Genomic DNA, 57,671 nt, shown 5'->3' with positions numbered 1-57,671 from the left:
CGTCTCCCAGGAAATGGTGCAGTCGATGGGCTCGAATCCGATCGTCTTCGCGATGGCCAATCCCGATCCGGAGATCGCCTACGAGGACGCCAAGGAGGCCCGCGACGACACCGTCATCATGGCGACCGGCCGCTCGGATTACCCCAATCAGGTCAACAACGTGCTCGGGTTCCCCTTCATCTTCCGTGGCGCACTCGACGTGCGCGCCACCGAGATCAACGAGGACATGAAGGTCGCCTGTGCCGAGGCGCTGGCCGAACTGGCTCGCCAGGACGTCCCCGACGCGGTCGTCAAGGCCTACGGCGACGATCCGATCCAGTACGGTCCCGACTACATCATTCCAAAGCCCGTCGACCCCCGCGTGCTCTTCCGCGTGGCACCGGCGATCGCCGAGGCCGCGATGGAGTCCGGTGCGGCTCGCACCGAGATCGACCTCGAGGCCTACGAGGAGGAACTCGAGGCCCGCCTCGGGAAATCGCGCGAGATGATGCGGGTCGTCCTCAACAAGGCGAAGAGCGATCCCAAGACGGTCGCGCTGGCGGAGGGAGAAAACGAGAAGATGATCCGCGCGGCCTACCAGATCCAGGAACAGGGAATCGCTCTGCCGGTGTTGATCGGCGACGAGGACGAGATCAGGGCGACGGCCGCAAATCTCGGGCTGGACTTCGATCCGACGGTCGCCGATCCGACCGTCGGCGACTACGAGGAGTACGCCGAACGGCTCCACGAACTCCGCGCACGCAAGGGGATTACGCGCAGCGAAGCCGGCGAACTCATCGAACGCGATTCGAACTACTTCGGGAGCGTGATGGTCGAACAGGGCGACGCCGACGCACTCCTGACGGGGCTCTCCCATCACTATCCGTCGGCGCTCCGACCGCCGCTGCAGGTCATCGGCACCGACGAGGACGTCGACTACGCTGCGGGCGTCTACATGCTGACGTTCAAGAACCGCGTGATCTTCGTCGCCGACGCGACGGTCAATCAGGCCCCCGACGAGGAAGTCCTCGCCGAGGTCACCAAGCAGACGGGGAAGCTCGCACGCCGGTTCAACATTGAACCGCGCGCCGCCTTGCTTTCCTACTCGAACTTCGGCAGCGTCAACAACGAAGGGACCCGGAAACCCCGCAAGGCAGCGTCGATGCTGCAGGACGACCCCGAGGTCGACTTCACGGTCGACGGCGAGATGCAGGCCGACACCGCCGTCGTCGAGGACATCCTCGAGGGAACCTACGGCTTCTCCGAACTCGATGAACCCGCGAACGTGCTGGTCTTCCCGAACCTCGAGTCGGGCAACATCGGCTACAAGCTGCTCCAGCGACTCGGCGGCGCGGACGCCATCGGCCCGATGCTGGTCGGGATGGACAAGCCGGTCCACGTCCTCCAGCGGGGCGACGAGGTCAAGGACATCGTGAACCTGGCCGGCGTTGCGGTCGTCGACGCCCAACAGGAGTAAACACGTGAACGAGGACGCTGCCCGTCGGGAGACCGACTCCGGTCGAGCCTCGGGGACGGCTGCCGCCGCTCGGAACGGCCGCGAAGCCGGTGAGACGCCGATCTCCCGGCGGCAGCTGCTCTCTATCGGGGCGACTGTTGGAACCGTCGGCCTCGCAGGCTGTGTCGGGCGAGCGTACCGGTCGCCCCCGGACTGTTCAGCCGTCGCTGCCGCTGCGGAACGCGAAGACGGCTACGTCCCGCTTCCGGCGGACGACGACATATCGATGTTCCGTCGCGGTCTGCGCCGGTACGGATACTATCCCGACGAAACCGTTCCGTCCGCCGTTCGCGTCGACTGGTCGATACCGACTAACGAGATCGGTCACACTGCTGCCAAGTCGACGCCTCGGCCGACGCCGGACGGCGAGACGATCCTGATCGCGAGCGACACCGGGCGAATCGATGCCTACACCCCGACCGGCGAGCGTCGCTGGCAACTCGACACCGGCGCGTCCAGAAGCCTCGGCTTTCACGGCACGCCGGCGATCGTCGACGGCACGGCCTATATCGGCGGCTACGACGGCGATTGCTACGCCATCGACATCGACTCCGGCGAGGTGATCTGGCGAACGGCCGCACGCGAGTTCGGCGGCGCGATCGCGATCGGCTCGAGTCCAGCCTACATCGACGGCACTCTGTACCTCCTCGCGGAGTACAGCAACCCGGACAGCGGCGCTCTCTGGGAACTCGATGCCGCGACCGGCACCCCGACCTGGAGCGACGACCGCCTCTGGGGGATGCCCCATCCCTCGCCCGCGATCGACTGCGAGGCCGGCCGGCTCGTCACCGGGTCGAACGACGGCGTGGTCTATTGCTGGGAGTTCCCCTCGCTCGAGCTTGCCTGGTCGTTCCAGGCCGGCGGCGAGGGCGGCCCCGACGGCAAATCGAAGGCCGGCGGCCGGTTCAATCTCGGTGCCCAGATCAAGGGCACGATTCCGACCTACGACGGGGCTGCGTTCGTCGGCTCCTGGGACGGGCGCTACTACCGACTCGACCTCGCGGACGGAAGCGAGGAGTGGTCCTTCGAGACTGGCCGAGTTAACATGTCGAACCCGGCGATCGATCCGGATCAGGGAGTCGTCTACGTCGGAAGCGACGATCACCACGTGTACGCACTGGATACCGAAACGGGCGACGAGCTGTGGTCGGCGGACGTCGGCGGTCGCGTCATCGGGTCGATAACGGCAACTGCCGAATCGATCCTCGTCGGCTCCTACGACACGCATCTGTACGCCCTCGAACGGGACACCGGCGAGCGACGCTGGCGGGTCGAAAACCGCGGTCACGTCACCAGCGGTGCGATCCCGCGAGGCGACCGCATCTATTACGCCGAGCGCGGCGTCGTCTCGAACTACTACGACGACGACGAGGAGACGGTTCTCGAGGAGCCCGGCCATGCGTACTGTCTGGTTCCGGACGAATGAGTGCGGTCCACTGTCAGTAACCGCGAGCGACCGGCGGGAGCGAGCGGGCCGACGACCGATGTGAAGGAGCGACTACCAGGAGCGAGTGAACGGAGGAAGGAGTGTTCTCGTGAACGAGAGTTCGGAAGACGCGAAGCGTCTTCCGGTGCTTTTGATCGAAATTTTACCGAGGGACAGCGCGAGCGCGCCAGGGAGACCCTGTTGCGAGCGCGCCAGAACGCAGGGTGAAATTTCGTAGCAGTGCATTCAAGTATACGCCCGGATTGTGATCGGGTATGCAAGATCAGGGACGCTCTACGCGCAAGCGAACCGGTGGTCGGCTGAAGAACGTTCGAAAGCGCCGCAAGGACGAACTCGGTCGACTCCCGACCGAGACTGAGGTCGGCGAACAGCGATTCCGGACCGTCGACGCTCGCGGGAACGTCACGAAGACCCGCGCACTCGCAACGGACGTCGCGAGCGTCAACAAGGGCGACGAGACGGTCTCCGCGGAGATCGAGGACGTCGTCGAGAACGACGCCAACCCGAACTACATCCGCCGGAACATCATCACGAAGGGTGCCGTCATCGAGACGAGCGAAGGTCGCGCTCGCGTCACCTCCCGTCCCGGACAGACCGGTCAGGTCAACGCCGTTCTCCTCGACTAACGCGGACTGATTTTCGAGGTATCGCGACTCGTGACAGCCTCGTCCGATAGCGAGTACTGTCCCTGTCGCCACAGCCCGCTCGTCACGTCGCATCACACGTCCCCGATAGCGGGGTTCCAGACGGGCGTAATCGGGTCCGCCAGCCGCTCGAGTTCCCCGTCACTGAGATCGACCGCGAGCGCCCCGGCGTCGTCCTCGAGGTGCTCGATCGTCCGCGGGCCGACGATGGGTGCGTCGACGATGTCGTTGTGGAGCAGCCAGGCGAGTGCCACCTGCGCCGGCGTCGCGTCGTGGGCGTCGGCGATATCGCGGACCCGCTCGAGGACGGCCCAGTTCTCGTCGGTGAATCGCTTGGCCATGAATTCGTCCGTCGCGGCCCGGCCCGAGTCGGGATCCTCGTCGCGCTCGTATTTGCCAGTCAGGAAGCCGCCGGCCAGCGGCGACCACGGCACGACCCCGATGTCCTGGTCGGCACACAGCGGCAACGCGTTCGCTTCCTCGTGTCGGTCGACGAGGTTGTACTCACACTGCATCGAGACGAAGCGCTCGTGATTGCCGACGTCGGCTCGGGACAGTGCCTTCATCAGCTTCCAGGCCGGCATCGTGCTTGCGCCGACGTAGCGGACCCGGCCGTCGTCGACGAGGCGGTCGAGCGCCGAGAGCGTCTCCTCGATGGGCGTCCCGTCGTCCCAGCGGTGGATCTGGTAGAGGTCGATGTAGTCGGTTCCCAACCGCTCGAGGCTCGCGTCGGCCTGCTCGAGGACGTGTTTGCGAGAGAGTCCCTCGCCGTTGGGTCCCTCGTGCATCCGACCGTACACCTTCGTCGCGACGACGAGTTCCGCCCGGCTGCGGTCCGCATCGGCGAGGGCACTGCCGAGGATCTCCTCGCTCTCGCCGTGGGAGTAGACGTTGGCCGTATCGAAGAAGTTGATCCCGAGTTCGAGCGCGCGGTCGATCACCGCACGGGACTGCTCGCGGTCGTGGACCATCCACGGCTGGCCGGTTCCGAAGTTCATACAGCCGAGACAGAGCCGGGACACTTCGAGCCCCGTCTCTCCGAGACGCGTGTACTCCATGCCGTTGTCCTTCGTTCCGGATCGGAGTAAAGCCACCACGGAGTTCCTCGAGGACTAATAGGACGAAAAGGAGCCGAAGCAGCGGATTTCGGGTCTGGGAAGCGTTCAGGGACGCGGTGCCGCCTTCTGAAGCGCCGTCTCGGCGATGTTGCCGCCGTAGTCGGCGCTTCTGGACAGCGAGTCGACGATCAGTCCGAGCGATTGGGCCTGGGCGGGCTCGAGGTCGCGGAGCATATCGTCGATTCGCCGGGTGTGTTCGTCGATGTCGACGACGCCGGCGAGTGCCTCGTGGCCGAGACGGGTGGCGTCTGTGGCCTCCTCGGCGAACAGCGCGTCCATCGATCCCTCGAAGACCGTCGCGGCTTCGGCGTGGAGTCCGTGGATGGCATCGGCTACGTCGGTAGGGAGGTCCTTGAGCTTGAGCGAGATGTCGCTGATCTTGACCGCGTGGTCGGCGATCCGCTCGAGCTGGCGGGCACTGGAGTGATAGTCGAAGCAGTCCTCGCGGGAGACGCCGAGTTCCTCGACTGCACGGGGCGAGCGCAGCGTCGCACGGAAGATCCGCGAGACGACGAGCCAGAGCCGGTCGACGTCGTCGTCGCGCTCGATCACGTCTTCAGCGATCGCGTCGTCGTTTTCGATCAGCGCGGTGACCGCGTCCTCGAGCATCGATTGGGCGATCAAGCGCATCCGCGTGACGGCGTTGACGATCGACAGCTCCGAGGAGTCGAGCAAGTCCTGAATGACCACGCTGTCGGCGGTCTCCTCGAGCACTTCGACGCCGACGAGCCGCTGGGTCGCGTCGCGGATCGCGCTCCGTTGGTCGGTCGTAATCCGGCCGGCCTCGAGGGAAATGACGTCGAAGCCGCTGACGTACATCGTCATCACTGCTCGCATCAGTTCTTCGTCCTCGAGTCCGGAGACATCCAGCGTCCCTTCCTGGCGACGGTTCTCGCGTTCGGGCGTCAGGAGGAGTTCGTCCCCTTCGGGATAAAATTCGACTGTGGTTCCGCTGCTGACGTCGTTGTCGGTCGCCCAGGTCTTCGGCAACGAGACGGTGAACGTCGATCCGCCCGTGACCTGAACCTTTCGCGTCTCCATAGGATGGCTTTCCAACTAATACAATATAAATCCACCAGTCTATAGAGTCGTTCAGAGTTCCGATTTGGGGCCGAAGTGGCCGTGAAGATGGGGTTTTACTAACTATCGGTCGGTATACGTACTGCGACATCAAGAAACATATATAGTACTATTTATTCCTGACACTGGGCCGGGACCAGTCGAGCGGCCACCGAATCGGACGGCCCAGACACCCTCGAGACACCACGTTACCGGCACTCTTCGAGGTCGACGACAGCATCTGCATCCGCTGACAACCAGGTCGTCACTTGCTTTGCCTCGGGGCACTCACGCGGCGTGATCGTCCATCGGTCGGGCCGGTGCTCGTGCCGGACGACGATCGACTCGAGGTCGAGGTCGTCCGTCGAGTACCGCGTTGCCGTAGCTAATCGCTGTCGGGGTGATCGATCGCCGTAACCGCCGGTGGATCCGTTCATGGGTTTGTGAGGTCCGTAGGGACGGGTACTCACGGCACATACAAAGCGACTGGTAATTGGTATATTGAGTGGTCAATACGAATTATATCGGCTCCGTAACGGTGCCGTCGCGGATAAACGGTGTTCCGTTCGTCGAGAGACCGGTTCCCGTCCCTTGGCTGGGCAGTCGACGGGACGGGAGAGGGCGGCCCAAGCAGGCCCCGTTTCGCGAGTGCGCCCGCTACTGCCGGGTGTCCCGCTGCGCATCGTCTACCGCGGATCGCATACACGTCTCGTGGACGTTCGTGGTCGGACCATCGTCCGCGGGCTGACACCGATCGTAGGTCCCATCCGATCGCATCACCCACCTGTTCCGATCGTCCGAGAGCAGCGTCTCGAGGATGGCTTCGAGTCGACGCTGGAGGCGGGGATCCTCGATCGGCGCGACCGCCTCGACCCGGTTATCGAGGTTTCGGGTCATCCAGTCGGCAGAGCCGATGTAGTAGCGCTCGTCGCCGCCCGCGTGGAAGTGAAAGATACGCGAATGCTCGAGGAAGCGACCGACGACGCTGTAGACGTCGACCGTGTCGCTGACGCCCTCGAGTCCGGGGCGGAGCCGACAGATGTCCCGGACGATCAGGTCGATGTCGACGCCGGCCATCGACGCCTTGTAGAGCTCCCGGACGATTTCCGGATCCTCCAACCGATTCATCTTGGCGACGATGTGGGCGTCCTCGCCGTCGCGTGCGCGTTCGGTTTCGGCTCGGATGAGGGCGACGAAGCGATCTCGCATGTTCCCCGGCGCGATGAGGAGTTCTCGGTAGTCTCGATGCATCGAGTGGCCGGTGAAGTAGTTGAACAGTCTGACGAGGTCCTGCCCGATATCCCGATCGGCCGTCAACAGCCCCAGATCCTCGTACCGCTTGGCGGTCTCGGAATGGTAGTTGCCGGTTCCGACGTGCGAATAGAGCCGAACGCCGTCGTCCTCCTCGCGGACGACCAGCGAGGTCTTCGTGTGCGTCTTGTAGCCGATCGTCCCGTAGGCGACGTGGATTCCTTCTTCCTCGAGTTTCTTCGCCCACTCGAGGTTGTTCTCTTCGTCGAAGCGAGCCTTGAGTTCGACCATGACGGCGACCTGCTTGCCGTTGCGGGCGGCCTCGATCAGACTCTCGATGATCTGTGAGTCACTCGCCGTTCGGTAGATCGCGGCCTTGATCGCGAGCACGTCGGGGTCGTTGGCCGCCGTCTCGAGAAACCGTTGAACGGTCCCCTCGAAGGAGTGGTAGGGGTGGTGAACGAGCACGTCGCCGTCGCTGATCGCGTCGAAGACGTTCGTCGCGTCCTCGGATCGACCCAGTCGCGGATGGGGCTGTGGTGACCACTCGGTGAGTTTCAGGTCGGGGCGCTCGAGGTCGGTCAGGTCGGCGAAGTCGCGGTAATCCAGCGGGCCGTCGAGGTGAAACACCTCCCGCGGTTCGAGATCGAGTTCGCGCGTGAGGATGTCGCGGATCGTTTCGGGCGCGTCGCGCTCGATCTCGAGCCGGACAGCGGTGGCGAAGCGTCGTTCCTCGATGACCTCCTCGATCATCTCGATCAGGTCCTCGGCGACCTCCTCGTCGCGTCTGACCTCCGCGTTGCGCGTCACCCGGAAGAGAGCGGTGTCGACTACCTCGACGTCGGGGAAGAGCAGATCGAGGTTCGCCCGGACGATGTCCTCCAGGAGGACGTACCGCGTGTCGTCGCCGACCTGGACGAATCGGAGCTGATTCCGCGGGATTTTCACCCGGGAGAAGGTCAACTCGTCGCCGGGCCGTCCCCGCGTCAACACGGCGAGTGAGAGGCTCTGATTCGAGATAAACGGGAACGGATGGGCCGGATCGAACGTCAGCGGAGTCAGGGTCGGCAGGACGGAACTCTCGAAGTACTCGCGCAACTGCTGGCGTTCGTCGACCGTGAAGTCGTCGTAGTCGAGGATTCGAATTCCCTCGTCGGCCAGCGCCGGGCGGATCTCCTCGCGGTAACACGCGGTCTGGCGCTCGAACAACGGCCGGGCCTCCTCGAGGGCGGCCGCCCACTGTTCCTCGGGCGTTCGTCCATCCGGCGTCTCTTCCGTGATGCCGGCCGCGATCTGTTGTTTCAGTCCCCCAATACGCTTGCGGAAGAACTCGTCGAGGTTCTTCGTGACGATCGCGAGGAACTTCACTCGCTCTAACAGCGGATTGTCCGCATCGAGGACCTCGTGGAGGACGCGACGCTGGAAGGCGAGTTCGCTGAGTTCGCGGTTCAGATAGTAGGACGGGTCCGAGAGATCGACGCTCGAGCGTGTCGCCCGGTCCTCCACGGACGCGGGAACCGGTAACGTATCCCGGTCTGGATCCGTTGCCGAGCCCGTTTCGGCGGTCGTGTCGGCGCGCTCGAGCGCCACGGTTTCCGTTGCCCGAGCGGCGTCGTTCGAGTCCGATGTCTCGTCGTTCGCTTCGAGCAGCGATCGAAACGCGAACGCCGAATCGGTGGTTACCGTCTCGTCGGGCGGCTGATCGTTCGTCGTGTCTCGTTCGTCCCTCTCCGTCATGTCTCGTTCGTCGCTTTCCGTCGTATCTCGGTCGGTCATCCCGAAATCCCCCGCATCTCACTCGCTATCGGTCGTGACGATTTTCTCGGACGACCGCTCGACGTGGCTCGTTCCAACCACGCTGATGGCTTCTCCGCGGCGGACGTCGTAGGCAGTCAGCTTCCCACCGTAGACACAGCCGGTATCCAGCCCCACTGCCCACTCCCGTTCGATCGGATCCGCGAGAACGGTGTGGCCGAAAAAGACCCGTGGCGGTCCCTCGTAGCTCTCGAACCAGAACGGGCCGTCGTAGCCGTCGCCGTCGGGCGACCGCAGCGTCAACACATCTTCGTTCGAGTGTGCCGACAGCGAACGGCTCGGATCGATCCCTCCGTGGACGACGAGTCCGCCGTCCCACGAAATCGCCGCCGGCAGCGACTCCAGATACTGGTAGTCGACCACGTCGAGGTCCGGCAGCGAGGCCTCCCCCTCGAGGAGCTTTTGCTCGTTGTTTCCGCGGACCGAGACCAGTTGCGAGGACCGCCTGACCCGGTCGAGGACGGCCTTGCTCTCAGGTCCCTTTCGGACCAGATCACCGACGAACACGGCGAGGTCGTTCGCGCCTACATCCAACGTGTCCAACAGCGCCTCGAGCGAGTCGAGGCAGCCGTGGACGTCACCGATGACGTAGACGTCGTCGCGGGTATCGAGGTCGATGTGGCGGTGATCGAACGATACGGAGTCGTCGAACGCGGAGTTGGTTGTCGTCACGTCGTGTCCGTTCGACCCGTCCACCGAGACCGGATAAGTCGTTTATATGTTCCGAATTGATCGCTATATACCCGCGTATAGTATCGCCTAGACCGGCATCCGTCGCTCGCAGCCGAGGAGACCGATCGACGAGAGACGGACATTTCTTTACGAGCGGGCGCCCCACCACGGGTATGGACGTCATCGTCAACGCTGCCGCGAGCGCGGACGGCAAACTCTCCTCGCGCCGGCGCGAACAGCTCGCGATCAGCGGTGCCGACGACTTCGCACGCGTCGATCGCCTCCGGGCAGCGAGCGATGCCGTCGTCGTCGGCGTCGGGACCGTCCTCGCGGATGACCCCCATCTGACGGTCAAAGACGACGACCTGCGGAGCCAACGCCGGGAGGACGACCGCCCCGGCAACCCCGCGCGTGTCGTCGTCGACTCGAGCGGACGGACCCCGACGGATGCGGCGATCCTCGACGACGAGGCGACGACGTACGTCTGCCTGAGCGAGGCCGCACCCGTCGATCGACGGATGGCCCTCGCCGACCACGCCGAGTTGATTACGGCGGGCGAGGGGCGCGTCGACCTCCTGCGGGCCTTTGCAACGCTGCAGGAGGAAGGCCTCGAGCAACTCATGGTCGAGGGTGGCGGCGAACTCATCTTCTCGCTGTTCGAGGCCGGACTGGTCGACGAGCTACGGCTGTTCGTCGGCCCGAAAATCATCGGCGGTCGCGACGCCCCGACCCTCGCCGACGGCGAGGGGTTCGTTTCGGAGTTCCCGACGCTCGAGCTCGCAGCCGTCGACCGGCTCGACGACGGCGTGGTGTTGACGTGGCGCGTCGACGACCGCTAGCGTGTGGCCGAGAGCGCGCCGGTGCCCGCGTTACTCGAACTCAGGCTCCCGATCCTCGACGAACGCTGCCATCCCTTCACGCTGGTCGTGCGTCCCGAAGAGGCTCGCGAAGGCGCGTTTCTCGTATGCCAGGCCGCTTCCCTGCGACCCTTCCTGGCCCTGATTGATCGCTTGCTTGGCGGTCCACATCGCGAACGCCGGTTTCGCGGCGAGTCGGTCGGCCAACTCGGAGACGACGTCCGCGAGATCGTCGTCGGCAACGACTTCGCCGAACAGGCCGGCCTCGGCGGCCGAATCGGCGTCGAGGCGCTCGCCAAGGAAGATCATCCGTCGCGCGGTCTCGTCGCCGACCAGCCGCGGCAGCCGCTGGGTGGCACCCCAGCCGGGAATGATCCCCAGATCGATCTCGGTGTTGCCGATCAGCGCCGACTCGGCCGCGACGCGGAGATCACAGGCCAGTGCCATCTCGCAGCCGCCGCCGAAGGCGTAGCCGTTGACCGCCGCGATCGTCGGCGCGGGGAACGCCTCGAGGGCGTTGGCCACCTCGTGCCCCAGCTCTCCCCACTCCTGTGCGGCTTCCGCCGACAGGTCCTGCATGTACTTGATGTCCGCTCCGGCGATGAACGCATCGCCGGCCCCCGTCAGGACGAGTGCGCGCGCATCTTCGGCCGCGGCTTCCGCGATCGCTTCGCTCATCGCCTCGAGCGTGTCGACGTTCAACGCGTTGAGCGCGTCGGGTCGGTCGACGGTCAGCGTCGCGACGGTGTCGTCCCACTCGAGTCGGACTGTGTCCCATGACATGTCCCCGCGTTTGGGAGCGATCGCCATATCCTTTCGCACGGCTCTGTTGAAATCCTCAGAGAGTTACAGGTTCGCCCGGTAGTCTGACCGGATGAAGGCCCTCCCAAAGTCGCAGTTGCTCCGATTCGTTGAGCAAGCGATGCACTTGGCTCGGCGATCTGTCGCTCGCTATTCCTCGAAATTCTCGAAACGGCGATACACACTCCATCAACACATCGTTTTGCTCTGTCTCAAAGTTCGGAAGAATACGACGTACCGGACGCTTCTCGACGAACTTATCGAGATGCCTCGGATTCGGGGAGCCATCGATCTGGAGGAACTCCCCTCTCCTTCGACGTTGTGTAAGGCGTTCAATCGACTCAATATGGCAGTTTGGCGCGTCCTGCTCAACCTCTCGATCACACTCCTCCCGACCAACGGTGTCGTCGGGATCGATGCCTCCGGCTTTGACCGCAGTCACGCCTCGAAGCGCTACACGAAACGAACGAAGCTGACGATTCAACAGCTGAAAGTCACACTTCTCGTGGACACGAGAGTGAACACAATCATCGACTTACACGTGACGACGACACGAAAACACGACTCACAAATCGCACCGTCGCTCATCAAGCGGAATACCGATGAAGTAGCGATTCTCCTTGGTGACAAGGGATACGACGACCAGATGATTCGCGCGTTAGCCCGTGAAGATGGTGTTCGTCCGGTCATCAAACATCGAGAATTTTCGCCGCTCCACAAGGCATGGAACTCACGGTTGGACGCCGACCTCTACGGTCAACGTAGTCAGAATGAAACGGTAAACTCTCGCATTAAACGGAAATATGGCGCATTCGTCCGCTCACGACTCTGGTGGAAGCAATTCCGTGAACTCGTTGTCGGCTGTCTCACTCACAACATCGACAAGGCACTCTGAACGTTAGATATAGGGTTCTAATCTCCCATTCAGGAATCTCCGAGAATATCCTGTGTCCCCAAAGTATCTATATTCTCTCTGGATAGGTACACTATGAACGATACTCAAAACCGTAGTGGAGAACAGTTATTGATAGGGGTCGGAGGGCTGGCCTTAGTAATCCAATTAGTCGTGTTTCAGAACAGTCTCGGAATAGTGAGTAATCCGGGAGTTTCTGGAACGCTTGGAGACATTGTGAGTGGCGGATTGTTGCTTGTGGCAGTGGTTTGCCTCGCCGGAGGAGTGTATCTCCGCCAGCGTGGTTCTTGATGGATACGCAGTTCTAACTAACGGCTGTTTCAGCGGTGAAGGTGTCGAACAAATAGGATTTCAACAGAGCCTTTCGCACCTAATTCACGCCCCAGGGCAGGGGCCGGTCGTCCCGCTAACGGAACCGTTTCGCCCGTCACATCTTTCCTCGGTCACGCCCTATCCCCCGCTATGGAACGAGCCACGTTCGGCGGCGGTTGTTTCTGGTGTACCGAGGCGGCGATGAAAGAACTCGAGGGCGTGGCGTCGGTCACGTCCGGCTACGCCGGCGGGCACGTCGAAGACCCCTCCTACCGAGAGGTCTGTTCCGGATCCACCGGCCACGCGGAAGTCGTCCAGGTCGAGTACGATCCCGACGTCATCGGCTACGACGAACTGCTCGAGGTGTTTTTCGCCACCCACGACCCAACGCAGTTGAACAGACAGGGACCCGACGTCGGGACGCAGTACCGGTCTATCGTCCTGTCCCACGACGACGAGCAACACGAGCAGGCCGAGGCGTACATCGAGGCCCTCGACGCGGAGTACGACGACGACGTCGTGACCGAGCTGGAACCGCTGGAAACCTTCTATCGTGCGGAGGAAAAACATCAAGACTACTTCGAGAAGAATCCCAACGACGCCTACTGTACGATGCACGCGGCCCCGAAAGTCGAGAAGGTCCGCGAGAAGTTCGCCGAGAACGTCGCCGCGGAACAGTAGGTTCGCTGACTTGCGGTCACACAAAAGCTCCAGCTTGAATACCACGCTTCGCCCGAGTACGGGTGACCCATGTCACTCGGCAAACTCGGCCCACAGAACGTCGTCACGACGAGTCCAGACACCGACCTCGAGGAGATCACGGCCACGCTCGAGGCGGAAAACGTCGGTTCGGTCGTCGTCACCGAAAACGACGAACCCGTCGGCATGATTACCGACCGCGATGCGGCCCTCGCGATCCACGAGCACGACGACGTCGGTTCGGCGTCGGTCGAAGACGTAATGACGGACAATCCAGTGACGGTCCACGAGGATGACGACCCGTTGGCGATCTCGGAGGCGATCCGCGACAACAACGTCCGCCGGTTCCCCATCGTCGACGACGACGGCGAATTAGCGGGCATCGCGACGCTGGACGACCTGGTCGCGACGATCGGCGAGGAACTCGAGAACGTCGCCGCCACGATCGAGGCACAGTCGCCCGAGTACAGTCCGTAACGCAGCGATCCGATGACCGAACCGACGTTTTCCGCCTCGATTCGATCCCGATCCTCAACGTCGTCCCCTTCCGTCGTCGGTTTTCCATCCGGACCGACCACCGACCCAGTGCGGTGAAACGTTCGTCCGTCTGGGGGCCGTAGGTGGAGTATGGATAGCCGAACGGACGCCCTCGTTATCGGCGGCGGTGCTACCGGGACGGGAATCGCCAGGGACCTCGCGCTCAGAGGCGTCGACGTCACGCTCGTCGAGCGGGATGGCCTCTCTTCGGGAACGTCGGGACGCTCCCACGGCCTGCTTCACAGCGGGGCTCGCTATGCCGAAGCGGACGGTCCCGAGGCTCGCGGATGTCTCGAGGAAAACCGAACCCTGCGCCGAATTGCGGGCGCGTGCATCCGGGAGACCCGCGGCCTGTTCGTGCAACTGGGCGACGACGATCCGGGGTATTTCGAGGCGAAGCGCGACGCCTGTGCCGACATCGGAATCCCGACCAAAGTGGTCGACGGGGAGACCGCCCGCGAGACGGTCCCGGAGCTCGCCGACGAGGTCGAACGGGCGATGTGGGTTCCGGACGGCGTGGTCGCCCCGTCCCGGCTGGTCGCCGCCAACGCGGCCGACGCTCGCGAGCACGGCGCACGAATCTGCACCCACGCACCGGTCACGTCGATGACCGTCGAGGGCGGCCGGGTAACGACCGTCACGCTCGGCGGCGCGGTCGACGAAACGGTCCGACCGAGCTACGTCGTGAACGCGACAGGCCCCCACGCCGGCCACGTCGCCGAGTTGGCCGGCGTCTCCGTCGAGATGCGTCCGACCCGCGGCGTCATGGTCTCGGTCGCGTACGACGACCTCGAGCCGGTACTCAACCGATGTCGCGAGCCGGCGGACGGAGATATCATCGTCCCACACGACGGGGAGGTCGTTCTCGGAACGACGAGCGTGTCGGTCGACGACCCCGACGACTACGAGCGGGCTGACTGGGAGATCGAGCAGACGGCGTCCGAATGCGCGGCGATGCTCCCGCCGGTCACCGACGCCGATCGCGTTCGGACGTGGTGGGGCGTCCGCCCGCTGTACGAACCCGACGAAGCCGCTCGCGGTGGCCGCGGCATCTCCCGCGGGTTTCACCTGCTGGATCACGGCGACGAGGGCGTCGAGAACTGCTGTAGCATCGTCGGCGGAAAGTTGACGACGTACCGCCGGATGGCCGAGGCGACCGCGGATCTCGTCTGCGATCGACTCGGCGTGGAGGCGACGTGTTCGACTGCTGACGAGCGACTGCCGGGCGCGTTGGAGCCGGCGCTGCTCGACGAGTTCGTCCGGCAGTTCGACGGACAGGGACCCACCGATAGCGATCTCGTCGGTCGATAGTCCCGGGTCCGCGTCGCGATCGAATCCCCCGTCGGGACAGTGCTACAGACGGCCACCGGTGTGACAATGCTGTAGACGGCCGCAGGTGTGCTACGGCGATGGTCGATCGAGACCGTACAGGAGCGCCCCCCTCGGCCTGTCCCGTGGCGACGCCGTCCGTCGTTCCGTCGAGGGCGGGTCGACCGAACGATCGGAAGGACGAGCCCTTCGAGCCGACGGCGGGCTGGCCGGCCGGATCAAAACTCCCGTTTGAGGTCCGACCAAAGCCCGTGCTCCGTCGTGTGGTCGATATCGACGCACAGTTCGTTGTCGTCGTCGAGGGTGATCGAGATCCGGTCGAGATTTGCGACGTATCGCGATTTCCGGTGTCGGCCCCGGCGGACGCCGACGGTTTCCTCGACGACCCCGGCCTCGGTCAGGCAGTCGAGTTTGCGATAGGTCGTCGAGAGGGGCTGCCCAGTCGTTTCGGCGATCGCCTCGACCGTCATCGGCTCCTCGAGCACCGCGATGATCTCCCGGCAGCCACTGTCGTCGAGTGCGGCAACAACGCACTCGAAGGCGGGCGCATCGTCCGATGCGGAGATCTCGAGGGACATTGGATGCCACCTGGTTAGGAGCGAGGACTAAAGACACGTTTGGTTAGCGCGGACACAGGTGTGTCACGGACCGATGGAGCAACTACATGTACGATCGGGCCGACCGATTTCGTATGAGCGACGATCGAACACCGGAATCCGCGGTCGAGAACACCCCCGGACAGGGGCGAACGCCCGAAGCCGAGCGGATCGAACCCGCCGCTCCCGAGGAGTTCGGCCTCGTACAGGTCTGGTGGGGCGACGGAAAAGGGAAGACGACGGCCTCGCTCGGCATGGGGATGCGCGCTGTGGGACACGGCTACCGCGTTCACATGCTCCAGTTCATGAAAGGCGGGGCCTCGAGCGTCGACGCAGTCCGCGGCGAGTACAACGCCATCGCCGCGCTCCCGGGGTTCAGCTACGAGAACCTCGGGCACTACGGCTGGCACGGGATGGCAGACGGGAGCGACGAGGCCGACCACGAAGCCGAAGCGCAGGCCGGACTCGAGCGCGCACACGACTTGCTCGAGGCAGCGGGGGAAGCCGATCTCGACGAGCCGATCGACCCCGACGCGGAGCCGGAAGCGGGAATGCACATGCTGATTCTGGACGAAGTGCTCTACGCCGCGGATCGTGGCTTGCTCTCGGAGGGGGAGGTCCACGACCTCATCGACGCGAAGCCGACGGAGCTCGAACTGGTGCTCTCGGGGAGCCACACCGAGCCGTCGTACCTCGCGGATCGTGCGGACCTGATCACGAACGTCCGCAAGGTGAAACACCCGATCGACGACGGCCAGCGGGCACGCCGCGGGACCGAGTTCTGAGGGTGCGCGAGGCGGGCCGCGAACGGACCGATCGATCCCCCTCGACTGCCCCAAACGTCGATCAGGGCCGATCGGGGAACGGCTACGGGGCCGCAACTGCCCTCGACGTGACTTCCGGATCCGATTTCGAGACCGAGCCGACTCGAGTTATCGTGACTCCGAACTCGAGGGCTGGGACTCTTGCTCGTCATCGGACGTCGAATCGTCGTCCGTCTCGGCCGACTCGTCGGTCGTCGATCCGTCACCGTCGACCTTACCGACCGTCTTTTCGACCTCCTTGCTGACCGTATCGCTGACGGTCTCCTCGACCGTTTTGTTCACGTCCTCGCTAACGGTTTTCCCGACTTTCTCGGCCACGTTGTCGACTTCCTTGCTGACCGTGTCGCTGACGGTTTCTTCGACTTCCTTGCTAACCGTGTCGCTGACGGTTTCCTCGACTTCCTTACTGACCGTATCGCTGACGGTCTCTTCGACCTCTTTGCTGACCGTATCGCTGACGGTTTCTTCGACCTCTTTGCTAACCGTGTCGCTGACGGTTTCCTCGACTTCCTTACTGACCGTGTCGCTGACTGTCTCTTCGACCTCTTTGCTGACCGTTCCGGTAACCGTCTCTTCGACCTCCTTACTGACCGTGTCGCTGACTGTCTCTTCGACCCGCTGGGCGACCTCCGTCGTCATCCAGTCGGGATCGAACCGAGCCATCTTCCAGGCGACGTGGATGACGTAGGAGACTAACACGCCGAGCCCGAACGCGACGCCAACGCCGGTCTCGACGACGAGAATGAACACGACCGCTGCGAAGATCATAACGCCGTACGCGAGATCGACGAGGAAATCGACGCGAGTCGGGTTCATCGTCGACACCTCTCGACCGCTCGAGTGTGTTGGGTTTCCGATTGCATTACTAGCTATCAGAACCGCAGACGAAAATACTCGTCTACTCGAATTCGGGATACTCGAGTGATAGCCGTCCGATCGCTGAGAAGACCATTGCCACTCTCACGACACGGTGCTGGCAGCTGCGTAGCCAACGCCAGGATCGCTGGCTGCCAGTTCGTAGCACGTTGTTACCGTGGTGATATAGACGAAAAGAAGTTCGATCGTGATTCGCATCTTGGTGGTAACCGGACCGGGAGGGAAAACGGGAGCCGCTGATACCGATGCGACGGACCCCACGCGGAGACACCGGTTGCCGTCGACACGGTTGTTATAGTAGCTACTGAAACGATTTACACACTGACCACAACGCCGTCATGCGGGCAGGCGTGCAGTGACTTGCGGTCGCTACTATACTACTGCCGGAGTGATGTCGTCGGTTGCGTCCACACAGTCGGCCGAATCCGAACTCGGCCATGCGGCGTGTCTCGCCTCACTGCCACACGCGGGACGATACCGAAGAAGGCTGTAATAGTCTGTCGAATGTCACCAGCCCACAGGGTTATTAGCTTCTCTCCGAAACCTCCTGGGAGCGATGAACGAAAGCGAGCTCGAGGCTTACCACGACGGCGACATCGTCCCACTATCCGAAGCGAAAGTCCCCATCGATGATCCGGGGTTCCAGTGGGGATACAACATTTACGATCTGCTGATCACGTTGGAACACGAGCCGTACCAACTGGCCGAACACGTCGAGCGAACGTTCAAATCGTGCCGGGCCTCGAAAATGCCCCTCGAGATGCGTCCCGAAGAGCTGTCGGGCATCGTCCGCGATGTCGTCGATCGCAACGTCGATCTCGCCGGTCCCGACGAGGACTTCATGGTCTTCATCAGCGTCTCCGGCGGGTGGAACGTATACGAGGGGTGTCACGAGCCACCCCGGGTCATCGTGTCGGCGAGGCCGCTCCCTTTCGAGCGGATGGCCAGGGATTTCATCGACGGCAAACACTTCGTCACCTCGAGCGTCAGACAAGTACCGAACGAGTCGATCAGCCCACTGGTCAAACACCGGTCGCGGATGCATTTCGTGTTAGCCGACATCGAGGCCAAACAGCGGGATTCGAACGCCGATCCGCTGTTGTTGGATAGCGACGGGAACGTCACGGAAACCGCTATCGGGAACATATTCGTCGTCACCGACGGAACACTCCGGACGCCGCCGCTTACCGATGCGCTCCCCGGGATCACCCGAGAAACCACGATTCGACTCGCGAGGGAGGAACTCGGTATTCCCGTCGAGGAGACGGACCTGCAACTGTACGACGTCTACAATGCCGACGAGGTGTTCTGGACGAACACCTCACACGTCGTCGCGCCGATCACGAAGGTCGACGGGACCGAAATCGGATCCGGTCGTCCCGGCCCGATAACCGAACGGCTGCTGGACGCTCACAGCGACCTCGTGGACGTCGATATCGTCGCGCGGTTCCTGAAGCACTTAGACCTCGAGGAACGCCCGGAGACGCTTCAGCTGGGCGGTGATCACGGAGTCCAGTGACGTACGCTACTGCTGCTATCGATCCCCGTGTTACCGACGGTTTCAGAGTGGTGTTCGCTCCCGCCCGTTCCTCTCAAAATCGCGGGCCTCGGCACTCGAGCTCGGGTAGGTGCCATCACTCGAGGCCCATAGCTCGGTGTATCGTCGCGACGAGAAAACCTCAAATCCCGGGGTCGGGGGAGGACGGTCACCGGGAAGGGTCGGAACGGGAGGCTGGGTGATTGGATCGACTATGTCGCGCGGAGGGTGCGCGACAGTGAGCATCACATTGCTGGGTGACGAGAAGGGAACCCAATGACTGGGCGGTGGGACTACGAGCCGCGGACATCTTGTTGGTCGAGGACAATCCAGATGACGTCCGTCTCACGGAAATGGCGTTCAAGGCTGGCGGTTCAACAAGACGCTCTACAACGTCAAAGAAGATCTCTGCCAGATTGTGGTATCCAGCAAATCTATGTGCCAGTAAACATCTCTAAGGTCTCATCAGTGATTCCCGACCGCGAGTGGATTGTCACGAAGTCGTCCTCCTTGATTATGGTCTCTCCTGTAGGGGTGATAGCCTGATCGTCTCGGTCGATTCTCACGACTAGTACACCTGGTGGAATCAGTCCCTCCTCGTTCGCCTTTTGGAGAGTCTTGCCAGCAATCGGCGCTTCGTCTTTGACAATAACTTCGATTACGTCTGCATCCCCCGAAAGTCCTGCAACGCCAGTTACTGGCGAAATCGGTTCTTTTTCTCGTGGGCCGAACTGCGCGTACGGACGGAAGTACTCTCGGTGAATGAGTCCCTCGTCGTCGATTTCGATGCCGAGAGCAGTGATGTCCTGTGAAACTCGCGTGAGATCGTCGGTATCCGCTCCGACTACCTTAATTTGGAGATCTCCTTTACCCGTCATGATCTCTCTCACGTTGATAACACCCGGAACGTCGAGCACACGCTGAGCAAGTTCCTGACGGTCAGTCGCTGATGTGGTACAAATGAATAAGTTCGTCAGTCGACCGTCTGCTCGTTCGTAATTCACGTGAGCGTGGTACCCCTGAATGACACCGTCTTCCTCGAGTCGGCGAATCCGATTGCGGACGGTCGGGGGGGAGACGTCTACTTCCGCTGCGATATCGGGTGCAGACGTATGCCGCCCCTCCTGTGCGAGATAATACAGTATCTGCTCATCAATCTCATCGATACGTCGGCCCATATTTATAACGCATAATTGGTTCCCCAGCTACTTTTAAGTTCATTTTGGGTCTTGATTGGAAAACAGCATAATTCTCTCCAAAGGACATCTACTATCGAACGGAGAACTGGTGATATCGCCGGAGATACAGCGCCCCTTGGCTGGGAAACGATAAGAAAGAATACTGCGTCTGAATAAACGAATCAAAACTTGCAGCGGAACTTATTTTGTCTACGGGAATAGCCTCTTCTGTATGAGCAACGCAGATGACGAGCCATCACTAACAGAGCAACTCCCGGATAGCCTCATCGAGACACTCGATACGCTTGATCCGTCGGAACTTCATGCAGTACAAGAATACGTTGAAGGACGTCTCGAGTCGATTCACCCACCACTCGAGAAGCAAATTCTCGAGGATGCAACCGGTGAGGTAGTCGATATCGAGGACGAGGGAATATACACACTCGTGCGAGTGCGTCCGCCCGCTCAGGAGGAGTCCGAAGCGGACTCAGGGCCCATCAGCCTCTATCATGTGACGCGGGAGCGACACCCGGACGGAGAAGAAACCCTCCACTGGGCATTTCTGGGAGACGTTCAGGAGTGATCCGATGATGCAATCACTGACAGAACATACACTCGTGCCAGTCGCTGACGAGGAAGACGCACGTGCGACGGCAGCCGTTCTCGAACGCTATCGGTTCGACCGAATCACAGCTGTCCACGTCATCGAGAAAGGCGAAGGCGTCCCCGATAAGCTCCCCCTTGAGCAGGCCGAATCGAGGGCTGATGATGCGTTTGCCGCGTTTCGTGAAACCATCCCTGACGCGGACGACGAGACTGCATACTCCAGAGACGTCGTCGGTGCGATCATCGATGTCGCCGCGGACGTTGGGGCCAGTTCCATCGCGTTCCGTCCTCGAGGCGGCAGCCGTATCGTTCAGTTCCTCTCCGGGGATACAGCGCTCAAACTCATCACGGAGTCTGATCGGCCGGTTATCGCGCTTCAGGAGGAGGTCGTCGATGACGGTTGACCGCAGACGTGACCGACTAGAACCGGACGAACAGTTCGCGCGGGTGTCGAGCCATGAGTGACGCCGAGCAGGAACTCGCTCGCGATCTCGGCTTCCTCGAGGCCTACACGATCGGCCTCGGGACGATGATCGGTGCAGGGATCTTCGTCTTACCGAGTATCGCTGCCGACCAGGCCGGTCCGGCGAGCATGATTTCCTTTTTTGTCGGTGGGTTGGTGTCGCTACTCGCCGCGCTCTCACTGTCGGAACTGGCAACTGGGATGCCCAAAGCCGGTGGGAGTTATTATTACGTCAACAGGGCGCTTGGACCGCTTTTCGGTAGCATCGTCGGTTGGGGGATGTGGGCCGGGCTGACCTTTGCGTCGGCGTTCTACATGATCGGGTTCGGCCAGTACCTCCTTCCTGGCCTAGGTCAATACATTGATCTACTCGCTGGATGGGGAGACCTCGGGATCACAGTCGCTGCGCTAGTGATGGCTGCGTTCCTGACGGGTGTGAACTACTACGGCGTCAAGGAGACGGGTGCGCTCCAGAACGTGATCGTCATTACGCTCGTCGGACTCATCCTCGCATTCCTCGGGTTCGGAGCGTCCTCCGGCCCATCAATTGGCGAATTCAACCCCTACGGATGGCCCGCGGTCGCCGCGACGGTTGGCACGGTCTACGTCACGTTTATTGGCTTCGAGGTGATCGCGACCAGCGCCGAGGAGATCAAGAACCCGAGCCGAAACCTCCCGTTGGCGATGATCGCGTCCGTCGTGACGCCGACGCTCCTGTACGTGGGCGTCATGTTCGTCTCGACGGGGACGTTGTCGCTGGACGCACTCGTTGAGTCACCGATTCCCGTCGCTGACGTGGCCACGGCGGTCATGAGTCGATTCGGGATGCTCTCGATTTTCGGACTCGAGATCTCGATTGGTAGTCTCGGTGCGCTCGCGATGATCGTCGGTGCCGTCCTCGCGACCGTCTCGAGCGCGAATGCGAGTATCCTCTCGGCCGCTCGCGTCAACTTCGCTATGGGTCGAGACCGAATTCTGATCAACTGGCTCAACGAAGTTCACAGCCGGTTCCGGACGCCGTACCGCTCGATCACCGCGACGGGTATCATTACGCTCGTACTGATCGCGATCGGCGTGGGCATCGGGACGCTGGCCGAGGTTGCGAGTTTCATGTACCTCGTGACCTACGCGCTCGTCCATGTTGCCGTGGTCGTATTGCGCCGTGCGAACCCGGAATCCTACGAACCGTCGTTTCGGATTCCTACTCTGCTCTATCCTGTCGTGCCGATTGTCGGGATGCTGGCTTGCCTCGCAGTTCTCGTCCAGATGGCTATTGATTGGGTACCTGCGGAGTTGGGGATCGGCACCACCACCCTCACGCTGCCGGTGACACCGACGCCTGTCGGCATTATCGGAGTCATCATCGTCGGCGCTGGGCTCCTCTGGTATCATTTCTACGCCCGCGAACGAGCACTCAGCGAGAGTCTTGTGGGGGAAGCAATCGCGCCCGAACGGTCGCCGGTCGCAGACGGTGAGGGGCGATACCGCGTCGTCGTCCCGGTCGCGAACCCTGAAACGGAACGTGATCTCCTCCGCATGGCAGCTGCCAGTGCACACGCTCACGACGCGGAAAATGCCGAAGTAATCGCGATGAACGTCATCGAAGTTCCACAACAGACATCGTTGTCTCAGAATCTCGCGTTCGAGGAAGAGCGCGTCGAACGACAGCAACAACTGCTCGATGCTGCTCGAGACATCGCGGCGGATCTCGACGTTGGCTTGCGCACGCGGGCAATCGTCGGCCGGGATGCCGGGTCGGCGATTCTCGACGTCATCGAAGACGAGGACGCTGACCACGTGCTCATCGGCTGGCAGGGAACGCGAAGCGCTCGCGATCACGTCCTCGGCTCGACGATCGATCCGGTCATCGGCCGCGCAGCGTGTGACGCGACACTCGTAAAACTCGGGCCGGAGGGTGGCCGTGCCGAAGGAGACATCATGGTCCTCGCCGGTGAGGGGCCACACGCTCCCGTCGCCGCACGGCGCGCCGCCGAGTTCGTGTCCGCGTCCGACGACGCGTCGCTCACACTGTTTAACGTTCAACCGCCAGCTGATGACGATACCGGCGAAGACCTCATCCAACAGGGTGAAGTCCTGATCGACGAGTTGGCCCAGAAGGCGGGAATCGAGTACATGACCTTCGACACGCGCGTCGAAGTAGCCGAGAACGTCGAACGAGCGATCCTCGACGCCACAGACGAGTACGACACGATCTGCGTGGGCGCAACGCAGTCCGGAACCGTCTCGCAGGCTGTGTTCGGCTCACTCCCGGAGAACATCGGTGAGCACGCAGACGGAACAGTCGTGATGGCTCGTGGACCGGAGGAATCACCAATGTCGATTAGAGAAGCGATCACACGGCGGCTCGAGGTATAATATCTCATGTATATTATCATAGTCGGAGCAGGTGATATCGGAACACCGCTTATTAACATCGCGACCCGGTCAGGCAACGAGGTCGTTGTCATCGAGAACGACCCCAAACGCGCGGACCGTGTGGCCGGTCAGTACGACTGTCTGGTGCTCGAGGACGATGCGACGGCCCACAACGTGCTGGTGGATGCCGGAATCGAGAACGCGGATGCCCTGATCAGTACGACAGATCGAGATCCGACCAATATTATGGTCTGTTTGCTCGCACAAGAACACGAGGTCCCCAATATCATCTCCGTCGTTCACGACCCCGAGCACATGAACGTGTTCCGCCAGATCGGCGTCAACACAATGGAGAACCCGCAGCAACTCATTGCCGGATACCTTTACCGGGCGGTCGCCCGCCCGGCGATTGTCGACTACATGCGAATCGGCGAGAAAGCGGAGGTATTCGAGATCACCGTCACGGAAAACGCACCGATCGGCGGGAAGACCCTCATTGAGGCGGCCGACAGCGATCTCCTTCCCGAGGACGTTCTGATCGTTGCGATCGAACGTGAAGGAGAGGATCCGCCGATCACGCCGCGGGGGAATACAAGGATCCAGGCCGGCGATATGCTCACCGTCTATTCGGCGTTCGGAGCGGAACCCGAACTCACGGACGTGTTCGGCCACCCGGAAGACCGGACACAATGATACTCGAACGTAGCGGATCGAAGGGCCGCCTCGGTATATCACAGCGGACGTCTTCGAACAGATCCTCTCGAGCGTGCGATTGCAACGCAGTCGAATCCACGAGTCCAAATTGGACAGGAACTAACAGATGAATGAGGCAACTGAAACGATCGGCCGGGACCTGGGGCGCATGTTTCAGGCGCTCGCCGGACTCATGTTCGTCTCGCTGCTCATTCCGCTGGTCTGGGGCGAATACTATACGATTCCGGCGCTAATCGTCTCGGGAGTGATCCCGTTTGCCGTCGGGACCCTCCTGACCTCGAGGTTCAGGCAAGCGGCCAGACCGGGTAAACTCCACGGGATGATCATCGCCGCACTGGGGTGGTTCTGCGTCGCGATCTTCGGGTCGGTGCCGTTCTACCTCATCGCGTGGACGGTCGAGTTCGCGCCGCCGACTCTCGAGCAAGCGTCGCAAGCGTCGACACCGACGCTCGCGGCGTTTACCAACCCGCTCAACGCGCTGTTCGAGAGCATGAGCGGCTTTACCGGGACCGGGCTGACGATGACCGACAACGAGGAGGTCCTGCCGCGGACGCTGCAGTGGTGGCGCTCGTTCATCGAGTGGATCGGCGGCGTGGGCGTGATCGTCCTCACGACGGCGATTCTCTCCCGTCCTGGAAGTGGATCACTCACGCTCTACGAGAGCGAGGCACGGTCCGAACGGATCCATCCGAGCATCGTCTCGACCGTCCAGACGATCTGGTGGATCTTCATCCTCTTTACGTTCGTCTCGATTCTCCTCCTCTGGGTCGTCAAAATGCCGCTCTGGGGTGCGATCAACCACGGCATGACCGGGCTCGCGACCGGCGGGTTCTCGATCACCGATAACTCGATCGCGACGTACGACAGCGTAGCCATCGACTTCGCGCTCCTCCCCATCATGATCCTCGGGAGCATTGCGTTCCCGGTCCACTATCTTATCCTGCAAGGCGATCTGCGGAACTTGTATACGGATCTTCAGACCCGGTGGGTGTTCATATACATGAGTGCCGGGACGGCCCTCTTGACCGCGTTGGTGTACATGGGCGACACCTATGACTCTCTGTTCACCGCCTTCCGGTACGGCTCGTTCCAGTTCGTCTCGGCGGCGACCTGTGCCGGCTTCCAGACCGCTGTCGACTCGACTAACGTAGCGCTGGGCCGGTGGTCGGCGCAAGCCCAACTGACTGTCACGTTTGGCATGATCGTCGGCGGTGCGGCTGGGTCGACGGTCGGCGGGATCAAGCTCATCCGAGTACTCACACTACTGAAGGGGATCCGATTCCGCATCTCGGACGTCTTCTACCCAGAAACCGCCGTTCGGCGGTTGAAGATCAACGGGCGCCGCCTCGACGAACGGGAAGTGCGTCAGGAGTTCGAAGAAGCAGCGATCATCGGATTCCTCTGGTTCGTCTTCCTCGGCATTGGGATGTTTGTGCTCCTCCTTGTCCTTCCACAAGGCGAATACGCGCTCGAGAACGTTATCTTCGAGGTCGCGAGTGCACAGGGGAACGTTGGCCTCTCCGCGGGCATCACCGGCCCCGAATCGCTGCCGACGGTCGGCAAGCTCATGTTCCTGTTCAACATGTGGATCGGCCGCCTCGAGATCATCCCCGTTCTTGTGCTGTTACGGTCGGTCTTCCGCCGCGGAGGGGTCTATCGATGAAGCTGAGCGACATCCCGATTGTCGGACAGGTGCTCAAATCTGGTGCCGAAGATCGAGTCTTTGATTCGCTTTTACTCGTCGGCTTAGTCCTGATCCCGTTGATTGCGGTTGTCGGACGGTCGCTCTTCACAACAGGTACTGCGATCGTGTATATCGCGTTGTTTGTCGGCTATGTATTTTATAAAGGGATTCGGGGCGAAATGATGGGAGACGGACAATAGTATCTAATCTGCTACTTAGAACCTGTAGTACGCGATTTCGGTAGAACCGCAATTGGGGCACTCATCCGTTTCTTCCGAGAGTTTCTCCCCACAATTACGACACTCGTACAGGGCGGCATTGTTGCCGGTTACTGTCTTACGGAGAGCTCTGAGCAATCCCATCCCTTGCTTCCGCTATCACATCAACAACCATCAACCCTTGTTTGCATTGTTTCAGGTATATAATCAGTATAGCCTACTCGATCGTCACATATGCCCCTCACGAGTACCTTGTCCGAGAAGTGGGGTAGACTCGGAGACATAATCTTGAACCAGCAATAAAAAGCAACAAACCAGTTCCAGGACTGTCTTGATGAGACAGGCGTTCCATTTGGTCATTGCGACTAATTTACGGTGATTATGGGTGTTGGTATTTCTGATGTGAAATCCTCCTTGTCTTCTACAGGATTGTCTGAGAAACCACCCTCTCTTGTACCCCACTAATTAACGTTAACTGGCTTTGTTGAAATCTTATTCTTCGGATATATTCACACGAAACAGTCGCTTGCTAAAGCCTGCGCACTGAACGCTGCTGCGACTTGTCTGCAAAAAGAATTTATTTCTTTATATCTCATAACTAATATGAAGCGTCGAACGGCCCTTGAGATGATTGGCACTTCGGCAACAGCGAGTAGTGCTGGGTGCTTCTTTTTTGAACGGGCTGGCCCTATCGATTTCGTACTCTTGAATTTCACTGAGGAGATACAAGATATTGATATTACCATCTCCGAGGAAGGTGGAGAGACGGTATTGGATAACTCGTATGAAATCGATGAGCGAAAGCCGAATGGTGAAGCAACTGCAATTCGCGAAGACGGATTTACTGAAGCAGTTAATGGTGATACGTTTAATATTGTTATTGAACTTTCCAGCGGCGAGTCAGAAGAGAGAGGGTTCCAGATGGTGTGCAATGAGCGTGATATGACAGCAGATTTGTTCGTAGCGGAGATACGGGAAAACCGTGAGAGAGACCATAAATATTTTGAATTTGACCAATCTGTCTGTGGTTAAGGTTCACAAAAGCGCATTCAGAACGGCTTCATGACAGCTACCCGTGGAATTGATTGTCGCTCCGTTATCTACTCCATCTGTACTGAGCGATCACCCCCTTCGCAAATCGGCCCCGATCTCGCACGACATTCGCACCCTATATTCAGCAGCGCCTGAACAAACTACCAGAGTTTAGTCAGAAACCGTTGCGCGATATAGAAGGATAAGTTCAGCACGACCGTCAGTACGACGCGGAAGACGAGCGACAGTCGAGTCACGCCGATTCGGTCATCAGGACAGTGCTGTTCGCGCCTTTGTCACTCGACCGGATGGGCTTCGGGGAACTGATAGCTCTCGTCGAGAACCTCCTCGCGTGGTCGGTAGAGTCGGACGATATAGCGCCACCCCTCCGGGGTGTAGAGGTAGTTCGGTTGATCGGGATCACCGCCGAGGTGAACCGTGACACTCCCGTCGTTGGCCCGCTCTGCGGTCACGTCGTTGATCGAGTACGCGTCGTACTCGTTCTCCTCGAGCAACCAGTCGCTGTTGTAGACGGTAACCGACCAAAATGCGTCGACGGGGACGGCGTCCGGCTCCTCGACGGTGAGTGTGTACGGTGTTTCGCCGTCGTTCTGTTCGGGGTACCGCATTACAAGTAACGACTCCGATTCAGGAAGTCCACCCGGGCCGAACGCCGCAGTGCCAAGGTAAAACTTGACGGGGTCGACCTCGTCGACGTCGCCATAGACGCCTCCTAAGTCGTCCATCGTCTCTCCGACCGTGATGAGCGCCTCCTGAATTTCTTCCAACGATCCTCGATCCCAGTCGGGTATTTCGAACGTTCCCGACGATTGTTGACGTACCGTCGTTTCATCCTGTAGCCTATGAACTTCGTTCACATCGTCCGGATCGTTCAGGTCGACAAACGTACGCATGAGGGCGCTGACGTACCGCGTTCCGATCTCATCCTGCGTCAACGTGTACTCGCCGGGATCGGAGAGAACCCCTTTCACGTACTGATCTTGGTTGGTAAGAACTATCGACTGGTACCGGTCACCGGTGTCCGGTTTCGTGATGGTAACCGGCTCGGTCAGGTCGAATATTCCCCACGAGTAAAGCACCTCGTGATTTGGTGCCTTGGGTTGGTTGACCTGCTCTTCGATGGGAGGGATATCTCGGTAGTGCTTGAACTCGCCGAACCCACCGATTTCGACATGTGATTCGAAGTAGTCATCCGCTTGGGCGCGGAGGAAGTTCTCCCACGTCACTGGGATTGGCTCGTCATCCGCTGACGTCTCGGTTTCAGCCCCCTGGGTGTTCGCCTCCGAGGGGTTTTGGCTGGCAGTGGCACTGCCACCACCCAGCGCGAGCAGTCCGGCGAGGCCCGCCCCGCGAAGTGCATTTCGGCGCGTTGCCCGCAGCAGTTCGGAGGTCGATCCTGGCGTCGTTTCTGGTGGTTCGTTGCTCATGGCTCGTGTCTCTCTGAGTGACCCACCGCAGGGGTTGGGACCGACTCAGACAACCGCACACCAGCATTTCATATAAATCAGTGACGACACTTAAAGATAATTTCCTGACATATTGGTAGTATTAGCTTGATATTATTTGTCTGAATCATATATTCTATCTGTATCTGTAGTGAGCGATCACGAACCCCCTGTTCAAACTTCAGTTTGTGCTACACTTGCGCTGTGTATCTTGCAAAGACTTGACAAATCTCCGACCTATTGATGGAAGCGGCGTGCAAGATCCAGAGCATACGTTCAGCATATGACCGTCGGTAGTCGTGGGCGGACGAGTCGATGTTCGATATCGCGGCGGTTCAGTCGCCTAAAGCGTCAAAACTGGTATCCGCGCGTTTGACTCACTCCACCGGCTGGGCTTCGGGGAACCGATAGCTCCCGTCGAGAATGGGTTCGCGCGGCTGGTAGAGCCGAACCGTGTAGTTCCATCCCTCCGGTGTATAGAGGAAGTTCGGCTGGTCGGGACCACCACCGAAATGGATCGTGATACTGCCGTCGTCGTTTGGCTCTGCGGTCACGTTACTCACAGTATAAGCATCGTACTCGTTCTCCTCGAAGTAGAAGTCGCTGTTGTAGACGCTGATCGACCAGAACCCGTCGACGGGGACGTCCTCGACGGTAAGTGTGTGTGGCGTCGTGCCGTCATTCTGGGCGGGAGTCCGTTGAAGGACGAACGCTTCTGATGGGTTCGGAACGCCGGTCCATCCTGCCGTACTGGCGATGAAATGCTTCACGGGATCGACCTCATCGACGTCGCCATACGCGCCCGAGAAGTCGTTAAATGTGAGTCCGACCGTTACGAGCGCGTCGGTGAGTTGTTCGTATGATCGCTGATCCCAGTTAGGAATCTCGAACATGCCAGCCGACGATTGCTCTACGTCGGTCTCGTCCTGGAGTTGCTGGCCTTCTTCCAGATCGGTTGGGTCGTTCGGGTCGACGAACGCGCGAACCGCGACGCCAGCATACCGAGTGCCTACGTGGTCTTGTGTTATCGTGTACTCGCCGGGGTCGGTGGCGAACTTCTTCACGTATTGATCCTCGTTTTGGACGTTCATCGACCGGTATCGGTCACCGCTGTCTGGGAGCGTGATGGTGACCGGCTCGGTCAGATCGAAGACGCCGAATGAGGCGAGCACGTCACGGTTCTCTCCGATAGCAACCTGATCCTCGATGGGGGTGACATTTCTGCGGTGGTAGAACTGTCCGAACCCGCCCTCGTCGACGGTTGACTGGAACACGACATGACAGTTGGCGCGAGGGTAGTTTACCCACGTCACTGGGATTGGCTCGTCCTCTGCTGACGACTCGCTTTCAGCCTCGTGGATGTTCACCCCCGGAGAGCGTTGGCTGGCAGTGGCGCTGCCGACGCCCAGCGCGAGTAAACTGGCGAAGCCTGCCCCGCGAAGCGCGGTGCGGCGCGTTGCTCGTATCGGTTCGGATTCTGGTTTCACCGTCGTGTGATGTGTTTCTTTGCTCATAGCTCGTGCCTCTCTGGGTGGCCCACAGCAGCAGTTGGGACCGACTCACACGTTCGTACTCCAGCATTCCATATAATCCAGTGCCGATGCTCTCGAACAATATAATTGTATGATGATGGTATTAGATTAATGACTGTCTTTAAATTATCAATATCCTATTTGCACCTGTGGTTCGCTCGGAACCCCAACGCGTTGGATATCGAGACTCGGAACTGCATCGGCCTGCGCCTGCAAGTGGTAGCACTATTACCGATATCGTCGTTCATGACAATCCAATGACCGAAAATGGCGTGAGCCGACGGCGAATTATACAAATCGGCGGCGGCCTCGTGGTAGTCAGTGGCGTCGGAAGTACCACGGCCGCCTCGAGTGACCACGAAACGAACGACCAGCCAACCGATACCGACTTCCAGACTCGAGTTGCACACCTCTCACCCGATGCACCCAACATCGACATCTACGTCGACGGAGAGCGGGTCCGCGAGGGCATCCCGTACGGGACGGTCACCGACTACCGCGACCTCCCGCCTGGCACGTACACGGTCCAGGTCGTTCCCGCCGGTGAAGACCCGGCCGAAGCAGTGCTCGAGGAGACCGTCGAGGCCGGCGACGTGGACTCCACCCTCGACGGTCTCCTCGCAGTGATCGGCGAAGTGGCCGCCGAAAACCAGCCCCTCGAGGCGCTGTTCCTCGACGACGACAACAGCCCAGTCGGTCCGGGTACCGCTCGGGTTCGCGTCCTCCACGCATCACCCGATGCGCCTGCGGTGGACGTCGTTGCCGGTGAAACAGGGGACGCGCTGTTCGAGAACGTCGCGTTCGGTGAATCCGGCTACACCGAAGTCCCGGAAGGCGAGTATACGCTCGTCATCTATCCCGCGGGTGACCGGGAGACCAGCGTCTTCGAAATCGACGTTTCCCTCACCGGAGGAACCGTCTACTCCGCGTTCGCGATTGGCTACCTCGAGCCGGAGGTGGCACCCGCTGATGAGCCGTTCGAGATACTCACCACGGAGGGCTCTCTCCCGGACGAAGAGGACGTTGAACCGGACGAAGAGAAGCCTGAAGAAGACGAACCTGAGTCGGAGAGGAAGGCTAAGTGATACTGCCGCCTACCCGTCGTGGAAGATTCCCGCTGCCGCATCGAGATGGCAAATCGGGCAAGATCTCGTGCGACATTCTCGCCTTCTATGTTGTAGAGCCTCATCGAACTCTCGAGTTGCTGTCAGAGGTAGTCTGTACAGTCCAGAGGATGTGTTCAGCACGACTATGAGGACAGAACGTCAAATGAATCGCCGAATATGGAACTGTTGAGCTCATCGTATTGGCCGTTTGGATGCGGTGCTCGATCGGGATTCATCGGGTAAGCTCGCCTCAGCGATCTGCTTGCTCGAAGGGGTAGACGTACTCCCAATCGTCTTTCATACTGGCGACGACCCAGCCCTTCTCTTCTGCCACGTCGATAAATGGCTGGGAAGACTCGTCGGGCGTCTCACCTGTTAGGTCTTCGTCCATACTATAGGCATACTCTCGCTTGGCGTCGTCGTGGTTAATCAGCAGGAGCAGCCGCGGACCGTCCCCTGCCTCGGCCCACTCGAGCATCTGGGGGTCTCCGACGTAGTTGCCGAACGCCGCGATGGGGCGCCTGCCGATGAACTTGTGGATATCGATTGGGTTTCCAGCCTCGCCGTCTCCTCGTGCTCCTGACGGCGCCGCTCTTCGCGTGCCCCGTCAGCCGTCGCCGCGCGCGGCCTCGAACGCCTCGATTGCGCGCTCGTAGTGCTCGCCGTAGTCTACGATAGGCTCGGTGTAGTCGGGTGCGATGACGGCGCGTTTCTCGTCATCCAGTATGGGCCACTCGTGGATGGCGTCGGTCGGCGCGTCTCGGAGTTCGGGAACGTGCTCCCTGACGTACTCGCCGTCCGGGTCGTACTCCTTCGACTGGGTCACGGGGCTGAGGAAGCGGAAGTACGGCTGGGCGTTCGTTCCCGTCGATGCAGCCCACTGCCAGCCGCCAGCGGCGTGGGCGGTGTCGTGGTCCGCAAGTTTCCGACGGTACCAGTCGTACCCCTCGCGCCAGTCGATCAGTAGGTCCTTCGTGAGGAACGAGGCGGCCACCATCCGAACGCGATTGTGAACCCACGCCTCGTCGCGTAACTGCCGCATCCCGGCGTCGACGAGCGGATATCCCGTCTCGCCGTCCTTCCAGGCCCGGAGTCCCCCGAGATCGTCGCGCCACTGGATTTCGTTCGGGTACTCGCGGTAGTTCTCGATAACTACGTCGGGACGCGCGTCGAGGACGTGCGCGTAGAACTCACGCCAGGCAAGCCGTCGCTGGAACGTCTCGACTGACTCCCGGGCGTACCCGTCGCCAGCGGTGGCCGCCGCGTCCTCAGTGGCTTTCCAGACCGCTCGGATGCCGACTGTCCCGAACTTCAGGTGCGGCGAGAGACGCGAGGTCGACTCCCGGGCGGGGTACTCGCGGTCGTCCCCGTACCGGTAGATAGTGTCCTCGCGGAAGTCGGCGAGTAGGTCGTGGGCGACGTCTGTACCCGCTGGCTGCACGTCGGCATTAGGATCGTCGAAGCCAAGTTCGGCGAGTGACGGGAGCGGGCCGGCGGCACCGGAGGCCTCGTCGAGCCACTCCTCGTCGAGGCTGTCGCGGGGGTCGACAACGTCACCGCGAACCGGCGCGGCGACGGGGGCGGTCTTCTCCTGGTTGCGCCACTCTTGCAAGAAGTCCGAGAAGACAGAGTAGTGGCTCTCGTCGGCCGTCGTGATGGTCTCCGGTTCATGGAGGAGAGTGCCACCGAACCGCTCGACGTCGACGCTGACGCCGGCGTCGGCGAGCGCCGCCGCGACCGCACGGTCGCGTTCGCTCGCCAGTCCGGAGTAGTCGCGGTTCCAGGTGACCGCATCGGCGTCGCAGGCCTCGGCGAGGTCGGAAAGTACCGTCCTCGGGTCACCGCGGGCGAGGAGCAGTTCGCCGCCGCGCTCGCGGTACTGCTCGCGCAACGAGTCCAGCGCACCGAGCAGGAACGATACCACGGGCGGCGCGCCGTAGGCGAGTATCGCGGGATCGTGGACGAACACTGGGAGTAGGCGGTCGTCGCCCGCCAGCGCCGGGTTGTCGGTCACACGAAGATCGCGGCGGTGCCAGTGAAGTCGCACACCGGAGTCTTGGCGGGCACTGGCGCCGCCCATCGCGAGCATTCCGGCGAGGCCCGCCCCACGAAGTGCGTTTCGGCGTGTCGCCCGCAGCGGTTCAAAGTCCGATTCTGACGTCGTGTGGTATGGCTCTTCGCTCATGACTCATGCCTCTCTGAGTGGCCCACAGCAGCAGTTGCGACCGACTCACACACTCGCACTTCAGGATTCCATATAATACAGTGACGATACTCGAGAAGAAACTCGTGACATGATGACAGTGATAGACGGCACTAAATTCTTGATCAACTATCTGTACGTGTAGCGAGCGATGACGGACTTCAGTTCGTGTTGTACTCGCGCTGTGTATGCTGCACGCTGGGAAGAACACTCACCATAGCTGATAGTGAATGCAGTGCTGATATCGTCCACAGGGACCATCGCCGCGGGTCGAAAGGTAGCGTTCTGATGGGAAAGCGGCGTCTCAAATTTGATGGATGTAAGCGCACACCTGTCTCGTCACTCTCTGCTGAGTCGACGTAACTGGCCACGTCCCGGTTATTTGACGGTCAAACGCATGAGGCTACGCTATAACCCCAGATGGGGCGCGTTTAAACGGGAAAACGTCACTTTCCGATAGGCTTCAGAACGGGGTAGAATACTGGGCTCCGGCAATCGCCGTGAGTCTGACGACGTTCCTCGTGGTCGTCAACGCCTCCCTGATGAACGTGGCGATCCCCACGATGGTTGATGAGTTCGATACCTCAGTCACCGTGATTCAGGGGGCCGTTTCGCTCTACTCGCTGGTGATCGCGCTCGAAGATGTAACTGAGACGGCGACCGAAGCCACGCAACAACAGTTCCTAAACCGACTCACTCCGACGCAACGACAGTTGCTCGATGGTATCTTCGAGGCTGCGGTGTTCGACGCACAACGGGCGACGCTGCACCTCCTCGTACTGTTCGTACTGCTCCTGCTTATCGCATCGACGTTCTTGCCAGGGCAAATACCGGAAGCCGACGAACGAACCGATCACTCCGAATCGCCCCAGGGTTCAACACGTAAAACGTCTGAAACAGCCATGGAGGACTAACCGAAGATACCAAATCGGACACCTCGGATGCGAGTGTTGGCACAAATAATGCGCTAACTACAAAGAATGCTTAGAGCAGGCCGACGCTCGGTTGGAAGTGAGTTCGTTGAGATAATCCAGTCGTTTGAGCAGTTACGGTTGGCCGTTCTGCGAGAGAACTAATCGAGACTGGTTCTACGGCAACTCCTTGACCGATACTGAGCGATCACCACTTTCGTAGATCGGTTGCGATTCCATGCCGCATTCGCGCTATCTATTCAGTATCGCGCTACGTCCTTCTCTGAGATATGCCAAAAGGTGGAGCTCAACCCCCGAATTCGGCCGATTCACGCCGCAAAGATCATGCCGTTCAACAGACGAACGCGAGCCTGCAGAACCAATCACACCGCTTCTCGTTTTGGATTGGCCGAAACGGCGTGGAATTACCATGTCACATTGCGATTCTCTACGCGGCACTCGCAAATTACAGATCGAGTTCGGAACTCACTGCTCCGACTCGATTACCCCAAGCATACTGGCGATCTGTCTCGCGAAGCCCGCTTCGACGACGACCGTAACGAGAATGACCAGAAAGACAGTGCCGAGCAGCAAGTGCGCCCCCGACGGATCCGACGGAGGCGCCTCCGTCTGTAGCCGGACAGCGAACAGAGTCGCAACCGATGCAGGGATAATCCCCCGCGGACCGACGAAACTCACGAACAGCCGTTCGCTCGTCGTGAAGCCGACTCCGACCGCCGAAACGAAGACGGCCAGCGGACGAATCACGACCATCAGGACCGCGACGACTGCAAGCCCAGCGACTCCCAGCGCAAGGAGTTCCGCGAACTCGAGCAACGCCGCGAGCGTGATGAAAACGAACGAGAGGACTAGCAATGTCTGATCCCTCAGGAACTGCAGGATCTCCTCCTGATAGGGCAGTTCGAGGCTTCCGAGAGCGAATCCCGCAGTGGCGGCGGCCACGATCCCTGCCTCCGAGAACACCGAGTCAGCGGCGGCGAATGCGATGACGGCACTGGCCAGCGCGAGCAGCCGGGCCGTCTGTGGCGCGGTCTCGGATGGGTGTTCGACCTGCGTAAGGAGGTACCAGACGACCCCGGCGACTACGAATCCGACGATCACCCCCGTCGCGAGACGCTGGACGAAGAGCCATACGTACCCGTCCGGCGCGAGGCGCTGGGCCGTCATGGCCTTGAAGAGGACGACCGCCAGCACCGCGGCCGTGACGTCGTTTACTATCCCTTCGACTTCGAGCGTCGTGGCAACCTCCTCACGAACGGGAACCACCGCGAGAATCGGCGCGATGACCGTCGGTCCGGTGGCGACCAGCAGCGCGCCGATGAGAAACGCGATGTCCCAGCTCGCTTCCAGCAGCAGGCGCACGGTCAGAGCCGTCCCAACGAACGCGATGACCGCTCCGATCGTGATCATCCGGCTGACCGCCTTCGACGTCTTCCAGATGGCCCCATACTCGAGGCGAAACGTGCCCTCGAAGATGATGATGGCGACGCTCACGCCGACGATGGTCGAGAGTGAATCGCCGACGACGTCGGGTGTTATCAACCCGAGGCCCTCGGGACCGATGGCGACGCCCGTGAGGATGAGAAACAACACGCTCGGCACTCGGTACATCGCGGCCAGAAACTGCGCCGCCACGCCGAGGCCGACGATGGCCGCGATGAGGGCGACGACGTCGAGGCTGACGTGAATGGACACCGGTTCATCGACCTCCAGGACAGGAAGTATGGCGATCCGTGCACCACGTACCCAATGAGCTACTGCTCCACGGGTAGTTCCCGACCCATACGACTGACATGCAACGTGCTCCCACATCCAGTCACAAATATCCGCAGATTCAGCGACAACCGACCGCTATCGAGTATTGCCTGGTGTCGGTTCGAGAATCGTTCGGAACCACCCCGGTCCTTCACGGGCGTTCTCTGGATCGAATGGACAGGTAGTCCGGATCGGCGCTGTTGACTCATTTGGAACTGAGAGAAACGCCGCACTGCATAGAGAGGGTGCGTTCAGCGCGACCGCGGGTACAAAACGGGTGTCGAGCCGACGTCGATATCGCGCGATTCAGACGTCAGAGGCGCTAAGACGGAAGCTTGATCCCTCGTCAACCGACCAGCTCGGCTTCGGGGAACTGATAGCTTCCGTCAAGAATCTCCTCGCGGGGCCCGTAGAGTCGAACCAGGTAGAACCACTCCGCTGGGGTGTAGAGGAAGTTCGGCTGATCGGGGTCACCGCCGAAATGGATCGTGACACTGCCGTCTTCGGCTTGCTCTGCAGTCACGTTGTTATACGAGTACGCGTCGTACTCGTTCTCCTCGAGAAACCCGTCGCTGTTGTAGACGGTGACCGACCAGAATCCGTCGACAGGGACGTCATCGACGGTGAATGTGTGTGGCGTGCCACCGTCGTTCTGGTCGGGGATCCTTTGCAGATAGATTGTTTCTGGCTCCGGAACTCCGCCCGGTGTCACACTAGCGAGGAAGTACTTCACGTGGTTGACCACATCCACGTTGCCATAAGCGCCGCCGAAGTCGTCCATCGTTTTCATAACCGTGACGAGCGCGTCGAAGAGTTCTGCGTGTGCCTGGCGGTCCCAATTTGGAATCTCGAACGTGCCGACCGAGTCCTGGCTCACTGCGAGTTCGTCCTGTAATCCACGGACGACTGCTACGTCGCCCGGATCGTTCGGATCAACGAACGTGCGGACTATGACCCACACGTACCGCGTCCCGACCCCGTCCTGGGTCAACGTGTACTCACCGGGATCGTGGTATGCCTCTTTCACATACGCGTCCTCGTCCATGACAACCATCGACTGGTGACGATCACCGGTGTCTGGTTTGGTAATGTCTCTCCAGTTCTCGAACGATTGCAGAAGTGGATGAGTATTCGGTCAGTATGCACCACATCCACCTTCCTAAACTGGCAGAGTACGGATTCATCGAGTGGGGTTTAGATCACAATCTCGTAGCAGAAGGTCCCTGTTTTGATGAGATAGGACCTCATTTCAGGCTATTGGCTGAACATGAGGATGGACGCCGTACAAAAGATCTCGTCATAACCCATCGTCGGTAAGGTTTGGTCGAGACAGAAGACTCTGTTCACTATTTCACCTGTACTTATCACTACATTATATTGGAGAAGACATAGCCGTTTACACAGTCACGACTGAATCAACTGCTCAATATACACACATACTGTTTAATGGCCTCCAGTACATGACAATTAGATTACGACGTCACCATAACTGCTTATGGAGCGAGGAGATGTCTATCCTCTATGACTGATTCGAGTAGCGACGAGTTCGACCCAACAGCACCAGACCAACGGGAGATCGGCCGCGAAATGGTTGACGACAGTACGGGACTCGGTTCGGTGATGGCCCACACCTATCGCGGAGAGATAGACCGAGTGGGGACGTGGCGGCAGCGCCTCGACGAGACGACGAAGTGGGCGGTGACGCTGATGGCAGCAATTTTGACGTGGGCGTTTTCGAGTACCGATAACCCACACTATATCTTGCTGATCGGGATCGTTGTCGTCACCATCTTTCTGGGTATCGAAGCGCGGCGGTACCGGGACTACGACGTCTTTCGCTCTCGTACTCGAGTCATCCAAGAGAACCTGCTCGCAAACGCCCTCGATCCGTCCCAAGGCACTGAAAGTCACGACTGGCGAGCGGAACTGAGCAGGGACTATCGCAGGCCGACGCTGAAAGTCTCGTTCCACGAAGCACTCGCAAACAGGCTCCGGCGTGTGTACCTTGCGCTGCTCAGTGTTCTATTGGTCGCGTGGATTTTCAGGATTACAGCGTTCGCGCCGCGCCAAGACTGGCTGACAACCGCTGGAATCGCCCGTATCCCCGGGATTGCTGTGGTTGCCGTTGTGGGTGTGTTCTACGTCGTACTGCTGGGCGTCACCTTCTGGCCCCACGAGCGCCATGCCAAGGGAGAATTCCGTGAAGGGGATCCGGACGACTGGAAAGAGAACCATTGACATCCTCCTCCGGCTAAAGCCGGAGGAATCCCAAGCGTTGGGATATTAGGGTTTGCAGACTCCCTGCTCTCTCGTGTTGAACGACCCGCTCTCGCGGTCGAACAGGAAGACTCCGGGCTGTGCCAACCAGCTGTTACTCATATCCCCCGTCGGGGGATTCTGAGTTATCTTTCTCCGAATGTTCACCGCACCGTTCACGTCCGCGTTCATGGTCGTCTCGCACGACGAACAGACGTACAAACCCCGCTCCACGCGGTTGCTATCACGAATCTGCCCACAACACGAACACGTCTTGCTCGTGTTCTCCTCGTCTACACGGTCAACGAGAATGCCGTGTTCTTCGGCCTTGTACTCAAGCAGACGAGCGAAGCGGTCGAACTCCCACCCGTGGAGTTTCTTGTTCCCCGACCCACCCCAGTTCCGCGAGTCACCGTTCTCATCCTCACGGATGTCGCTGAGGTCGCCAACCGCAATCTCTCTTACACCTTCTTCGACACACCGCTGAACGATGTGTTTCGAGAGGGTGTGGAGGAAATGGTCTTTGCGTCGGGAGAGTTTCTGCCGAGCCGTCCGCGCACGTTTTGACGGCCCGTTCTCGCCTTCGGTTTGGTACTCCTCGCGGGTGAAGTAATGCTTGTCCTCTTTCAACGTGTTCCCTGGATACAGCTCCGAGGGGCCATCCTCGTAGTTGATGGCAAGGTAGTTGCTGATTCCGAGGTCGATCCCCGCCGTGTTGTCGCCCGGTGCGTCTTCCACGGGGATCTCTTTTTTACAGACGAGGTGGAGTTCCCACTCGTCGCCGTTGTAGACGGCACGCACCTGCTGGATGTTCTCCACCTGTACGTCGGGACGGGTGTCGTACTCCGCGAGGATGAAGTCAGACCGCCTTCCTTTCAAGTTGAATCCCTTTGAAAGCCTGAGCTGTCCATGCTTCGTGTCATGTTTGATCGCCCGCTTCTTCCATGTGACAGTGGAGCGCGGGTGTCGGTCGCCACGTTTCCGGTAGCCCGGTGGGTTGTTGCCGTCGTCGGAGTTGTACCAGCCGGTGAACGCCTCAGCAAGTTCTTCGAGAACTCGCTGACTTGACTGCGAATGCAGGTCACTATAGCGCTCGTGGTCTTTTAATTCCGATTTGAGCTCGGATTCGTCGGGTATCTCACCGTCTTCATCCCACCGTTGTTGGATGTAGTAGCGGCCGACGTTCCACAGTTTGGATGCGGAGAACCCACACTGGTCTAGATCTTCACGAACCTGCTGGTGGTTCGTGATGCGTGCGACGTAGGTGCGGGTCGTCTCCAGCATCGTACTATATTATAACTAGTTATGAAATAGAGATTATTAAAAGAGTTGTTTGGCGTGGAATACCCAGGCTGTCAGTATTAGTAGAATGTGAAACTGAGTGACGGCGCAATACCACGGCCTTTAGGCCGTGGTATTGCGCCTGTTCAGCGTATAATCCCGGGCGAGACGTCAATCGCCCGGCGTCTAAACACGGCCTGCCATGGGTAAAATCTCGAAGCAGTGTAAAAACCAGTGGATGCGATGGACAGAATCTGACTTAGAATCGCTCTTCTGGCTCAATCTCGTGAGATATGCCGATTCCGAGCAGTTCGTGGCGTTCGCCGACGAACTGCTCGAGCGGTCAGCCAAAACAGCCATCACATTGGAGGTGTCAATTGACGCAACCAGAGGCGAACTCCAGACGACTTTGTGACGGGACCCATTATTCAGGGGTGAAATGGATGACGGAGACGGTTGCAATTAGTCGGCGATCGGTTGCGCGTTCTCCCGGGCGAATAGGTCAAGTATGATTTTCGCTCCCCCAAGGACTACGGGGCCGATGAACAGGCCAATCGCACCAAACACGACGAGTCCCCCAAAAATGCCCACCACGATGGTCGCCGCATTGATCGCCCCGCTCCGACCAATGATTACTGGCCGAAGGTAGATGTCGGAGACGCTAATTATCGAACCATACACCAGTATCGCGCTCGCTGCCACGGGCCGTCCGACCAGAAGAAGATAGACCGAAACTGGCACCCAGACACCGAACGCGCCGATGAGCGGGAGCAGTGTGAGGACGAAGGTCGCGACGGTCAGGAAGACGACCCCGGACATACCAACGAGTGCTAGTCCGATTCCCAACAGCACGGCTTGGATGCCCGCGACAGCGACGTTACCCACGACGGAGGCCCACATGAGGTGGTCGAGCTCTACGAACAGTTCTCGCTGTACACGATCGTCGACGGGGACGACCGATTCCAGCCACGCGACGAACCGGTCGCCGTCGCGTAACAGTGCGAAGAGGACGAAACCTGTCACGGTGAGCCCAATCAGCACACCCGGGAGGCCGCCGATGACGGAGAGTGTGCCAGTAGCGAGTCGCTGCGCGGTCTGCGTGATAGGATCCTGATAGGTCGCGTACAACAGGTCGAGGTCGACGACGAATCCGATGGTTTCGAATCGGTCCTCGATACGGCCCGGTCTGAACGCTCCCTCCTGGATTGCGGTGAAGAGCGCCAGGCCCTGCTGAAAAGCGATAGCGAGGACGTATACGACCGGAATGAAAAATACGACTATCGACATCGCGATGGTGGCGACCGCTGCCGTCGCCGAGCTCAGCCATTGCTCGAGTCTCCGTTGTACGGGTGTGAGAACGTATGCGAGCACGATCGCGAGCAAGACGTATTGCAAGTATGTGAAAACGAGCAGTACGGCGAGCGCCGTGCTTACCACTGCGAAGATCGTTAGTGCATTCCTGTGCGAAGACTGCTGTGGCGGCTCGCTCTTCTCAGTCATATACTTCTTTAGACGGAAATCCTTATCATTTCGGTGCCCGTATTCTCGCGATTCTTCACGTAAGGGGGGCAGGCCGATTTCTCGATGACGGGTCTGATGGATGCCGGTCGCATGTTGATCGTATAGGTAGATCGACGGGCCACGGGAGGCACCGACGCACTGGAAGGCGTGCCGAGCGAGCCCCTCGTCACGCATGATCACGTCGTCGCTGCGTTCCTCGAGTGCTTTCTTCACCCGGTCCAGATTTTGCTGGAATGTTTCCGTTGTGGTTTCCCAGGCCTGCTCGAGGAGTTCTTCGCACTCGTCGGACGTAACGAATGCAGCTGTCGGCAGGTCACCCCACCGTGCTTTTCCAGCCACTGTCGTGTCCTCTTCGTCGAAGGTGACGTAGTAGTCGAACGCTGCACAGAAATGCGACTCTGCGCCAACCAGTCGGTCGAACACGGTCTTTCCGGTTGACAGTGCCTCTTCTGCTGCCGATGCCTCTACTAGTGCGTAAATTAACATATGTCTCTCGGATACTTCACTGCGCCGCCGCTCTGGTCAGTGTTCGCTTGATCCTGCTCAGAGCGCCAGCACCCATCACCGGCGCAGAAACGCACCTGTCTCAAAGAGTAGAGTGATCCAGATCGGTAGTAGCATCAACAGCGATCGTCAGGTCGCTCGACTCGTCGATAGCTTCGAAAAGACTGCGAGTGCCTTGTTTCAACTCTCTTTGATTAAATCAGCTGGTAAGTAGATGGATTCTACCGCAGATCTGGTTCCACCGCTGGAATCCAGGATGCCTCAATTGTTGATTCGATTGATGAACGACTACCAATCAGACCGGTAGAGAACGAACAACACTAGATAACGGCGAGAAGCCGAACAGACCAAACGATCAAGTCCATCCTCCCACTCAGTCCTCCGCTGGATCATCGAGATCTTTTTCATGGACCCATACCGTCGAAATTCGGGTCCCCTCAACGCTCGTTACCTCAACGACGTGACCGTCGACCTCGACGCGGTCGCCAGGTTCTGGCGCGCGGTTGAGTTGCCCGAGCACCAGTCCACCGATCGTTTCGACCTCCTCGCTTTCGAAGTCGCCCGCCAGAGCATCGTTAACGTTCGATAATTGGACTCCTCCGTCAATGTCGTACCCCTCATCGTCACGCTGGCGTATCGAGGGTTCGCGCTCATCGAGGTCAAACCCGTCTCGAAGGTCTCCGACGAGGGCCTCAACGATGTCTTCAACCGTTGCAATCCCCTCGAGCGCTCCCCACTCGTCGATGACTGCGGCCATCTGCTGGCGATCCTCCCTGAACTGTATCAGGAGATCGCTAATTGCCATCGTCTCCGGGACGATGAGAATCTCACGGGGGATGTCACCGACCATCTCGGCATCCCCATTGTCCACCTCTGCTCGCAGCACGTCCTTGACATCTACGAATCCAACCACTTGGTCACCGTCGTTGGCATCCAGAACCGGATAGCGCGTGTGTCCGGCCTCTAAGACGATCGAATGAAGTTCAGATAGTGTGGCATCCGCCGGAACGCTCACCACGTCCGGTCGTGGGACCATAACCTCCCGCACCACGATGTCGTCAAGATCGAAGACGCGCTCGATCATCGTCACTTCTGCCATGTCAATGTCCCCGCCCTCGCCGGATCGTGTTAGTACCCGAAGGAGTTCCCGCTCACCGAGTGTCTCATCCGTTTCGGAAGCGGGTGGCACACCGAGCGACCGCGTGAACGCGTTGGCTGCCCCGTTGAAGACGACAATTCCCGGATAGAGTATGAAATAAAAGACTTTCATGGGCGGGGCGAGGAACAGCGAGAGTCGTTCGGTCTTGGCAATTGCGATCGTCTTCGGCGCGAGTTCTCCGAAGACGACGTGGAGAAACGTGATGATACTAAAGCCGATTGCGAACGCGACGAGATGGATGAGATCCGCCGGAAGAACCGATTCCAGTACGGGTTCAATGAGCGCCGCCACTGCGGGTTCGCCGACCCATCCCAACCCGAGAGATGCGATGGTGATACCGAGTTGCGTCGTGGCGAGGTAGTTGTCGAGATTCGTCATCACTTCTTGGAGCGTTCCCGATCCGGGCCGTCCCTCCTCGACGAGCTGGTCAACCGATGTCCCCCGGATCCGAACGAAGGCGAACTCTGCAGCGACAAAAAAGCCGTTGAGAACCACGAGAAACAACGCTAAGACGATTTGTGCCGCCGAGAGAGCGACGTTTACCATCGGTTCTCCCGGAACGTACTGCCGTTCGATTGGAGTGTGTCCATATCTATGCATCCCGTCCCATTCACTAAAATCCTATAAATGATTCGCAGGTGACCGACTGCTGTCAGTAGTGAACTGGTCCCGTAGATCTAGACCGTAGACTGTCCTCCTCGTTCCGCCGACTGCCTGCGAACATGGGGCCTCGACATTCAGTAGGCAAATCAGTATCGGGTCCTGCTGAAGAGAAGCTTTGAGTGTTGCAGGAGGTTACTGTTTGTTGTCAGTTCTATCTGCCACGATCTGAACTGAGAGACTCATAAATTGAGAATTAAAGCAATATTTAGTCCATACTTACTTATAAAAATCTCTTATATCGGCACTGTCTAGTTGCGTCAGTTTGAGAAATGAGCAGGTCGTTGAGTGAATTGGCTAAGATGCTCGCAGACCTGCTCAGCGAGAGCTATGCGACGGATTTAGAAGAATCTTGGGAGAACGAGCGGACGGCGACGCCCGTCAGGGCGTTCGCCGTCCGCCTCCACCAGACTGGTTGTTCGCTTCGGGAGACAACAACGATCCTCGCTGAATTAGGCGTTGAACGTTCTCACGGAGCGGTTTGGAACTGGGTTCATCGGCTGTCTGACAGTGGATGCGACCCGCCGACGGCGACGCCGTCGCGGGTCGCTGTCGACGAAACTGCTGTCAAGATCAACGGCGAGTGGTCTTGGTTGTATGCTGCAATAGACATCGAGACAAAAGTAATTCTCGACGTTGCGTTGTTTAGTCGACATGGCACCGATCCGGCGGCTGCGTTTCTGCAGAAACTCCGCGAGAAACATGATCTCTCCGAGGCTGAGTTTCTCGTCGATCAATTTGGCTATCGGACTGCCCTTTCCCGAGTCGGACTGAGCGGTCGGGTCAACTATACCGACCGAAACCTCATCGAAAAGTGGTTTCATACCCTCAAAATGCGCATCGACCGGTTCCATAATTCATGGGTGGGCAGTCGGTCAAGCGTCCGAGAGTGGCTTGAACAGTTCGTGCATTACTACAACCACCAAAGACCGCATCAAGCTCTCGATGGAAAAGCGCCAGTCGAGGTGATCCAGAACTAGACAGTGCCCTTATATCCTAATTCTAAGATTTTATTACATATCACTAATTACAACTATACTAAAGTATGTAAACACCACACGGAGCTCATCAACCGAGAATAGGATTTCGAGATCAGTCTGCTGGGTCGCTGAATCCACAAGTTGCTCGAGGGCTTCGACGTCGATTACCCGCTGGAGTTGGTACTCGTTACGAGCGAGTCCCTGCTCGAGAAGTTCTACCCTTAGATTGAGTTATCAAATCGGTTATTACTTCTATATTTGATGTCGCACGAATAATAAGTACAGAGACTGTATATCCCGGTTCAGTTGAGACTGGAACACCATCTCCTTTGTCATCAGTCGACTTGCGGGGATATAGCTTACTACAACAACAGTATGGTAATAAATCCGACAATGTCTGTCATAGATGGCGGCCCGGTGGCCGCTGTTGGTACTCCGGGCTCGGAAACGGAAACCGCCGGGAGGCGGCGTCAGGTCAGCCCCTGGCCGGCGAAGAGAGAGACGAGCCCGTACGTACCGACGAAGGCGCCGACCAGCGAGGCGACCCACGCGACGACCGTGAGAGAGAGTTTGCGTGGGCTCACCTCGCCCCTTCCGCCCTCGGCTAGGCCGCTGCCGACGATGGCGCTGATGATGATCTCGTTGAACGAGACCGGGACGCCGTACAGGATGCCGACCTGTGCCGCGAGAAACGCCGGTACCAGTGCGGCAACGGAGCGGGAAAGCGACAGCGTCGCGTATTCCCGTGCGACCGCCTCGATGAGCCGCGGCGCTCCCGACCATGCGCCGATGACGAGGACGAACGACGCGATCACCAGCACGGGCGATGCCAAGAAGGGTATCGAGTCGAGCAGGGGCAACAGCGGCCCGATCGCTAGCCCGATCTGGTTACCGGCCCCCGAGAACGCGACGAGCATACCCAGCCACACCAGCAGTCGTCGGTTGGTCGCGCGCTCGCCGTGGCGCAGGACCGTTCGGTAGGCTAGCGCGGCCCCGACGACGGCGAACGCGAGCGGTATCCCAATCCAGTGCGCCTCTGACAGGTACGGCGCCCACGCGGCGACGGCCGCAGCCAACGAGCGGCTCTTATCCGGCGGGCCGAGGAACGGGAACTCTAGTAGGGGGAAGACCAGGAACACCGCTGCGACGATAACCGAGACGCTGTACTGTGGCGGCAGGCTGTTCCGGACGAGGAGCCGTGCGATGATGTACGAGAGGGCGCTGACGAGAATGGGCGCAACGACCCAAAGGGCCGCGAACTGTCCGTACAGGTCCCAGGCGGGCGTCCCCCCAAGCGCGAGTCCAGCGCCGACCATCGCGCCGGTGACGGTGAACGCCGCCGGAATTGGGTACCGGCCGAATGCCCCGAGCGCCATCAGGAACGCCGAGAGGAGGATGGCGACGCTCGCGGCCATCGGCGTCGTCGATGTACCAAGTACTAATCCGCGACCGACCGTCTCGGTCACGCTCGCCCCTTGGATGAGTGCCCCGGCGAACCCAACGATGCCGAGCAGGTACGCAGCGCGCTTGACCGGGATGACGTTCGCTCCGACGGCCGGGGCGAACGCGCCGCCGCCGATGGCCACGGCGCCGATCGACCACGCCATGAACAGCCCTGCGGCGAACGCGGTTACGACGGTAATCGCGAACACTGCTTCGATCATGCGCTCGGTGGAGTTACCTTATCACCGTTCAGTCCCCGTGGTTCGTATACGTACGGCTGGCGGGTTCGCCCCTGGAGAAGACGGGGAAACGTCAGACAAGCGTTCTGATCGTCTCGGCCAACGACGTGGCCGTCAGGAGTGCCAGGAGGAACATGAGGATCACGGTGCCGATGAAGATCACATTTTCGATCCGCGTGGGGTTGTAATACCGGTGCATCGCGCCGTAGAGTGCCAGCACCGTCACCGGCAGGCCGATTACGCCGTTCACAGCGGGCACCACGAGTGCCAGTTGCACCGCCGAGAAGTCGGTGAACGTGAGGATCGGCATGGCGAGGAGCAACGACAGGACGATCAGACCGTTGACGACGAGGCGGAACGGCCGGTCGCCGAATACGGTGTCGTTGCCGAACGCCTGGGGGACCATGAACCCGGCCCCGAACAGGGTTCCCGTCGCGCTGGAAAAGGAGGCCGCCCCGGCCCCGACGATGAACACGGTCAGGGCCCAGGGGCCGAGCTCCTCCACGAGTGGCCGAGCCGGATCGACGAGCGAGACCACGCCAGACGGAACCGTGATCGCGGCTACGATCAGCACGGCCATGCTCATTAGGACGGCCGCAACCAGGCCGACGGTGTGGTCCCGTCGGTACTGGCTGACGGTGTCGAACTCCTTCGCCTGGTGCATGCTCGTCTGGATGAAGAAGTTCGGGTAGTAGATTGTCGTGCCGACCAGCGCCATGATCATCGTGAGAGGTCCCACCCTGGTCCGGACCGCTGGGACCAACCCCCGGGCGACGTCGGCGACCGGGACGTTGATGCCGAGGAAGATCACGAGATACGACCCGAAGACCACGAGGACGAGGATCGCGATGACCGCCTCGATCCGCTGATAGACGCGGAGCTCGATGAGTGCGATCCCGGCGGCACCACTGAGGAAGGTGGCAATCAGAACGTTGTCGAGCGGGGTGAGAAACGCAAGTGCGGCCCCCGTCAGCGCGTAGTTTGCCACGCTCCAGAGGTGCATGATAAACGCGATACACACTGCGAACGCCTTCGCGGCAGGTGACCCGATAACGTCGCGGATGTACCCCATGAGTGGTCGATCGAGCACGGCCAGCCGTGCGGACATCTCGTGGACCGCGAGACCGACACCAAGGGAGAGTGGGAGAACCCACAGGAGGGTGAACCCAAACGATACGCCGACGGAAGAGAGAATGTAAATCGACCCAGCGCCAAAGATGTTCGCCGCAAATATCAGCCCCATGCCGTAACTCCGAAACAGGTTCCGTACGTATCGGTACGAGTCGTCGGTCCACTGGACGTGGTTCATCGGCGGTCGACCCCGCTGTCGGTGGCGGCGGGCGGAACCGTACCACACCGGTTCGGCGGCACATAGTCCATTGTGTGTGGTGGGTTCCGCTCATTACCGCGGTGTGGCACCACGGGAATGACCTGCATACGGATACAGATGAGCGGTCAATAAAATGAGGGTGACCCCTGATAATGAAGGTCAGTACCTCACAAGTCACCTCCAGATGAGCCAGTCTGAAGCCTGAGTTCCGTCATCGGTCACAGTGACCGATTTGATTCTCTTCGACGATCGGTGAGGAACTGTCGCTGTCGGCGACGATCAGCCGCCGACGCGACAGCGTTGCCACTTGGGATAGGGCGTACTCGGTCGGTGGTTAGCGGTAGAACCGATCGTCCGGTGGTCGATTTGCGGGGACGGCCCGACGCACCGCAAGGGCCGTCCACGCTGCCCGTCGAATCATGTTGATGAATTCCTTGAACGACCAGGACCAGAGGCGACGCCCGCCACGGAGGGGCATCGCCACATATTCCCAGTGCAGATACAGCCAGACGTTCTACAACAGCAGACTCACCACGACGTACAACAGCCGAACCACCGGATCTTGTGTCGACGTTGTCGCGATACTCTGCTCAGAGAGTCGGTAGATCGCCTCGATACCGAAGCGTTTCGCGTAGTGGCATCGAGCGTTTCGTGGCGTGTCGATGAACGGCGCGTCACGGCTACGCCGCTGACGCGCTACTCCATGTTCGTTGTATCGGCCGTTTTGGTAGGTACAATCGATGTAGACTGGAAACTCGACGGTCCAGCTGTGACCGCCGAGTTTCGCCGTCAGATCGTGCTGGATTATTCGGTTCCAGCCAGTCGAAAGTTCCTGCTTGATCTTCTTTCCCCACCGGACAATCGGCATTACGTAGGCGTGATTGTGCGCCTGAAGAAACGTGAGACACTTGCTGTCGTAGAATTCGCGGTCAAGAGACGGCCTTGATACTGAACGGCTCTATTGAATCCTATTCGGTCGTCATTTCGCTACTGTCTGATTGAACCCTGCTCGTTAGATTAGTCATCAGAGTGAGACGGTCTTTTCGCCGTTTCAATACCTCTCTGATCTGTTTCCCCAGTGTTCCAAGGGTGGCTGCCAGCGTACCGAGTGTGAGGGCCGATCCAACCCCAATAGGAAGCCCGTAGCCGAACTTTTCTAACTGCGACGGGGGCTGACCCGTATACGCAATCCCAATAACGGATACAGCGCCGAATAGTAGGTCACGGAACTGCTTCCACCAGCGGCGTGATCGAACAAAGGAACCGTATTTTCTTTTGAGCCGAGAGTTCACCGTTTCGCTCTGGCTTCGTTGGCCGTAGAGATCGGCATCCAATCGAGCGTTCCATGCTTTCTGTAGTGGTGAGAACTCACGATATTTGATGATCGGTCGAATCCCGTTCTCACGGGCTCCTGCTCGAATGTGCCGATCATCGTATCCTTTGTCTGCAAGAAGGACATCAACTTCAGTTGCGTTGCGGTTGATGAGCGATGGTGTGATCTGCGTATCGTGCTTACGGGTTGTTGTAATGTGGAGATCGAGAATAGCGTTCGCTCTGATATCGACTAAGAGCGTGACTTTGAGTTGCTGAATCGTCAACTTCGCCCGTTTCGTGTAGTGTTTCGAGGCGTGGCTGCGGTCGAACCCGGATGCGTCGATCCCCACAACACCGTTGGTTGGGAGCAGTGAAATAGAGAGGTTAAGCAGTACTCGCCAAACGGCCATATTGAGTCGGTCGATCGCTTTGCACAGTGTTGACGGATGGGAGATCTCAGTCAGCCCAATTGCGTTCCGAATACGGGGCATCTCGATGAGTTCATCAAGCAGGCTTCGGTAGGTCGTATCCTTCCGGACTTTGAGACAGAGCAGGACAATGTGTTGGTGGAGCGTGTAGCGTCGTTTTGAGTATTTTGAGGAATATCGTGAGACTGCTCGCTGGGCAAGGTGAAATGCTTGCTCGACAAACCGAAGTAACTGCGACTTTGGAAAGGGCTGCATCCACTCACATTATCGACTGAATCTGTAACTCTCCGGAGATTTCAACAGAGCCTATCTATGATGTTTTCCTTGCTCTGTTGAAAAACATACATTTTGATATGGAACAGCTGTTCATTACAAATGCGAACTGAACGGGGAACGCTTAGTCTCGCCCGCGTGCTTCCCCAACGCTTGTTTAGCTAGGTGACGACACTGCTCGACGAAGTCGAGGAGGTCGACTTCCATAGGCAGAAATCGATTTCCTCGGCTTCACCCCTCTAACGCGGAGATATCGACTGATTAGATCGCTATTCAACAGAGCAAAAATAAAAGTAATATTACTGGACTCAGTTCGATACTTCGGCCCTCAATACGATACTGTTCGAGTCGAAATCGTTCGAATGTCCGGTGGAACTATCTCTGTTCTTATTGGGGATCGGTGCGCTAGTCGGAGTCGGAAGCTACTACGATGAATCACGAGTTACTCTCGATCACGGACAGCGAGGCGTCGACGCGGCGAACGTTCATGAAACAAAGTGCTGCAGCCACGGCCGGGCTTGGCCTCGTCGGTGCGGGAACGAGCACGGCGGCGGCCCAGGATCTCGACGACGCGTGGAAGGCGGTCCTCTTCGCCAACAACTTCCATCCCGAAGCGCGGTTCGCCATTGTCTCCGGCGTCGTCGAGTGGACGCCCACCTACGGAGACATTCAGGATAGCTGGTTCTCAGAGTACAATACCTACCACATTCGGTGGCTCAACAGCGGCGAGATCGTTCCGCTGTTCATCGCCGAGGAAGCCAATATCGGCGAGAACAATCCGGATCTGGGATACATCCCGGAGCCGGAGGAAGGCCAGGACAGACCGCAGGTGTTCGAAATGAATCAGGAGTGGACGCCGTTCAGCGATAACCAGCGGCTCATCACCGTCAACGCGAGCCCCATCAGTGATGAGGTCGCGGAGTCGATTCTCGAGAGCGACGACTGGTGGCAATCCGGCTGAACTACCGCTGGCGGGAACGCCACGACGACTGCCGGCGGTAGTACCAATACGACGAACGGGACCCGATCGGACGGAACGCCGATCGTCGGTGGATCGGCACGGACTGATACGATCCGAGCGAACGATTCACGCTTGTTTTTCGACTGTGATAGCGATGCCCTCGAGCCGCTTGTCAGCGTAACGTCGGCGATTCGTGTTAGCGTGGGCCTTACGGTTTCGGTCGGAACGACGAGCCGGCGAACGGATCTCTACGCCATGAAGTAGGAACGCCCCGCCTCGACAGAGACCGAGTACCCACCCGTCGGACAGGGACACGATCACAGCGGATTCGGCCTTCTGAAGGTGCTCCGCCGCGGTCGCGGTCGCACAGCCCAGCTCGTCGTCGACGTCCTCGCTCGTCGCATCGCGGGGCACGTCGTAATAGCCAAGTTCGAGCGCGGTTTCGGCTGCGTCCCGCTTCCGGGGTGGGGGACGCCCAACGATACTATCGGGAGCGACTCGCTTTCCGCCGACCGCCCCGACGGTGACGGCGACCGCGTCGGGAACGCCGTCGACAGCGGCCTGAACCGCCGCCTCTGTTCCGATGATCGTGTACGTGGTTCTCCCGTCCTCGTTGCACTCAATGGGCGGAGCCGTCATCAGGCTCCCGCTCGTGAAGGTCTCGAACAACGAGCGCGCAGTCGGCGAAACCTCCCCCTCGAAGAAGCAGTAACACTCTCGGTCGGTGATCGGGAGGAGTTCGTGGTCCGAAGCCATCCCGCTCGCTTCGAGCGCGCGTTCGAACCGTTCGTACTCTCCCTTGAGCCGAAACAGAAACGCCGTCGGCAGACTCGAGACGCTCCAGTTGACGATCCGGGCTCACTTGAGGTAGCTCGCCCCGCCCGCGAGGTGTTCGTATATCGGCGGTGCGTAGTCGCCCTGCGGACGGAGGGTTATGCGGACGCGTTCCATAATTTAGCGTCCATCTCGAATCTCAACATAAGACGGTCTTACGAGATGTACAGTGTCGGCTCGATCGCCTCGGATACCGTTGACCTGAGAGCGGGAAAACCGTCGCGCTTGGACTCGCTCGCTAGCTCGAAGCTCTGTGGGGTGATCGGATCGTTAATGCGCAATGAGGGGTCAGCTCCGAAACGCTTTGGACGAGGATTCAACCCTCTCCGGAACATACAGAGGCTTGGTACTGGCTCGACGAACGATTGCGGCACGAGTTACCATTAGTATGTCACCACAGTATTCCAAGGCGACAGATAAGCGAGCGAGTAGCTCTCGATCGAAGACAACGCGTGCCGTTTCGATCCTCGAGAAACGCGGTCGGGACGCCTCGCTGGCGATGGTCGCCGGCGGCGTCTCGCTCGCATTGGCGTTCGCGGCGGCACGAGAGCGGAAGGGGAGATCGACGCTCCTGGCGCTGACCAGGGCGGGGTTGCTTGGCCTCGCGGTCCGCCAGCGGCGAGCCGAGGGAGCGACGGACACCGTCGAAACTGGCGCGGACGTCCGCCGGGACGACGCCGGCGAGAAACGCGCCTCCGACGAAGCTTTCGCTGAGGCCGAACAGAACCTCGGTGCTCAGCGGACGGCCGACGAGTCCGCGGGTGTCACTCAGTCTGAAACGACGCCAAATCCCAGAGGAATGACGGACAGGGCCGATGTCGACGCGGATGACAGCGGAGATCCGCAGTTCGTCGAGGGCGAGCCTGACGGGATCGCACCGAAAGACGCACCTCAAGAACGAGACCGCTCACGACCCACGACTGCACCCCGACCAAGACGACGAGCCGACGACGGTCAACCTCTCCGAGGCGGCGATGGCCGATGAGGCCAGCGAGGCAACTGGTTCCCACCCCGAGCAGGAATATCCAGCCCGCGAGGGAACTGACCCCGAGCCAACGTCGGAGAAGGCCCCCGAGCGGGTAAGCGAGGGTGCCGTCGCACCTGCTGGCTCGAGCGCCGAAGAGCCCGAATCGGCTAACGAGGACGGTGAGTTCGGCTCCGAGGACGTGGACGGTGAGAATGAGGGGGAGCAAGAACCGTCCGACAACGTGACCGACAACGGATCGCGGGACGACGACCGGTAACCGTGGGAGGAGGTTAACTCTCTATTGTGTGTTTCACCTGTCGTCTTTCCACGCGTCTGGATCACCTTCGCGAAACTCTCTTTTTGCATACCGTTCTCGGGGCCAGAGTGCGAGTCCGAGAACCGCGATGAAGAACGTGGTGACGACTCCGACCACGACCACGACGGGGATGTTGGCTACCGCGGCGGTCGCGAGCCAATCCTGGCGCGGTGCGAATGCCGTGATGCGGAAGATCCAGGCAGCAAGCAATACCCCCAGCAAGGCGAGGTAGACGCGTCGAAGGCGATTGACAAGTGCTTCCCCGAAGGTAACTTTCAGCGTCGACCCCCTCGAGGAGGCCCTCGAGGTGTCCGAAAAACCGATCTTCGCCAACCGGGTCGAGATGCATCCCCTGCTCCCGCAGGAGGAACTCCGGACCTTCTGCGCTCGAGACGACGTCGACGTGGAGCTCGTCGCGTACTCGCCGCTCGCCCGCGGCGCCGTCGAGGACGTGTACGAGATCCGAGAAGTAGCTGCCAAGCACGGGGCGAGCCCCGAACAGATCAGCCTCGCGTGGCTCCGCGAGAAGGGGGTAAGTACCGTTCTGAGGGCGACGAACACGGCGCACCTCCGGGAGAACTGGCTCAGTCTCGGCGTGGACCTCGACGACGAGGACGTGGCGACACTGGACGCCATCGAGGAGCGCCGACGCATCGTCGATCCCGCCAACACGTCGTGGAACCGCTGACGCGTGAAACAGCACTCGCTATCCAGTGTCGATCGGAGGGGATACAACGCCTATCGCGATCACGCACCGCCGCGTGCGATCGGCTGTGGATCGCCTCTCGAGGGCTCCGACATTCGGCAGTATTCCGTTCGGGTGGCGGTAGGCGTGAACGCCACGTCTCCCTTCTGGAGGCGTTCTCCGGTCCGCAAACGCCCGTAGACTGTTTTCAACAGACGAATGCGGTTCACGCTGATTCGGAAGCCACCAGTCCCCGTCAGGAATTGTCTGCTGTATCCAGGAGTGTATTCAGTGTAGAGACGGACATTCTACCATCAGTCGGGTGTCCAGTTACTTCTCTTCATCAAGCCACGCCTCCTTTGCGTCCTCGACCGACTCACCGACCTTCTGGCCCCGGTAGCCGAATATCTCACCGTACCCTGACTGCGACATCAGGATCGGAACGAACGGTTCGTCGGCGAGGAGAAACCCCTTCTTTGATTTTGCGTACGCTTCCCCCTCCTCGACTCGCTCGAAGTTCCGTGCGAGCAGTTCGTACGACTCATCCCCGGACGGCTTATCGACTTTGTCGTAGAGCTCGAAGTAGTTCGTCACGGGAGCGTGCATCGGAGGCTCCTCCGAGACCGCACCCTCGTTGTCGAGGAACGCACGGATCAGCATCTCGGCTTTAGCGGTCGCGTTCGGTTGCTGGACCTTCCCGGCCTCTATAGAGACGACTTGTCCGGTCGAACAGAACGAACCGTCGACGACTGACGCCTCGTTGACGACGTACGTGATCGGGAGCTGTGAGACGATTTCGAGCGCGCGGGGATCTCCCTCCGAGACGAATGCGACTGGCTCGTTGGTCGAATGAGTCGTATGGAAGGAGACGGTATCACAGTTGGCTGTCTCCGTCACGAGCTGGGCGGCGAGGCGCCGCTCGCGTTCGTCGGCTTCCGGGTCGCCCGGAAACACCCTGTTCATGTCAACGTCGAGAGAGCGGTGATTCGAGATTGACGCCGGCGGATTGGCGACGATGAACTTCACGGCCCGCTCAAATTCGGGCGACGGCTCGAGGATGCGATGGATCGCGCGGGCGCCTGTCGGTTCGTCTCCGTGCATGTTGCAGACCACGGCGAGGTCCGCGTCGCCCGGGCCGAATTCAATGACGTGAGGCGCTATATCCTGGTCGAACATGTGGTCGAACGTAGACGCTACACGCGGAAAGTCTCCCCACCAATTGAAGCGTCCGAAGAGGAGCCAACGATGAATATGCAGTTTTGGCTACGTTTACCGTAAGGTTGGCGTCCAGCCGAGCGTTCCACGCCTTGTGGAGCGACGAAAATTCTCGGTGCTTGATGAGCGGACGAACACCCTCTTCACGGGCTAATGAGCGAATCTTCTGGTCGTCATACCCCTTATCTCCGAGCAGAATCACCACTTTATCAGCATTTCGCTTGATGAGCGACGGCGCGATCTTCGAGTCGTGTTTTCGGGTCGTCGTCACATGTAGATCGAGAATCACATTCGCTCTCGTGTCTACGAGCAGTGTCAATAACCCCGACCACAAGGGTCGGGGCTTGTCAGTGGACTCCCGTTCTGCCGCTATACAGCGGAGGCGTTGAACTCGCCATTCACGTTCAACGTCCCTGACTTCAGGGCTGATTGACACGCAGCCCATCCACCACGAGACTTCTGCCCGCGATGGATATACCCGCAATATCGGACGGCGATATTCTTCGCCGCGTTATAATCCGCGTTCACCTCATACCCACACTTCTGACACGCAAACGTCTTATCATCGCGGTTATCCTCGTGGGTAAACCCACAACAAGAACACCGCTGCGACGTGTACGCTGGACTCACGAAATCCACGAACAAGTCGCGGTCTTCAATCTTGTACTCCGCGATTTCCACGAACTTCGCATAGGCCCACTGCTGAAACTTCGACCCGTTAGCAATGTTCTCACGGATGTGTTTCAGGTTCTCGAAGATTACACCGTCAGCATTGACTCGCTCGGCTTCTTCGAGTAACTCGTTCACGCGGTTATGGAGCCAGTCCAACGACCAGTCTGAGAACCGACTCCCAATACGTTGGATAGTCAAGTGAGATGAACGCGTGCCTGTCTGTTGCAGGCGACCTCGGCGTTTCTCGAGCTCGTTGCGTTTGTGAGTGAGGTAATCCGCACTGCCGATGAATTTTCCAGTGCTGGTGACGGCGAACGCGCCAGTCACGTTCAGGTCAACACCGAGAACCACTCCGTTCTCGGTACCCTCTTCACGTGACGTGGCTTCTTGGCGTTCTATTCCGTCAACCTCGTAGTTGGGATTCTTCAGCGTAACGTGCAGGTAGAAGTCCTCACTGTGTTCATCATACTGGAGTGTAGCACTTGAGGCATCCCACTCGTCGCTCTCATAGTACCTTCCGAACGGTGTCTCTTCCCGCTCGTCTTCAAGTGGCAACACGTAGTCGGCTTTGACTCTTCCGTTGACAGTGGAGAGTGTCGCGTGGTCAGCGTTGAACGTCGCGGAGCGTTTGTCGTACACTACGCTCCACGAGTCAAACACGGGTTGACTCGTCTTCTCTCCCTCCTTCAACTTCTCGACGCCTGCATCGACGGCTTCGATGGCACGCCGAATGCCTTTCTGGACGAGGTTGGCTGTGAGGTCGTGTTCTGCTTTGAGGTCGTCGTAGAGTGCTTTCTCAGCTTTGGCTTTCGACGTGATACAGTAGTCATCGTAGCGCCACGCCCAGTCACTCGTCTGATTGGCACAGTTGAGGAACTGGTCTTTGGTGTGGTGGAAGTCTGCTTCGCAGTCGCTAGGCATGTTGAGTTTGATAGGTACTGTGCGGCGCGGAGCGTCGTCCACCATCCACTTCACATTATTGGGTGTTGCTTAATAAAGATCCGTGTTTCGTGGGGGAGTTGGGCTGTCTTTTTTGCGTGGGTTAATTCCCACGTGTCGGCTTCCTCCCCGAGGTCAAGCCTCGGGGCGTCCGCCTCGACCGCCTGTGTATGTGTGAAATGCCTGCTCAACGAACCGGAGTAACCGCGACTTCGGGAGGGCTTCCATTCGGTCAAACTATCGGTCGAAACTGTAACTCTCTGAGGATTTCAACAGAGCCGGTAGGGTAGTTCACACACCACTACAACCACGATCGGCCGAATCAAGCACTCGATGGCCGAACGCCAGCTCAGGAGGTGCTGAACTAGACAGTGCCGAACAAGATATCGAGTACCGATGGAAGCACTAACACGTCGTCCCCACCCGTGTACGATGGTCCGGGAAGCTGGAAATACGCTTTGAGACTCCCGATTAGAGCGGCGGACGTGAGAATGAGTGCGAGGACGAACAACCCCGACGCCGATCGATCCCCCAGCGGGGAAGTTCGTCATCGGCGACGTAGAGAGTGGTGCCCAGCAGAAAGAGAAACCAGCCATCGCCGAGTTGGGTGAGCAGTCCAAAGAGACTGATCACTGCCCTCTCTGCACCTCCGTGAAGCGCGTCGGTAATCCCGACGCCCCGTCCGTTTCCGAAGCAGATGTTATGAGTATATTTCTTTCGATTTCCTTGCCGATGTCAGCGTCCTCTCTATTGCCTTCGTTGTCAATACGTTTGACTTCGGTGACGTCACCGCCCTTGACCGACTCGCCGCTGGTTGCTAGTTCAGTCCGCGGCAAGAGATCACTACGTTCTGCCATTGAATTCCCCAGAAATGTCAGTGTCAGGCGGTCGGTCGGCCCTGAAGCGTTAGCGGTGATCCATAGGGCCGACTGTGTACGCCAGCCCCACGTGCAGGAGGAGTATGGCAGTCAGGAAGATGCTATTCCAGACCGGATCGTTATAATAAATTAGGTCGACCGACCACGGCTTATCGAAGAACGGCCAGAACGGCTCAATCGGCGTAGAGATGTCCGGTGCGGAGAGCATGTCAGCGAAGATGTGGCTCAGCCCGCCTAGCAGGAACGCCACGGAGGCGAAGGTGAACATGCTGCCCTTATTGAAGCGGCCCCATTCGAACCAATTATCAAGCGGTCCCGTGAGGAAAGCAGCGGCGATTATCCCCGTGACTAGGCTCGCAAGCACGACGAATACGATCGTATGTGTCACGCCGTGGTGGTGGATCTGTCCTGGGAACCACCTGGCGAGCCAGAGGTCGACGTCCGGGAGCAGCGACGTGATCAGCGCGAAGCCGACGAACGCGACGCTGATGCGTTTTCGCCAAATGAACCACGCCGGCAGCGCGAACAACAATCCGAACGCTAGATGGCCCATTATGTCTACCATTGTGGCATATCGTACGCGATATAATTCAATAAGCCGGCTGCCTGCAAGCGCTACTTCCGATTACGGCGGAGCCCCGTCTGACAGGACCAGCCTATTGACCTCCTCCCGCGCCTAAAGACCTGTCTCTTACCCATAACTCCTATCGCTGTAGTTCGATGAGGGAAAGGCCAAGATGCAGAGCGGTTCACTGAGTTGGCGATCTGA

Annotated in this window: 51 protein-coding genes and 7 pseudogenes (2 of these 58 cut by a window edge); 28 read left to right on the top strand and 30 right to left on the bottom strand. The window is 59.6% G+C overall.

Going from position 1 to position 57,671, the window contains the following annotated elements:
• The 3 genes from CP557_RS07820 to CP557_RS07810 form a co-directional block, all read left to right on the top strand.
• Positions 1–1,456, top strand: the 3' portion of a protein-coding gene (locus tag CP557_RS07820) for an NADP-dependent malic enzyme (protein ID WP_097379386.1). Its footprint begins 800 nt before the window's first position; 1,456 of the gene's 2,256 nt are visible here — the last part of the coding sequence; its start codon lies beyond the left edge, outside the window; it ends in the stop codon at positions 1,454–1,456.
• Positions 1,457–1,460: 4 nt separating this feature from the next.
• Entirely contained in the window at positions 1,461–2,921 is a 1,461-nt protein-coding gene (locus CP557_RS07815) for an outer membrane protein assembly factor BamB family protein (protein ID WP_097379385.1), read from the top strand.
• Between the two features lie 275 nt (positions 2,922–3,196).
• Entirely contained in the window at positions 3,197–3,568 is a 372-nt protein-coding gene (locus CP557_RS07810) for a 30S ribosomal protein S8e (RefSeq protein ID WP_097379384.1), read from the top strand.
• Between the two features lie 92 nt (positions 3,569–3,660).
• On the opposite strand, the gene CP557_RS07805 is transcribed toward CP557_RS07810, so the two are convergent.
• The 5 genes from CP557_RS07805 to CP557_RS07785 all read right to left on the bottom strand — a co-directional run bounded on the left by CP557_RS07805 (position 3,661) and on the right by CP557_RS07785 (position 9,501).
• Positions 3,661–4,644 (bottom strand): aldo/keto reductase, encoded by a 984-nt coding sequence (locus CP557_RS07805; RefSeq protein WP_097379383.1) that lies wholly within the window; start codon positions 4,642–4,644, stop codon positions 3,661–3,663.
• A 105-nt stretch (positions 4,645–4,749) separates the two neighbouring features.
• Positions 4,750–5,745, bottom strand: coding sequence for a phosphate uptake regulator PhoU (locus CP557_RS07800; protein ID WP_097379382.1), 996 nt, complete (start codon positions 5,743–5,745; stop codon positions 4,750–4,752).
• A 227-nt stretch (positions 5,746–5,972) separates the two neighbouring features.
• Complete coding sequence (locus CP557_RS07795) at positions 5,973–6,200, bottom strand: DUF7511 domain-containing protein (RefSeq protein WP_097379381.1); 228 nt, start codon at positions 6,198–6,200, stop codon at positions 5,973–5,975.
• A gap of 220 nt (positions 6,201–6,420) precedes the next feature.
• The gene (gene ppk1 / locus CP557_RS07790) at positions 6,421–8,790 is read right to left on the bottom strand and encodes a polyphosphate kinase 1 (protein ID WP_097379380.1); all 2,370 of its coding nucleotides are present in this window, start codon (positions 8,788–8,790) and stop codon (positions 6,421–6,423) included.
• An 18-nt stretch (positions 8,791–8,808) separates the two neighbouring features.
• Positions 8,809–9,501, bottom strand: coding sequence for a metallophosphoesterase family protein (locus CP557_RS07785; protein ID WP_097381575.1), 693 nt, complete (start codon positions 9,499–9,501; stop codon positions 8,809–8,811).
• Positions 9,502–9,674: 173 nt separating this feature from the next.
• Here CP557_RS07785 and CP557_RS07780 point away from each other — a divergent pair, with 173 nt between their 5' ends.
• Positions 9,675–10,340, top strand: a complete 666-nt coding sequence (locus CP557_RS07780) for a 2,5-diamino-6-(ribosylamino)-4(3H)-pyrimidinone 5'-phosphate reductase (protein WP_097379379.1) — start codon at positions 9,675–9,677, stop codon at positions 10,338–10,340.
• A 30-nt stretch (positions 10,341–10,370) separates the two neighbouring features.
• Here the strand turns inward: CP557_RS07780 and CP557_RS07775 are convergent, their stop codons facing one another.
• Entirely contained in the window at positions 10,371–11,141 is a 771-nt protein-coding gene (locus tag CP557_RS07775; protein ID WP_097381574.1) for an enoyl-CoA hydratase/isomerase family protein, read from the bottom strand.
• 91 nt (positions 11,142–11,232) lie between these two features.
• On the opposite strand from CP557_RS07775, the gene CP557_RS07770 reads away from it, so the two are divergent.
• The 4 genes from CP557_RS07770 to CP557_RS07750 all read left to right on the top strand — a co-directional run bounded on the left by CP557_RS07770 (position 11,233) and on the right by CP557_RS07750 (position 14,931).
• Positions 11,233–12,054 carry an IS5 family transposase gene (locus tag CP557_RS07770; RefSeq protein ID WP_097379378.1) on the top strand — a complete coding sequence of 274 codons (822 nt, stop codon included), beginning with the start codon at positions 11,233–11,235 and terminating at the stop codon, positions 12,052–12,054.
• Between the two features lie 480 nt (positions 12,055–12,534).
• Positions 12,535–13,065: a peptide-methionine (S)-S-oxide reductase MsrA gene (msrA, locus tag CP557_RS07760; protein WP_097379376.1), complete on the top strand. Its 531-nt coding sequence runs from the start codon at positions 12,535–12,537 to the stop codon at positions 13,063–13,065.
• Positions 13,066–13,134: 69 nt separating this feature from the next.
• Complete coding sequence (locus CP557_RS07755; RefSeq protein ID WP_097379375.1) at positions 13,135–13,560, top strand: CBS domain-containing protein; 426 nt, start codon at positions 13,135–13,137, stop codon at positions 13,558–13,560.
• A 150-nt stretch (positions 13,561–13,710) separates the two neighbouring features.
• The gene (locus CP557_RS07750; RefSeq protein ID WP_097379374.1) at positions 13,711–14,931 is read left to right on the top strand and encodes an FAD-dependent oxidoreductase; all 1,221 of its coding nucleotides are present in this window, start codon (positions 13,711–13,713) and stop codon (positions 14,929–14,931) included.
• Positions 14,932–15,167: 236 nt separating this feature from the next.
• Here the strand turns inward: CP557_RS07750 and CP557_RS07745 are convergent, their stop codons facing one another.
• On the bottom strand, positions 15,168–15,527 hold the full coding sequence (locus CP557_RS07745; protein ID WP_097379373.1) for a winged helix-turn-helix domain-containing protein: 360 nt from the start codon (positions 15,525–15,527) through the stop codon (positions 15,168–15,170).
• Positions 15,528–15,640: 113 nt separating this feature from the next.
• On the opposite strand from CP557_RS07745, the gene CP557_RS07740 reads away from it, so the two are divergent.
• A complete protein-coding gene (locus CP557_RS07740; RefSeq protein WP_097381573.1) occupies positions 15,641–16,330 on the top strand; it encodes a cob(I)yrinic acid a,c-diamide adenosyltransferase in 690 nt (229 codons plus the stop codon).
• Between the two features lie 147 nt (positions 16,331–16,477).
• Here the strand turns inward: CP557_RS07740 and CP557_RS07735 are convergent, their stop codons facing one another.
• The gene (locus CP557_RS07735) at positions 16,478–17,185 is read right to left on the bottom strand and encodes a hypothetical protein (RefSeq protein ID WP_097381572.1); all 708 of its coding nucleotides are present in this window, start codon (positions 17,183–17,185) and stop codon (positions 16,478–16,480) included.
• A gap of 616 nt (positions 17,186–17,801) precedes the next feature.
• On the opposite strand from CP557_RS07735, the gene CP557_RS07730 reads away from it, so the two are divergent.
• Complete coding sequence (locus tag CP557_RS07730) at positions 17,802–18,764, top strand: aminotransferase class IV (RefSeq protein ID WP_097379372.1); 963 nt, start codon at positions 17,802–17,804, stop codon at positions 18,762–18,764.
• Between the two features lie 452 nt (positions 18,765–19,216).
• On the opposite strand, the gene CP557_RS07725 is transcribed toward CP557_RS07730, so the two are convergent.
• Positions 19,217–19,960 carry an Lrp/AsnC family transcriptional regulator gene (locus CP557_RS07725; RefSeq protein WP_097379371.1) on the bottom strand — a complete coding sequence of 248 codons (744 nt, stop codon included), beginning with the start codon at positions 19,958–19,960 and terminating at the stop codon, positions 19,217–19,219.
• A gap of 232 nt (positions 19,961–20,192) precedes the next feature.
• Here CP557_RS07725 and CP557_RS07720 point away from each other — a divergent pair, with 232 nt between their 5' ends.
• The 7 genes from CP557_RS07720 to CP557_RS07690 all read left to right on the top strand — a co-directional run bounded on the left by CP557_RS07720 (position 20,193) and on the right by CP557_RS07690 (position 27,053).
• On the top strand, positions 20,193–20,543 hold the full coding sequence (locus CP557_RS07720) for a hypothetical protein (RefSeq protein ID WP_097379370.1): 351 nt from the start codon (positions 20,193–20,195) through the stop codon (positions 20,541–20,543).
• A gap of 4 nt (positions 20,544–20,547) precedes the next feature.
• Positions 20,548–20,970, top strand: coding sequence for a universal stress protein (locus CP557_RS07715; protein WP_097379369.1), 423 nt, complete (start codon positions 20,548–20,550; stop codon positions 20,968–20,970).
• 53 nt (positions 20,971–21,023) lie between these two features.
• On the top strand, positions 21,024–23,405 hold the full coding sequence (locus CP557_RS07710; RefSeq protein WP_097379368.1) for an amino acid permease: 2,382 nt from the start codon (positions 21,024–21,026) through the stop codon (positions 23,403–23,405).
• A 6-nt stretch (positions 23,406–23,411) separates the two neighbouring features.
• Positions 23,412–24,098, top strand: coding sequence for a potassium channel family protein (locus CP557_RS07705; protein WP_097379367.1), 687 nt, complete (start codon positions 23,412–23,414; stop codon positions 24,096–24,098).
• A 127-nt stretch (positions 24,099–24,225) separates the two neighbouring features.
• Positions 24,226–25,782, top strand: a complete 1,557-nt coding sequence (locus tag CP557_RS07700) for a TrkH family potassium uptake protein (protein WP_097379366.1) — start codon at positions 24,226–24,228, stop codon at positions 25,780–25,782.
• A complete protein-coding gene (locus tag CP557_RS07695; RefSeq protein ID WP_097379365.1) occupies positions 25,779–26,003 on the top strand; it encodes a hypothetical protein in 225 nt (74 codons plus the stop codon). The genes CP557_RS07700 and CP557_RS07695 overlap by 4 nt, the downstream gene beginning before the upstream one ends.
• A gap of 621 nt (positions 26,004–26,624) precedes the next feature.
• A complete protein-coding gene (locus CP557_RS07690) occupies positions 26,625–27,053 on the top strand; it encodes a hypothetical protein (protein WP_245852940.1) in 429 nt (142 codons plus the stop codon).
• A gap of 296 nt (positions 27,054–27,349) precedes the next feature.
• Here the strand turns inward: CP557_RS07690 and CP557_RS07685 are convergent, their stop codons facing one another.
• Complete coding sequence (locus CP557_RS07685; protein ID WP_097379364.1) at positions 27,350–28,501, bottom strand: DUF1214 domain-containing protein; 1,152 nt, start codon at positions 28,499–28,501, stop codon at positions 27,350–27,352.
• A gap of 395 nt (positions 28,502–28,896) precedes the next feature.
• Positions 28,897–29,793, bottom strand: coding sequence for a DUF1214 domain-containing protein (locus tag CP557_RS07680; RefSeq protein ID WP_245852939.1), 897 nt, complete (start codon positions 29,791–29,793; stop codon positions 28,897–28,899).
• Between the two features lie 515 nt (positions 29,794–30,308).
• On the opposite strand from CP557_RS07680, the gene CP557_RS07675 reads away from it, so the two are divergent.
• Positions 30,309–31,136, top strand: a complete 828-nt coding sequence (locus CP557_RS07675; protein ID WP_097379362.1) for a DUF4397 domain-containing protein — start codon at positions 30,309–30,311, stop codon at positions 31,134–31,136.
• 271 nt (positions 31,137–31,407) lie between these two features.
• Here the strand turns inward: CP557_RS07675 and CP557_RS07670 are convergent, their stop codons facing one another.
• Both CP557_RS07670 and CP557_RS07665 read right to left on the bottom strand, forming a co-directional pair.
• Positions 31,408–31,635, bottom strand: coding sequence for a hypothetical protein (locus CP557_RS07670; protein WP_097379361.1), 228 nt, complete (start codon positions 31,633–31,635; stop codon positions 31,408–31,410).
• A gap of 129 nt (positions 31,636–31,764) precedes the next feature.
• The gene (locus tag CP557_RS07665; RefSeq protein WP_097381570.1) at positions 31,765–33,204 is read right to left on the bottom strand and encodes a cryptochrome/photolyase family protein; all 1,440 of its coding nucleotides are present in this window, start codon (positions 33,202–33,204) and stop codon (positions 31,765–31,767) included.
• Between the two features lie 656 nt (positions 33,205–33,860).
• Between CP557_RS07665 and CP557_RS07655 the strand changes: the two genes are divergently transcribed.
• Positions 33,861–34,274, top strand: a complete 414-nt coding sequence (locus tag CP557_RS07655; RefSeq protein ID WP_245852938.1) for a hypothetical protein — start codon at positions 33,861–33,863, stop codon at positions 34,272–34,274.
• A 483-nt stretch (positions 34,275–34,757) separates the two neighbouring features.
• Here the strand turns inward: CP557_RS07655 and CP557_RS07650 are convergent, their stop codons facing one another.
• On the bottom strand, positions 34,758–35,987 hold the full coding sequence (locus tag CP557_RS07650) for a cation:proton antiporter (protein ID WP_097379360.1): 1,230 nt from the start codon (positions 35,985–35,987) through the stop codon (positions 34,758–34,760).
• 406 nt (positions 35,988–36,393) lie between these two features.
• On the bottom strand, positions 36,394–37,101 hold the full coding sequence (locus CP557_RS07645; RefSeq protein ID WP_245852937.1) for a DUF1214 domain-containing protein: 708 nt from the start codon (positions 37,099–37,101) through the stop codon (positions 36,394–36,396).
• A 467-nt stretch (positions 37,102–37,568) separates the two neighbouring features.
• On the opposite strand from CP557_RS07645, the gene CP557_RS07635 reads away from it, so the two are divergent.
• Positions 37,569–38,285 carry a DUF2270 domain-containing protein gene (locus CP557_RS07635; RefSeq protein ID WP_097379359.1) on the top strand — a complete coding sequence of 239 codons (717 nt, stop codon included), beginning with the start codon at positions 37,569–37,571 and terminating at the stop codon, positions 38,283–38,285.
• A gap of 45 nt (positions 38,286–38,330) precedes the next feature.
• Here CP557_RS07635 and CP557_RS07630 read toward each other — a convergent pair whose 3' ends face one another.
• Entirely contained in the window at positions 38,331–39,587 is a 1,257-nt protein-coding gene (locus CP557_RS07630) for an RNA-guided endonuclease InsQ/TnpB family protein (protein ID WP_097379358.1), read from the bottom strand.
• A gap of 196 nt (positions 39,588–39,783) precedes the next feature.
• Here CP557_RS07630 and CP557_RS07625 point away from each other — a divergent pair.
• Positions 39,784–39,999: pseudogene (locus CP557_RS07625) on the top strand (ISH6 family transposase); the annotation flags it as partial.
• A 47-nt stretch (positions 40,000–40,046) separates the two neighbouring features.
• Here CP557_RS07625 and CP557_RS07620 read toward each other — a convergent pair.
• Together CP557_RS07620 and CP557_RS07615 are read right to left on the bottom strand one after the other, a co-directional pair.
• Entirely contained in the window at positions 40,047–41,591 is a 1,545-nt protein-coding gene (locus CP557_RS07620) for an AI-2E family transporter (RefSeq protein ID WP_245852936.1), read from the bottom strand.
• Between the two features lie 391 nt (positions 41,592–41,982).
• Positions 41,983–43,314: a hemolysin family protein gene (locus CP557_RS07615; protein WP_097379357.1), complete on the bottom strand. Its 1,332-nt coding sequence runs from the start codon at positions 43,312–43,314 to the stop codon at positions 41,983–41,985.
• A gap of 416 nt (positions 43,315–43,730) precedes the next feature.
• Here CP557_RS07615 and CP557_RS07610 point away from each other — a divergent pair, with 416 nt between their 5' ends.
• On the top strand, positions 43,731–44,408 hold the full coding sequence (locus tag CP557_RS07610) for an IS6 family transposase (RefSeq protein ID WP_097381492.1): 678 nt from the start codon (positions 43,731–43,733) through the stop codon (positions 44,406–44,408).
• Positions 44,409–44,878: 470 nt separating this feature from the next.
• Here the strand turns inward: CP557_RS07610 and CP557_RS07605 are convergent, their stop codons facing one another.
• The 5 genes and pseudogenes from CP557_RS07605 to CP557_RS23475 all read right to left on the bottom strand — a co-directional run.
• On the bottom strand, positions 44,879–46,072 hold the full coding sequence (locus tag CP557_RS07605) for an inorganic phosphate transporter (RefSeq protein WP_097379356.1): 1,194 nt from the start codon (positions 46,070–46,072) through the stop codon (positions 44,879–44,881).
• A gap of 91 nt (positions 46,073–46,163) precedes the next feature.
• The gene (locus tag CP557_RS07600; protein WP_342746470.1) at positions 46,164–47,333 is read right to left on the bottom strand and encodes an NRAMP family divalent metal transporter; all 1,170 of its coding nucleotides are present in this window, start codon (positions 47,331–47,333) and stop codon (positions 46,164–46,166) included.
• Between the two features lie 421 nt (positions 47,334–47,754).
• A pseudogene (locus CP557_RS07595) lies at positions 47,755–48,354 on the bottom strand (ISH3 family transposase); the annotation flags it as partial.
• A 283-nt stretch (positions 48,355–48,637) separates the two neighbouring features.
• Positions 48,638–49,417 (bottom strand): annotated as a pseudogene (locus CP557_RS07590) (IS5 family transposase); the annotation flags it as partial.
• Between the two features lie 126 nt (positions 49,418–49,543).
• Positions 49,544–49,642: pseudogene (locus CP557_RS23475) on the bottom strand (IS5/IS1182 family transposase); the annotation flags it as partial.
• A 223-nt stretch (positions 49,643–49,865) separates the two neighbouring features.
• On the opposite strand from CP557_RS23475, the gene CP557_RS07585 reads away from it, so the two are divergent.
• Entirely contained in the window at positions 49,866–50,396 is a 531-nt protein-coding gene (locus tag CP557_RS07585) for a twin-arginine translocation signal domain-containing protein (RefSeq protein WP_097379354.1), read from the top strand.
• 126 nt (positions 50,397–50,522) lie between these two features.
• On the opposite strand, the gene CP557_RS07580 is transcribed toward CP557_RS07585, so the two are convergent.
• Positions 50,523–51,209: a helix-turn-helix domain-containing protein gene (locus CP557_RS07580; RefSeq protein ID WP_449406610.1), complete on the bottom strand. Its 687-nt coding sequence runs from the start codon at positions 51,207–51,209 to the stop codon at positions 50,523–50,525.
• Between the two features lie 409 nt (positions 51,210–51,618).
• Between CP557_RS07580 and CP557_RS07575 the strand changes: the two genes are divergently transcribed.
• Positions 51,619–52,215 (top strand): hypothetical protein, encoded by a 597-nt coding sequence (locus tag CP557_RS07575; RefSeq protein WP_143825054.1) that lies wholly within the window; start codon positions 51,619–51,621, stop codon positions 52,213–52,215.
• Positions 52,205–52,474, top strand: coding sequence for a hypothetical protein (locus CP557_RS07570; RefSeq protein WP_097379352.1), 270 nt, complete (start codon positions 52,205–52,207; stop codon positions 52,472–52,474). Before CP557_RS07575 ends, CP557_RS07570 begins: the two co-directional genes overlap by 11 nt.
• Positions 52,475–52,507: 33 nt before the next feature.
• Here CP557_RS07570 and CP557_RS22985 read toward each other — a convergent pair.
• Positions 52,508–52,804 (bottom strand): annotated as a pseudogene (locus tag CP557_RS22985) (DUF2270 domain-containing protein); the annotation flags it as partial.
• Positions 52,805–52,820: 16 nt separating this feature from the next.
• Between CP557_RS22985 and CP557_RS22980 the strand changes: the two are divergent.
• Positions 52,821–53,201, top strand: coding sequence for an aldo/keto reductase (locus CP557_RS22980; RefSeq protein ID WP_245852934.1), 381 nt, complete (start codon positions 52,821–52,823; stop codon positions 53,199–53,201).
• 327 nt (positions 53,202–53,528) lie between these two features.
• Here CP557_RS22980 and CP557_RS07560 read toward each other — a convergent pair whose 3' ends face one another.
• The 3 genes and pseudogenes from CP557_RS07560 to CP557_RS07550 all read right to left on the bottom strand — a co-directional run bounded on the left by CP557_RS07560 (position 53,529) and on the right by CP557_RS07550 (position 56,048).
• Positions 53,529–54,374 (bottom strand): M14 family metallopeptidase, encoded by an 846-nt coding sequence (locus CP557_RS07560; protein ID WP_097379350.1) that lies wholly within the window; start codon positions 54,372–54,374, stop codon positions 53,529–53,531.
• 80 nt (positions 54,375–54,454) lie between these two features.
• Positions 54,455–54,732: pseudogene (locus CP557_RS07555) on the bottom strand (transposase); the annotation flags it as partial.
• 50 nt (positions 54,733–54,782) lie between these two features.
• A complete protein-coding gene (locus CP557_RS07550) occupies positions 54,783–56,048 on the bottom strand; it encodes an RNA-guided endonuclease InsQ/TnpB family protein (protein WP_097381568.1) in 1,266 nt (421 codons plus the stop codon).
• Between the two features lie 266 nt (positions 56,049–56,314).
• Between CP557_RS07550 and CP557_RS22135 the strand changes: the two are divergent.
• Positions 56,315–56,392, top strand: a pseudogene (locus CP557_RS22135) (IS6 family transposase); the annotation flags it as partial.
• A 261-nt stretch (positions 56,393–56,653) separates the two neighbouring features.
• Here CP557_RS22135 and CP557_RS07545 read toward each other — a convergent pair.
• Positions 56,654–56,881, bottom strand: a complete 228-nt coding sequence (locus CP557_RS07545; protein WP_097379349.1) for a hypothetical protein — start codon at positions 56,879–56,881, stop codon at positions 56,654–56,656.
• A gap of 49 nt (positions 56,882–56,930) precedes the next feature.
• Positions 56,931–57,467, bottom strand: a complete 537-nt coding sequence (locus CP557_RS07540) for a metal-dependent hydrolase (protein WP_097379348.1) — start codon at positions 57,465–57,467, stop codon at positions 56,931–56,933.
• 172 nt (positions 57,468–57,639) lie between these two features.
• Here CP557_RS07540 and CP557_RS07535 point away from each other — a divergent pair, with 172 nt between their 5' ends.
• A protein-coding gene (locus CP557_RS07535; protein WP_097379347.1) for an IS4 family transposase crosses the window boundary here: on the top strand, positions 57,640–57,671 show its 5' portion. Its footprint extends 1,387 nt past the window's final position; only the first 32 of its 1,419 coding nucleotides appear in the window; it begins with the start codon at positions 57,640–57,642; the stop codon falls past the right edge of the window.

The sequence above is a fragment of the Natrinema ejinorense genome (assembly GCF_002494345.1).
GTDB lineage: Archaea > Halobacteriota > Halobacteria > Halobacteriales > Natrialbaceae > Natrinema > Natrinema longum.
Note: the sequence above shows the minus strand (reverse complement) of the source record. Positions and strands in the feature narration are given on the sequence as shown.

Coding starts and splice junctions, on each gene's coding strand:
- CP557_RS07810 (WP_097379384.1), top strand. CDS start 3,197: ATGCAAGATCAGGGACGCTCTACGCGCAAGCGAACCGGTGGTCGGCTG.
- CP557_RS07805 (WP_097379383.1), bottom strand. CDS start 4,644: ATGGAGTACACGCGTCTCGGAGAGACGGGGCTCGAAGTGTCCCGGCTC.
- CP557_RS07800 (WP_097379382.1), bottom strand. CDS start 5,745: ATGGAGACGCGAAAGGTTCAGGTCACGGGCGGATCGACGTTCACCGTC.
- CP557_RS07795 (WP_097379381.1), bottom strand. CDS start 6,200: ATGAACGGATCCACCGGCGGTTACGGCGATCGATCACCCCGACAGCGA.
- ppk1 (WP_097379380.1), bottom strand. CDS start 8,790: ATGACCGACCGAGATACGACGGAAAGCGACGAACGAGACATGACGGAG.
- CP557_RS07780 (WP_097379379.1), top strand. CDS start 9,675: ATGGACGTCATCGTCAACGCTGCCGCGAGCGCGGACGGCAAACTCTCC.
- CP557_RS07775 (WP_097381574.1), bottom strand. CDS start 11,141: ATGTCATGGGACACAGTCCGACTCGAGTGGGACGACACCGTCGCGACG.
- CP557_RS07770 (WP_097379378.1), top strand. CDS start 11,233: ATGAAGGCCCTCCCAAAGTCGCAGTTGCTCCGATTCGTTGAGCAAGCG.
- msrA (WP_097379376.1), top strand. CDS start 12,535: ATGGAACGAGCCACGTTCGGCGGCGGTTGTTTCTGGTGTACCGAGGCG.
- CP557_RS07755 (WP_097379375.1), top strand. CDS start 13,135: ATGTCACTCGGCAAACTCGGCCCACAGAACGTCGTCACGACGAGTCCA.
- CP557_RS07750 (WP_097379374.1), top strand. CDS start 13,711: ATGGATAGCCGAACGGACGCCCTCGTTATCGGCGGCGGTGCTACCGGG.
- CP557_RS07745 (WP_097379373.1), bottom strand. CDS start 15,527: ATGTCCCTCGAGATCTCCGCATCGGACGATGCGCCCGCCTTCGAGTGC.
- CP557_RS07740 (WP_097381573.1), top strand. CDS start 15,641: ATGAGCGACGATCGAACACCGGAATCCGCGGTCGAGAACACCCCCGGA.
- CP557_RS07735 (WP_097381572.1), bottom strand. CDS start 17,185: ATGAACCCGACTCGCGTCGATTTCCTCGTCGATCTCGCGTACGGCGTT.
- CP557_RS07730 (WP_097379372.1), top strand. CDS start 17,802: ATGAACGAAAGCGAGCTCGAGGCTTACCACGACGGCGACATCGTCCCA.
- CP557_RS07725 (WP_097379371.1), bottom strand. CDS start 19,960: ATGGGCCGACGTATCGATGAGATTGATGAGCAGATACTGTATTATCTC.
- CP557_RS07720 (WP_097379370.1), top strand. CDS start 20,193: ATGAGCAACGCAGATGACGAGCCATCACTAACAGAGCAACTCCCGGAT.
- CP557_RS07715 (WP_097379369.1), top strand. CDS start 20,548: ATGATGCAATCACTGACAGAACATACACTCGTGCCAGTCGCTGACGAG.
- CP557_RS07710 (WP_097379368.1), top strand. CDS start 21,024: ATGAGTGACGCCGAGCAGGAACTCGCTCGCGATCTCGGCTTCCTCGAG.
- CP557_RS07705 (WP_097379367.1), top strand. CDS start 23,412: ATGTATATTATCATAGTCGGAGCAGGTGATATCGGAACACCGCTTATT.
- CP557_RS07700 (WP_097379366.1), top strand. CDS start 24,226: ATGAATGAGGCAACTGAAACGATCGGCCGGGACCTGGGGCGCATGTTT.
- CP557_RS07695 (WP_097379365.1), top strand. CDS start 25,779: ATGAAGCTGAGCGACATCCCGATTGTCGGACAGGTGCTCAAATCTGGT.
- CP557_RS07690 (WP_245852940.1), top strand. CDS start 26,625: ATGAAGCGTCGAACGGCCCTTGAGATGATTGGCACTTCGGCAACAGCG.
- CP557_RS07685 (WP_097379364.1), bottom strand. CDS start 28,501: ATGAGCAACGAACCACCAGAAACGACGCCAGGATCGACCTCCGAACTG.
- CP557_RS07675 (WP_097379362.1), top strand. CDS start 30,309: ATGACCGAAAATGGCGTGAGCCGACGGCGAATTATACAAATCGGCGGC.
- CP557_RS07670 (WP_097379361.1), bottom strand. CDS start 31,635: ATGCTCGAGTGGGCCGAGGCAGGGGACGGTCCGCGGCTGCTCCTGCTG.
- CP557_RS07645 (WP_245852937.1), bottom strand. CDS start 37,101: ATGGTTGTCATGGACGAGGACGCGTATGTGAAAGAGGCATACCACGAT.
- CP557_RS07635 (WP_097379359.1), top strand. CDS start 37,569: ATGACTGATTCGAGTAGCGACGAGTTCGACCCAACAGCACCAGACCAA.
- CP557_RS07630 (WP_097379358.1), bottom strand. CDS start 39,587: ATGCTGGAGACGACCCGCACCTACGTCGCACGCATCACGAACCACCAG.
- CP557_RS07620 (WP_245852936.1), bottom strand. CDS start 41,591: ATGTTAATTTACGCACTAGTAGAGGCATCGGCAGCAGAAGAGGCACTG.
- CP557_RS07615 (WP_097379357.1), bottom strand. CDS start 43,314: ATGGTAAACGTCGCTCTCTCGGCGGCACAAATCGTCTTAGCGTTGTTT.
- CP557_RS07610 (WP_097381492.1), top strand. CDS start 43,731: ATGCTCGCAGACCTGCTCAGCGAGAGCTATGCGACGGATTTAGAAGAA.
- CP557_RS07605 (WP_097379356.1), bottom strand. CDS start 46,072: ATGATCGAAGCAGTGTTCGCGATTACCGTCGTAACCGCGTTCGCCGCA.
- CP557_RS07600 (WP_342746470.1), bottom strand. CDS start 47,333: ATGGGGCTGATATTTGCGGCGAACATCTTTGGCGCTGGGTCGATTTAC.
- CP557_RS07585 (WP_097379354.1), top strand. CDS start 49,866: ATGAATCACGAGTTACTCTCGATCACGGACAGCGAGGCGTCGACGCGG.
- CP557_RS07575 (WP_143825054.1), top strand. CDS start 51,619: ATGTCACCACAGTATTCCAAGGCGACAGATAAGCGAGCGAGTAGCTCT.
- CP557_RS07570 (WP_097379352.1), top strand. CDS start 52,205: ATGGCCGATGAGGCCAGCGAGGCAACTGGTTCCCACCCCGAGCAGGAA.
- CP557_RS07560 (WP_097379350.1), bottom strand. CDS start 54,374: ATGTTCGACCAGGATATAGCGCCTCACGTCATTGAATTCGGCCCGGGC.
- CP557_RS07545 (WP_097379349.1), bottom strand. CDS start 56,881: ATGGCAGAACGTAGTGATCTCTTGCCGCGGACTGAACTAGCAACCAGC.
- CP557_RS07540 (WP_097379348.1), bottom strand. CDS start 57,467: ATGGTAGACATAATGGGCCATCTAGCGTTCGGATTGTTGTTCGCGCTG.